This window comes from Mycolicibacter longobardus (assembly GCF_002102265.1).
Lineage (GTDB): Bacteria > Actinomycetota > Actinomycetes > Mycobacteriales > Mycobacteriaceae > Mycobacterium > Mycobacterium longobardum.
Genome location: NZ_LQPG01000035.1, coordinates 54,092 through 109,224 on the forward strand (window position 1 = coordinate 54,092; position 55,133 = coordinate 109,224).

54 protein-coding genes (1 of these 54 cut by a window edge) are annotated in these 55,133 nt (G+C 65.2%); 11 read left to right on the top strand and 43 right to left on the bottom strand.

Annotation, left to right across the window (positions count from 1 at the left end; all coding sequences use genetic code 11):
• The 8 genes from mycP to AWC16_RS18215 all read right to left on the bottom strand — a co-directional run.
• Positions 1 to 769, bottom strand: the 5' portion of a protein-coding gene (gene mycP / locus AWC16_RS18175; RefSeq protein ID WP_085266148.1) for a type VII secretion-associated serine protease mycosin. It extends 623 nt beyond the left edge of the window; 769 of the gene's 1,392 nt are visible here — the first part of the coding sequence; the start codon lies at positions 767 to 769; its stop codon lies off the left edge, out of view.
• On the bottom strand, positions 769 to 2,262 hold the full coding sequence (gene eccD / locus AWC16_RS18180; RefSeq protein ID WP_085266149.1) for a type VII secretion integral membrane protein EccD: 1,494 nt from the start codon (positions 2,260 to 2,262) through the stop codon (positions 769 to 771). The genes mycP and eccD overlap by 1 nt, the downstream gene beginning before the upstream one ends.
• Positions 2,263 to 2,295: 33 nt before the next feature.
• The gene (locus tag AWC16_RS18185) at positions 2,296 to 2,610 is read right to left on the bottom strand and encodes a hypothetical protein (protein WP_133055976.1); all 315 of its coding nucleotides are present in this window, start codon (positions 2,608 to 2,610) and stop codon (positions 2,296 to 2,298) included.
• A gap of 108 nt (positions 2,611 to 2,718) precedes the next feature.
• Positions 2,719 to 3,765 (bottom strand): MinD/ParA family ATP-binding protein, encoded by a 1,047-nt coding sequence (locus AWC16_RS18190; RefSeq protein ID WP_085266151.1) that lies wholly within the window; start codon positions 3,763 to 3,765, stop codon positions 2,719 to 2,721.
• 1,094 nt (positions 3,766 to 4,859) lie between these two features.
• The gene (locus AWC16_RS18200) at positions 4,860 to 6,806 is read right to left on the bottom strand and encodes a hypothetical protein (RefSeq protein WP_133055978.1); all 1,947 of its coding nucleotides are present in this window, start codon (positions 6,804 to 6,806) and stop codon (positions 4,860 to 4,862) included.
• Between the two features lie 194 nt (positions 6,807 to 7,000).
• Positions 7,001 to 9,646 (bottom strand): TraC family protein, encoded by a 2,646-nt coding sequence (locus AWC16_RS18205; RefSeq protein ID WP_085266154.1) that lies wholly within the window; start codon positions 9,644 to 9,646, stop codon positions 7,001 to 7,003.
• A complete protein-coding gene (locus tag AWC16_RS18210; RefSeq protein ID WP_085266155.1) occupies positions 9,646 to 9,954 on the bottom strand; it encodes a hypothetical protein in 309 nt (102 codons plus the stop codon). The genes AWC16_RS18205 and AWC16_RS18210 overlap by 1 nt, the downstream gene beginning before the upstream one ends.
• Before the next feature lie 30 nt (positions 9,955 to 9,984).
• The gene (locus AWC16_RS18215; RefSeq protein ID WP_085266156.1) at positions 9,985 to 10,356 is read right to left on the bottom strand and encodes a hypothetical protein; all 372 of its coding nucleotides are present in this window, start codon (positions 10,354 to 10,356) and stop codon (positions 9,985 to 9,987) included.
• An 823-nt stretch (positions 10,357 to 11,179) separates the two neighbouring features.
• On the opposite strand from AWC16_RS18215, the gene AWC16_RS18220 reads away from it, so the two are divergent.
• Entirely contained in the window at positions 11,180 to 11,908 is a 729-nt protein-coding gene (locus AWC16_RS18220; RefSeq protein ID WP_085266157.1) for a hypothetical protein, read from the top strand.
• 84 nt (positions 11,909 to 11,992) lie between these two features.
• Here the strand turns inward: AWC16_RS18220 and AWC16_RS18225 are convergent, their stop codons facing one another.
• The 6 genes from AWC16_RS18225 to AWC16_RS18245 all read right to left on the bottom strand — a co-directional run bounded on the left by AWC16_RS18225 (position 11,993) and on the right by AWC16_RS18245 (position 21,833).
• A complete protein-coding gene (locus AWC16_RS18225) occupies positions 11,993 to 16,189 on the bottom strand; it encodes an FtsK/SpoIIIE domain-containing protein (RefSeq protein ID WP_085266158.1) in 4,197 nt (1,398 codons plus the stop codon).
• A gap of 65 nt (positions 16,190 to 16,254) precedes the next feature.
• Complete coding sequence (gene eccB / locus AWC16_RS18230) at positions 16,255 to 17,781, bottom strand: type VII secretion protein EccB (protein ID WP_085266159.1); 1,527 nt, start codon at positions 17,779 to 17,781, stop codon at positions 16,255 to 16,257.
• Positions 17,782 to 19,695, bottom strand: coding sequence for an AAA family ATPase (locus tag AWC16_RS18235; RefSeq protein ID WP_085266160.1), 1,914 nt, complete (start codon positions 19,693 to 19,695; stop codon positions 17,782 to 17,784).
• Positions 19,696 to 19,767: 72 nt separating this feature from the next.
• Positions 19,768 to 21,048, bottom strand: coding sequence for a hypothetical protein (locus AWC16_RS18240; protein ID WP_085266161.1), 1,281 nt, complete (start codon positions 21,046 to 21,048; stop codon positions 19,768 to 19,770).
• Between the two features lie 191 nt (positions 21,049 to 21,239).
• Positions 21,240 to 21,407 carry a hypothetical protein gene (locus tag AWC16_RS24470; RefSeq protein ID WP_165759259.1) on the bottom strand — a complete coding sequence of 56 codons (168 nt, stop codon included), beginning with the start codon at positions 21,405 to 21,407 and terminating at the stop codon, positions 21,240 to 21,242.
• A 36-nt stretch (positions 21,408 to 21,443) separates the two neighbouring features.
• On the bottom strand, positions 21,444 to 21,833 hold the full coding sequence (locus AWC16_RS18245; RefSeq protein ID WP_133055979.1) for a hypothetical protein: 390 nt from the start codon (positions 21,831 to 21,833) through the stop codon (positions 21,444 to 21,446).
• An 84-nt stretch (positions 21,834 to 21,917) separates the two neighbouring features.
• On the opposite strand from AWC16_RS18245, the gene AWC16_RS18250 reads away from it, so the two are divergent.
• Entirely contained in the window at positions 21,918 to 22,817 is a 900-nt protein-coding gene (locus AWC16_RS18250) for a conjugal transfer protein (RefSeq protein ID WP_085266163.1), read from the top strand.
• Positions 22,818 to 22,821: 4 nt separating this feature from the next.
• Here AWC16_RS18250 and AWC16_RS18255 read toward each other — a convergent pair whose 3' ends face one another.
• From AWC16_RS18255 to AWC16_RS18285, 7 genes are all read right to left on the bottom strand, one after another.
• Positions 22,822 to 23,001: a hypothetical protein gene (locus AWC16_RS18255; RefSeq protein ID WP_085266164.1), complete on the bottom strand. Its 180-nt coding sequence runs from the start codon at positions 22,999 to 23,001 to the stop codon at positions 22,822 to 22,824.
• Between the two features lie 28 nt (positions 23,002 to 23,029).
• Positions 23,030 to 23,587 (bottom strand): 3'-5' exonuclease, encoded by a 558-nt coding sequence (locus AWC16_RS18260; protein WP_085266165.1) that lies wholly within the window; start codon positions 23,585 to 23,587, stop codon positions 23,030 to 23,032.
• Positions 23,588 to 23,697: 110 nt separating this feature from the next.
• Entirely contained in the window at positions 23,698 to 24,492 is a 795-nt protein-coding gene (locus tag AWC16_RS18265) for a hypothetical protein (protein WP_085266166.1), read from the bottom strand.
• A gap of 1,415 nt (positions 24,493 to 25,907) precedes the next feature.
• Complete coding sequence (locus AWC16_RS18270; protein WP_133055980.1) at positions 25,908 to 26,855, bottom strand: lysozyme family protein; 948 nt, start codon at positions 26,853 to 26,855, stop codon at positions 25,908 to 25,910.
• Positions 26,856 to 27,005: 150 nt separating this feature from the next.
• Complete coding sequence (locus AWC16_RS18275) at positions 27,006 to 29,306, bottom strand: hypothetical protein (protein WP_234812335.1); 2,301 nt, start codon at positions 29,304 to 29,306, stop codon at positions 27,006 to 27,008.
• 87 nt (positions 29,307 to 29,393) lie between these two features.
• Entirely contained in the window at positions 29,394 to 30,410 is a 1,017-nt protein-coding gene (locus tag AWC16_RS18280) for a hypothetical protein (protein ID WP_085266169.1), read from the bottom strand.
• Positions 30,411 to 30,737: a hypothetical protein gene (locus AWC16_RS18285; protein ID WP_085266170.1), complete on the bottom strand. Its 327-nt coding sequence runs from the start codon at positions 30,735 to 30,737 to the stop codon at positions 30,411 to 30,413.
• Between the two features lie 268 nt (positions 30,738 to 31,005).
• Here AWC16_RS18285 and AWC16_RS18290 point away from each other — a divergent pair, with 268 nt between their 5' ends.
• Both AWC16_RS18290 and AWC16_RS18295 read left to right on the top strand, forming a co-directional pair.
• The gene (locus AWC16_RS18290; protein WP_085266171.1) at positions 31,006 to 31,308 is read left to right on the top strand and encodes a hypothetical protein; all 303 of its coding nucleotides are present in this window, start codon (positions 31,006 to 31,008) and stop codon (positions 31,306 to 31,308) included.
• A 41-nt stretch (positions 31,309 to 31,349) separates the two neighbouring features.
• Positions 31,350 to 31,643 (top strand): hypothetical protein, encoded by a 294-nt coding sequence (locus tag AWC16_RS18295; protein WP_085266172.1) that lies wholly within the window; start codon positions 31,350 to 31,352, stop codon positions 31,641 to 31,643.
• Positions 31,644 to 31,729: 86 nt separating this feature from the next.
• On the opposite strand, the gene AWC16_RS18300 is transcribed toward AWC16_RS18295, so the two are convergent.
• The 7 genes from AWC16_RS18300 to AWC16_RS18330 all read right to left on the bottom strand — a co-directional run bounded on the left by AWC16_RS18300 (position 31,730) and on the right by AWC16_RS18330 (position 37,401).
• Positions 31,730 to 32,446 (bottom strand): hypothetical protein, encoded by a 717-nt coding sequence (locus tag AWC16_RS18300; protein ID WP_085266173.1) that lies wholly within the window; start codon positions 32,444 to 32,446, stop codon positions 31,730 to 31,732.
• Between the two features lie 268 nt (positions 32,447 to 32,714).
• Positions 32,715 to 33,020 (bottom strand): hypothetical protein, encoded by a 306-nt coding sequence (locus tag AWC16_RS18305; protein WP_085266174.1) that lies wholly within the window; start codon positions 33,018 to 33,020, stop codon positions 32,715 to 32,717.
• Positions 33,020 to 33,394, bottom strand: a complete 375-nt coding sequence (locus AWC16_RS18310) for a hypothetical protein (protein WP_085266175.1) — start codon at positions 33,392 to 33,394, stop codon at positions 33,020 to 33,022. The genes AWC16_RS18305 and AWC16_RS18310 overlap by 1 nt, the downstream gene beginning before the upstream one ends.
• A gap of 133 nt (positions 33,395 to 33,527) precedes the next feature.
• Positions 33,528 to 34,100: a hypothetical protein gene (locus tag AWC16_RS18315; RefSeq protein WP_133055982.1), complete on the bottom strand. Its 573-nt coding sequence runs from the start codon at positions 34,098 to 34,100 to the stop codon at positions 33,528 to 33,530.
• Positions 34,101 to 34,103: 3 nt separating this feature from the next.
• The gene (locus AWC16_RS25670; RefSeq protein WP_207572355.1) at positions 34,104 to 35,573 is read right to left on the bottom strand and encodes a hypothetical protein; all 1,470 of its coding nucleotides are present in this window, start codon (positions 35,571 to 35,573) and stop codon (positions 34,104 to 34,106) included.
• 256 nt (positions 35,574 to 35,829) lie between these two features.
• Positions 35,830 to 36,699, bottom strand: a complete 870-nt coding sequence (locus AWC16_RS18325) for an inositol monophosphatase family protein (RefSeq protein WP_234812336.1) — start codon at positions 36,697 to 36,699, stop codon at positions 35,830 to 35,832.
• Positions 36,700 to 36,726: 27 nt separating this feature from the next.
• On the bottom strand, positions 36,727 to 37,401 hold the full coding sequence (locus AWC16_RS18330) for a nucleotidyltransferase domain-containing protein (RefSeq protein WP_085266178.1): 675 nt from the start codon (positions 37,399 to 37,401) through the stop codon (positions 36,727 to 36,729).
• 145 nt (positions 37,402 to 37,546) lie between these two features.
• On the opposite strand from AWC16_RS18330, the gene AWC16_RS18335 reads away from it, so the two are divergent.
• Positions 37,547 to 37,960, top strand: coding sequence for a hypothetical protein (locus AWC16_RS18335; protein WP_085266179.1), 414 nt, complete (start codon positions 37,547 to 37,549; stop codon positions 37,958 to 37,960).
• On the opposite strand, the gene AWC16_RS25310 is transcribed toward AWC16_RS18335, so the two are convergent.
• The 6 genes from AWC16_RS25310 to AWC16_RS18360 all read right to left on the bottom strand — a co-directional run bounded on the left by AWC16_RS25310 (position 37,957) and on the right by AWC16_RS18360 (position 42,406).
• Complete coding sequence (locus AWC16_RS25310; RefSeq protein ID WP_085266180.1) at positions 37,957 to 38,232, bottom strand: DUF6247 family protein; 276 nt, start codon at positions 38,230 to 38,232, stop codon at positions 37,957 to 37,959. The two genes, AWC16_RS18335 and AWC16_RS25310, sit on opposite strands and share 4 nt — an antisense overlap.
• Before the next feature lie 106 nt (positions 38,233 to 38,338).
• On the bottom strand, positions 38,339 to 38,959 hold the full coding sequence (locus AWC16_RS18345) for an RES domain-containing protein (protein WP_085266181.1): 621 nt from the start codon (positions 38,957 to 38,959) through the stop codon (positions 38,339 to 38,341).
• Positions 38,956 to 39,303, bottom strand: a complete 348-nt coding sequence (locus AWC16_RS18350) for a DUF2384 domain-containing protein (protein WP_085266182.1) — start codon at positions 39,301 to 39,303, stop codon at positions 38,956 to 38,958. The genes AWC16_RS18345 and AWC16_RS18350 overlap by 4 nt, the downstream gene beginning before the upstream one ends.
• A gap of 86 nt (positions 39,304 to 39,389) precedes the next feature.
• Complete coding sequence (locus tag AWC16_RS18355) at positions 39,390 to 39,770, bottom strand: type II toxin-antitoxin system death-on-curing family toxin (RefSeq protein WP_085266183.1); 381 nt, start codon at positions 39,768 to 39,770, stop codon at positions 39,390 to 39,392.
• Positions 39,767 to 39,916: a hypothetical protein gene (locus AWC16_RS24480; protein WP_165759261.1), complete on the bottom strand. Its 150-nt coding sequence runs from the start codon at positions 39,914 to 39,916 to the stop codon at positions 39,767 to 39,769. The genes AWC16_RS18355 and AWC16_RS24480 overlap by 4 nt, the downstream gene beginning before the upstream one ends.
• Before the next feature lie 33 nt (positions 39,917 to 39,949).
• Positions 39,950 to 42,406 carry a WXG100-like domain-containing protein gene (locus AWC16_RS18360; RefSeq protein ID WP_085266184.1) on the bottom strand — a complete coding sequence of 819 codons (2,457 nt, stop codon included), beginning with the start codon at positions 42,404 to 42,406 and terminating at the stop codon, positions 39,950 to 39,952.
• 267 nt (positions 42,407 to 42,673) lie between these two features.
• Between AWC16_RS18360 and AWC16_RS18365 the strand changes: the two genes are divergently transcribed.
• The 3 genes from AWC16_RS18365 to AWC16_RS18375 all read left to right on the top strand — a co-directional run bounded on the left by AWC16_RS18365 (position 42,674) and on the right by AWC16_RS18375 (position 47,469).
• The gene (locus tag AWC16_RS18365) at positions 42,674 to 43,396 is read left to right on the top strand and encodes a S1 family peptidase (protein ID WP_234812337.1); all 723 of its coding nucleotides are present in this window, start codon (positions 42,674 to 42,676) and stop codon (positions 43,394 to 43,396) included.
• 339 nt (positions 43,397 to 43,735) lie between these two features.
• Positions 43,736 to 43,981, top strand: a complete 246-nt coding sequence (locus AWC16_RS18370; RefSeq protein ID WP_085266186.1) for a hypothetical protein — start codon at positions 43,736 to 43,738, stop codon at positions 43,979 to 43,981.
• 146 nt (positions 43,982 to 44,127) lie between these two features.
• Positions 44,128 to 47,469 (top strand): type ISP restriction/modification enzyme, encoded by a 3,342-nt coding sequence (locus tag AWC16_RS18375; protein ID WP_085266187.1) that lies wholly within the window; start codon positions 44,128 to 44,130, stop codon positions 47,467 to 47,469.
• 47 nt (positions 47,470 to 47,516) lie between these two features.
• Here the strand turns inward: AWC16_RS18375 and AWC16_RS24010 are convergent, their stop codons facing one another.
• The 4 genes from AWC16_RS24010 to AWC16_RS18390 form a co-directional block, all read right to left on the bottom strand.
• Positions 47,517 to 47,927 (bottom strand): hypothetical protein, encoded by a 411-nt coding sequence (locus AWC16_RS24010; RefSeq protein ID WP_133055983.1) that lies wholly within the window; start codon positions 47,925 to 47,927, stop codon positions 47,517 to 47,519.
• A gap of 239 nt (positions 47,928 to 48,166) precedes the next feature.
• A complete protein-coding gene (locus AWC16_RS18380; RefSeq protein WP_085266188.1) occupies positions 48,167 to 48,502 on the bottom strand; it encodes a hypothetical protein in 336 nt (111 codons plus the stop codon).
• A 10-nt stretch (positions 48,503 to 48,512) separates the two neighbouring features.
• On the bottom strand, positions 48,513 to 49,268 hold the full coding sequence (locus AWC16_RS24015) for a hypothetical protein (RefSeq protein ID WP_133055984.1): 756 nt from the start codon (positions 49,266 to 49,268) through the stop codon (positions 48,513 to 48,515).
• Between the two features lie 744 nt (positions 49,269 to 50,012).
• Positions 50,013 to 50,393: a hypothetical protein gene (locus AWC16_RS18390; RefSeq protein WP_085266190.1), complete on the bottom strand. Its 381-nt coding sequence runs from the start codon at positions 50,391 to 50,393 to the stop codon at positions 50,013 to 50,015.
• Between AWC16_RS18390 and AWC16_RS18395 the strand changes: the two genes are divergently transcribed.
• The 3 genes from AWC16_RS18395 (at position 50,373) to AWC16_RS18405 (ending at position 52,917) form a co-directional block, all read left to right on the top strand.
• Positions 50,373 to 51,302, top strand: a complete 930-nt coding sequence (locus tag AWC16_RS18395; RefSeq protein ID WP_207572356.1) for a hypothetical protein — start codon at positions 50,373 to 50,375, stop codon at positions 51,300 to 51,302. The genes AWC16_RS18390 and AWC16_RS18395 overlap by 21 nt on opposite strands.
• 35 nt (positions 51,303 to 51,337) lie before the next feature.
• Positions 51,338 to 52,462 (top strand): hypothetical protein, encoded by a 1,125-nt coding sequence (locus tag AWC16_RS25740; RefSeq protein ID WP_337339807.1) that lies wholly within the window; start codon positions 51,338 to 51,340, stop codon positions 52,460 to 52,462.
• A 170-nt stretch (positions 52,463 to 52,632) separates the two neighbouring features.
• A complete protein-coding gene (locus AWC16_RS18405) occupies positions 52,633 to 52,917 on the top strand; it encodes a Sec62 family protein translocation protein (RefSeq protein ID WP_085266192.1) in 285 nt (94 codons plus the stop codon).
• Positions 52,918 to 52,949: 32 nt separating this feature from the next.
• Here the strand turns inward: AWC16_RS18405 and AWC16_RS18410 are convergent, their stop codons facing one another.
• The 5 genes from AWC16_RS18410 to AWC16_RS18430 are packed head-to-tail and all read right to left on the bottom strand — an operon-like array spanning position 52,950 to position 54,528.
• The gene (locus tag AWC16_RS18410) at positions 52,950 to 53,162 is read right to left on the bottom strand and encodes a hypothetical protein (RefSeq protein ID WP_085266193.1); all 213 of its coding nucleotides are present in this window, start codon (positions 53,160 to 53,162) and stop codon (positions 52,950 to 52,952) included.
• Between the two features lie 22 nt (positions 53,163 to 53,184).
• Positions 53,185 to 53,601, bottom strand: a complete 417-nt coding sequence (locus AWC16_RS18415) for a hypothetical protein (RefSeq protein ID WP_085266194.1) — start codon at positions 53,599 to 53,601, stop codon at positions 53,185 to 53,187.
• Positions 53,598 to 53,840, bottom strand: coding sequence for a hypothetical protein (locus tag AWC16_RS18420; protein WP_085266195.1), 243 nt, complete (start codon positions 53,838 to 53,840; stop codon positions 53,598 to 53,600). Before AWC16_RS18420 ends, AWC16_RS18415 begins: the two co-directional genes overlap by 4 nt.
• The gene (rnhA, locus tag AWC16_RS18425) at positions 53,837 to 54,322 is read right to left on the bottom strand and encodes a ribonuclease HI (RefSeq protein ID WP_085266203.1); all 486 of its coding nucleotides are present in this window, start codon (positions 54,320 to 54,322) and stop codon (positions 53,837 to 53,839) included. Before rnhA ends, AWC16_RS18420 begins: the two co-directional genes overlap by 4 nt.
• A 17-nt stretch (positions 54,323 to 54,339) precedes the next feature.
• On the bottom strand, positions 54,340 to 54,528 hold the full coding sequence (locus AWC16_RS18430; protein WP_085266196.1) for a hypothetical protein: 189 nt from the start codon (positions 54,526 to 54,528) through the stop codon (positions 54,340 to 54,342).
• Between the last annotated feature and the right edge of the window lie 605 nt (positions 54,529 to 55,133).

A 55,133-nucleotide genomic window follows, 5' to 3' on the forward strand; every position in this document is an offset into this window, starting at 1 on the left:
ATCCCGGGTTGGGTTGGCAGGTTTGGCCGCCGGTGTTGCCCGCGGCCGTGATGACCACCGCATCGCGGACCACCGCGGCGTAGTACAGCGCGCCTGCCAGCGCCCGGGTGTCGACAGGGCTCCCGGCATCCACGCAGGCGGTGATCGACAGATTGATCACGGTCGCACCCAGATTCGCCGCGTGCACGATCGCCTTGGCCAGCGCCATCAGGTTGGCGGCGGAGCGATCGGCGTCACTGTAGCCCTGCGGGGGCGTATCTTCGGTGAACGCGGCACTGGTCTGACGGATCGAGACGATCTCAGCGCCGGGGGCCACTCCGACAAAGCCGTCGGTCGGCGAGGGCGCAGCTGCGATGATGCCGGCGATCAGCGTGCCGTGGTGGTCGCAATCAGAAAGGCCGTCGCCCCTCATGATGTAGTCGCCGCCGCCGCGAAGTCGCGGCAGTCGTGACACCGGCTGAATACCGGAGTCGATCACCGCCACGACCTGGCCGTCGCCGCGCGCGAACTTGTGCAGTTCGCTGACTCCGAACACCGCGCTGGCAGGGATCACGTCGAACTGCGAGTCGGCCAGCACCGCTGAGGTCGCGCAGACGGTGTTCTGCTTCATGTCCAGGGCTGGGGCGGGGTCTCCGTCCGGTGGGGCGATGTCGGTGGCCAAGTTGATCTCCGGCGGTGCGATCGCCTGCGCGGGAGGCGCCCAGGACAGGGCCGCGACCAGCATGCAGGTGCACACCAGGTTCAGCAGTCGCACCAGAGCAGCAGTCATCAGCGCGCCCGCGCCTTGCTGTACAGGTCCATCGCGACGATCACGAACGGCAGTGGGGTCCAGAAGAGCATGCGTTCGAAGACTTCGATGGCCTTGGTCACGATAGGGCTCACGATGCGGCGTTCCTGGATCGCGAAGATGGTGGCGACGAACATGCCGATCGCCAGGATCCCCAACGCCATCGCGCCGCGGATCGCGTTGTCTTCGGTCAAATTCGGGTCGGTCAGCAGACCGGCGCCAAACAACCCTAGGACGCTGGCACCGGCGATCAGCACGATCGCCTGCTCGAACGCGTCGTCGGTGCTCTTACCGCGAGAGATCAAGCAGGTCGCGATAACCAGCATGAACGTCCAGATCACCCATTCGTGGTTGTCGAGGCTGCGCCCGACGATCCAGCTCGTGGCCACAGCTACCGTCAGTGCGCCGATCATCAGGCCGATGCGGCAGGCTCGGGCGGTCAGGATCTGCTGCTCCTGATTGAAGATCGACGAGTTGTTTCCCGACTTCTCGTTACGCGGCAGCGATCCGGCATCGAGGTTGCCTGCGCCGTCTCCTCGCATGAACGGCTCGCCGGTGGCGGGCACGTAGGGAAGCGAGATCCGGGCGACAGCCAATGCCAGGCGCGGCGAGATGAGGATTAGCGCGAACGCCAGCGCGATCTGTTGTGTTCCGATTACCGCTGTAGGACTGCGATAGATGGTGTTGAGCAATCCGACGAGCAAGACCAGTAGGGATCCAGCGGTGACCGCGTTGTGCATTCGCAGGTGCTCTCTGGTCACCACCGACAGGCAGACCGACAGCACCAGAAGCACCGATCCGGCGGCAACGAGTTGGTAGATGCCCAGCGGCCGCGGGGTGATCACCAGTGCAGCACTCGCGCTCAGCAGATATGTGGTCATCATCAGCGGTACCGGCACGGTCTTGTACCGGTCGTCTCGCGCGGTGCGCACAAGCACGACAGCGACTGCGGCGCAGATCAATCCGAGGGAGGCCATGGCTGCGGTTGTGGCTGCCCGAAGCGCCCAGCCCGGCTGCTGGGTGTCAGCCCATATGACGGTTGCCCCGCAGATCAGCGCGACGACGGCCGGCACCATGCCCAGTGAAATGCGCCTGGCGAAAGGTGAATCCCACGACGGGAAGTGCCGTTTGAGGTAGTAGGTGATCGACTCGGCAACATCGTCGATGAGGGGAGCGTATTTCTCGCCAGGGTCCGTCTTGGTCAGGAAGAGTCGGTCGCCGTCGAGGACCTTCTCCTCGGCGAGGCTTTTCTCCTCGTCAAGCGGCTGGTCACCGAACGTGGTGAGGTGCCAGTAAGCGTCGGGATCACGAAGCCAGCTGGTGTCCTTGTTCTTCGCGTCCAAGTGCTTTATCAGATACGGGATCAGCTCGGCAATCGTATCGGCGATCGGCAGATGACTGGGCAACGGTACGTCCACGACGTGGCCCGGGATCGTGACCTGCACTCGGCAGTTGACTTGCTGTGTCCCAACCATCAGTCCTCACTCAATGTCGTTGCTGCTGTTCGGTTATCGAGCGGCCTGAGCCAGGCTCGTGTTGTTCGTCTCCAGCTGGCTTGCGGCCGGATCGATTACCGCGGCCTTGCGCCGTCCAGGTCCCCGGCGCCGCGTGGAGCCGTGGCCCTGTGCCTGCAGCCCCGCAGGCGTCGCCCAGCCGGTCGCCAGCATGGCGTCGATTGCAGCCTCGTACTGTTCGCGGGCCCGCTCTTCCTCCTGGCGCACAGCTTCGACGGCCTGCTGCTTGTCCTCCAAGGCGGCCTTGAGGTTGTCGAGCTCGGTCAGGCGGCCCAGCAGATCGTTGGCGATCTCTTCACGGTCTGTCACCGGTGCCATGGTTGTCGGTTCCCCCTCTTCGTCAGTTGTGCGCTGGGTCGGTGACCGGCTCAGCGCGGCGGCGCTTCACGTTCGGCCGCCGCCCCATCGAACGCCGGATCAGTTGGCGGGCAGTTTGTCCAGCAGGATCGCGGCGGCCTTGACGAAGCAGCGGCGAGTTGCCTTGTCCAACAGTGCCAAGGAGATGGGCCCGGCCTCCGCAATGTGCGGGTCGTAGGGAATCTCCAGCAGCTCAACCTTTTCCGTGTTGTGGAAGTGGTTGGTGATCGCATCTACGCTCATCAGCGGCTTGGCCGGCGACTGGTGATTGAGCAACACGATGGTCCGGCTGGCCAACTCGGTCAGACCACGCTCCCTCAGCCACGGCAACACTTCACGCCCGGGCACCGCGCTGTCACGGGTCGGACTGACCACCAGGATCAGCGCATCGAGACTCTCGATGATCGTGTCGTAGGACGGAGTCGCCGTAGAGGGCTCGGTGTCGACGAACACGATTTCATGGTGACGCCGCAGCTGTTCCAGCGCCTGCAGGTAGTCCTCCGGCATCAGGGGCTCGCTGATGAGCTCCCGGCGCGAACCGAGCACCGAAAGGCGGTGAGGGTTGCTCATCAAGTGCGCGCGAACATCGCTGATGGAATGCAGGCTCTGATCTTGAGCCAGCGCCTGGACGCTCCCGCCCGCCGGCTGCTCTCCCGGCACCCGCAGGCACAACGACCCGCGCGCCACGGTGTCGACGGCGACGACGCCGCCGTCCTGCCGGTGCGCGGCGACCGTGGAGGCCAAGCACATGGTCATCGAAGTCTTGCCGACACCGCCTTTGAAGGCCACTACGCCCACCGTTTTGCGGTACCGGAGGCGCTTGTTGATCTTGGTGATGTCGTGGTCGTACTCGATTTCAGCGGCACCCTTGCCGATGGGGATGCCCACCCGTGAAATGACCGACCGCCAGCCCTGTTGAGGCCCTTCCCGGCGACCGCTCTTGACCATGAATTCGCCCTCACTGGCGTGCAGTGCTCGCTCTTCGGCGTAGAGGGTTTCTGAGACCTCTACCCGGTCCGAGTAGCCCGCGGCGGGGCCAGTCAGATGCTGGGCCCCTGCCGATCCCATGCCCGCGCGCTCCTCGAGCTGACGGATGTAGTCAGCCACCTCCGGCGGAACATTCTGTGCGGGGGTGGGGACCGTCGGTCCAGCGGCAAAGGTCGGCGGCGAAGCGATTGGCGGAGCACTGATGTGCGGCGGCTCAAATGGTCGGTGCAGTTGATCGCTGGTTGCCGATGCGGCGGGTGAGGGCGTCCATGCCGGCCGGTCGGGGTCCGTGTGGTGGGCGGGAGCCGGAGCGGGCGGAGGCGTCTGCTGAACCGGGGGAGGTGGAGGCGGCGGAGCCGCTTGCGGGGCCGGCGAAGCAGGAGGCGTCGGCGCAGGAGGAGGCGGTGTCGGCGCCTGACGCTGCGGCCACGCCGGCGCCGGCGGCGGGGTGGTTCCACCGATGGATGCACCGTGTCGCGGTTCCGGTCCGGTAGAGGGCTGGGTCGGCCGGATCTCGACAGTCCGGGCGGCGTCCTGCATCTCGCGGCCCAAGTGGACTCGCTCGCTTGAGGCACCTCGGTCGGTCGTCGGGCTGGTCTGCTTGGGAACAGGAGTCAATGGGGTGGTCTGCTGAGCCGAAGGCGCGGATTCGCGACCGGCGCTGGCGGTTCCTTCTGAGCCGGTCAGGGGTGGGACGCTGGCTCCGTGGCGGCCACTCGACGAGGGCGCCGAGGCCGATGGGCTGTCACTGACTGAAGGGCTGTCGGGCCGCTTCGGTGCGGACTTAGCGGCGTCGCCAGAGTGAAGACCGTCTTTGGCAGGTTTCTCCGCCGGGGGTGGCGCGGTGGCACCGCTGCCCGTCGTAGCAGCTCCGGCGGGTTTGGCCGAGTCACCGGTTTTACCGGAGCCCTGCGCCGCAGGAGATGGACCACTGCCCGAGGCGGCGGCTCCAGTGGCCGCCTTGGGCGTGTCGCCTCGGTCGGCAGTCGGTGCGGCCGCGCCCCCGCTGGTCGTCGAACCCCCGGCCGGGGGGGCCTTCTCACTGGTTGATGCCGCGGGCTCGCCCGCCGCGCGGCCTGCGACGAAGGCGTCACGCAGCTTCTCGACCTCGGCGGGGTCGGTCTGCGAGGAGTCGAATTTAACCATCAGTTTCCCGCTTCCGGCATAGGGAGTCATTCTTACGGTGAAGTTTACAGATGCGTGGGGGGTTCCGGTCAAATAGCATCGCCGAAACCCACTCCGTTTCGCCGCTCAATCCGATTCTTTCCGTCAGGACCGGTGACAAACACCAGCTGCTCAGCCGACTCATCTTCATCAGAGATCGTCACCGGCGCCGCCACGCCGCGGGCCCGCAACAGGTTGCGATTATGCGCCAAGCGCTGAGTACGCGCCGCAGGATCTAGTAGCGACCGAAACTCCCGAATCCCTGATCTCGCCGGGACCGCTCGACTGGTTGACGCTACAGGCGGCATGGACTCGACCGTGCCGAAAGTGGCCGATCCCACCGCCACCTCATCCGGGCCCGGTGCCGGGCGCCCATTTAGCGCCGCGACCTCGGCCTTCATCCGCGTACCCAGGGCATCGAGATGCCGCCAATACTGCGAGATGGCGCTGTCAAAAGAGTCCTGCTGCCCGGTGTCGGGCGCCAGCACCGGCATGCCGACCGCAGGCGCCGACACCGCGGGGTCACCCTGCACAAGCGCAAACGGCGCCGCGGCCTGCCCGATACCCCCACGGAAGTAGATCGGCATCAGCCCGCCGGCCCCCTGGGGGGACGGGGAGATCAGGTCAGCAGGCGTACCCGGGCGACCGATGAGCGTCCCACCATCTGCCGTAACGACAACCACCTTGTCGGCAGGATCTGTTGCCGTGGCGCCGCGATGGTCGATGACCTGGCCCAGAACAGACGGGGCACTGATGTCACCGCCCGTGATTCCAACCGGTGTCCGCTCCCCCTCGCTGGGGTTATATGTGTCGGCGCGATCAGTGGCTGCCCGAAATTCAGGGGTATCCGCCACGATCATCGGTTGAACCGAGGCCATCGCGGCTCCTTTCTCACTGCCTGCTTCGCCCGCGGAACTCACGTACTGACGCAGGCGCTGATACTGATCCACCGCCCACTGCTTGGGCTGATCGAACGTGCCTTCCACCGCCGTGCCCAAGACGGTTGTCTGGTTGTTCGCATACATCGCGGTCCAATATTTCGACCCCTCGACCCGGTCGCGGAACAACTTCAGCACTGTCTCCATGTTGGCCAGCAGCACCCGCAGCCACTTCGCCGTGTAGTAGTAGGCAACCCCCATCAGCACGATCTGCAGCCACGCCGGCAAGAAATGCGCCACCGACACGACCAGATAGATCAGCCAGCTCGGCCCCACCCCGGCCACAAGCCACAACCCCAGCGCGAACAGCGCGTGCGTGGCGCAACGAGCCAAGGTCCGCGACAGGGGGTCAAAGGCCCGCCGCTTGTTCATGGCGACCACCGCCACATACACCGCCCCCGTGAGGTAGATGACGGTCAGAGCGAGTTGGTTGAGAATGTGCAGCGTGACCACGACGGCGAAGTAGCACAAGCCCACCGCGAATCCCACCGCCACCAATGCGGCCAGCGCATTCGCCGGGGTCGGGTGAGCACCGGCCAGCTGTTGGTGCGTCAGGCAACTCGGGTTGGACCCGCCGGCATTCATCGCCTTTGACCACGCCTTGGCGCATTCGCCACTGAGGTCACCGCGATAGTTGATCAAGAAGGTCAATGCTCGAACCGAGTCGGTGATCGCGGTGTTCACCCGCTCGCCGACACCCGCGTCACCACTGGCGGTCAGCCATCCCGCGACCGCCAGCACAACACCAAGCACCTCACGGATGAGGCGAAACGGGTTCGATGCCAGCACCGCGACAACCCCGAGCAGCAGGATCCCCGCCCAGATCCGATCCCACTGCCGCTTACTGACTTGCACTGCCGAACCGGCCGAGCCGCGCCGCATGAAGACGTTGAACGCCAAGAGACTGAAGGCGCCCATCGCCAGCACCACTGGTGGGATCACCTCGTAGACCCGCCCCGTGAGCGCCCCGTAGACATTCGAGAGCGGCTCCAGCCACGCGTCCGGGTTCAAGATCGCGTTGATCAGGGCCACCGCATGCGCCGAGATCACCAGGAACACCAGGTAGCCGAAGTCGGCCAGCATCCCGCACAGCTGAGACATGAGGCTGAACGCCGACGAGTTCAGATTCAGCCGGTAATTGGCCAGCTTCCCGCCGTCACGGTCAACGAGGTTCAACCAGCCGATGAACATCGACCCCACATCATCAGCGTCGAAAGCGCCGGCCGCCGCCGGCGCGGCTCCGCCTGGCACCGTCATCGCGGCATCCCGACAGCCACCTCGGCCACCGCGCCGGGAAGGTCGGTTTCCCGGATGACGCGCGACGCAGTTGTGTCGGCGTACTTCCGGCGAGCAGCCAACAGCTGGGGCAGGCCCTTGAACCTGCCGATGTTGTTGCCGTCGTTGTACCAGCCCTCCCCCGCTCGAGACGGGATCGGCATGTTGTTGTTGTCCGGATCCAGCGGCGAGGTGTCCGTAACCATTCTGTCCACCAGCCGCTCGGTGGGCGGCATGTCACCATAGGCCAGGGCCTCAGCGGCATTGGCACGCGTCTCCTGACCCAACAACACCTTGCGTTTCACCAGGCGGTAATGCTCATCGAAGTCACTGGCGAGCTGCGCCCCGGCGATGAAGAAGTTGTTGGCACGCCGACCGACCCTGTCGGGACGCTCGATCAACTCCAAGAGCACATCCGAGCCCTTCTGGAAGTGCATCTCGTCACCCACCAGGGCGCAGGGCTCCTTGATGCCACCGAACCGAAGAGTGGTCAGCCGCGCAACCGCCGTGTACGCCATCGCCGCGAAACGTTGCGGCTCGGTGGGTTTCGAGTTCTCGCCGCGGTGCACGTTGAGCTTGTGCGTCCGGAACACGACCGCATGCGCGCTCGCGTTGAACGGATCGTGCTCGCGAACCGCCCCGTCGATGATCGGATCGATGAAAGCGTGGGTGTAGGGCTGGCGCGCCCAGAAATTGAGCTTGCGGGCCAACTCTCGTGCTGCGTCGCCGACAACCGCGTGCTCGAGGTGGTTCATCAGCGCCCGGGTCGAGGCGATCCCGAAGCTCTTTCGGTACCCCGGCTCGACGGTCGCCGACAGCAATGTCGCGGCCTCAGAATCAGATTCCAGCCCCAGCAGCGGCAACCACAGGTCCAGAAACAGCCACGCCGCAACGTCCGGAGCGCAGCACTTGAGCACATCCATCGAAACCCGATGGCCAAGCGCGTCCACACCGCCGAACACATCGATCACCTCGGTGCTGGTCAGCGTTTGGGCGAACACCATATATTCGCCATGGTCGGACTGGTCGATGACGTGCGCGTAGCAGTCGGTATCCATCAACCAGGCAAGCATCTCCTTGATCAGGTACGACTTACCCTTGTTCTTCGCCCCGGAGACCGTCGCCGACGCATTGCCCTTGTCTGAGGCGTTGAAGATGTCCCAGTGCACGATCTGGCCGAGCGCGTTCTCCTCGTTGATCCCGATGGGAACCCCGATAGCATCACCGATGACCGTGCGCCGCACCGGAATATAGGAGGAGAAGAGGCGCGCAGTGGTGGTCTGCTTGATCTGCTCGACGACCGGCGGGCAGCTGGATCCGGGCATCATCGCCTGCCACATGTCGAACTGGCCGCCGACCGGCAGGTACGGCGTGAAGTCGTGTTTGACGAAGTGCGCGTACAGTTCGGCGATTCGCTGTTCCAGGAATGGCCGGTTCTGATGGGCGAAGCTGAACATCACGGCGACCTTCATCCCGCGCGGGTCGCGTTCGGATTTCGCGGTGTGCCGGAAGTTACGCATCTCGCCGCGGCGGTCGGCGAACTCCTCACCGTCGAACTCGTCGGTGATGTTGGCGTTGGCTTCGGCGTTGAGCTCCTTCATTGCCTTGCGCATCCCGCGTTTGGTCAGAACCTCTTGGTCGAAGTGGAATCGCAGAGCGAAGTCGGCGTCGCAGCCGATCTCCTGGTCGACCAAGTAGGTGAAGGCGTTGATGTCGAACCCCTCGACCGATGGATACTGCGCAATCCCCATCTGCACCTGATAGCTGGTGTAGCCGTTGGGGAAATCCGCGTTGCGGGTCTCGACGTTGGCGATCGACAGCATCCGCCCCCAGCGTGTGCTGTCGAAATTGTCGCGCAGCACTCCTGCCCAGCCGCGGCTCTTCCCCGACGGGTCGACCGACGGCTCGCCGTCGGCGACCTTGTCGACCAAGTCATCCAGTAGAGCGTCCGTATCGGCGTTCTTGTTGATATCGATCTGCGCGAACGAGCTTGGACTGTCATCGATGACTGCGCGGTCGGCCTCGGCAGGCGGCAGCTCTGGAACGGTGATGGCGCGCTGGCGGGCCCGGTCGAACACCCATCGGACGTGGGCCGGCGTTGTGCGGATCGGCCGGAATTGTCGAGGTAGCGCCTCAAAATACTGCTTCTCCAGGGAGCGGACGATGCGCTCGTCGACGCGCTGGTGAGGGTCGATGATGGCGACCGAGGACAAGATCTTGTCGCGAAGGGACTGATGAGTCGGCAGGCCGATCGACAGCCAGTAGATCCGTTGATACTCAGCGAGTTCACCGGCGTTGATCCGCGCGTACAGGGCGTTGTACTGAGCCAGCAGCGCCGGGTAGCGGCCCGGTTCCCCGAAGCCGGGGATGCCGGCAGATGCGCGCTCCATGATCAGATCCGCTGGGGTTTGGGCTTTGATGCCCAGCAGCAGGAAGTCTGCGGCGTGCAGTCGTGACAGGGCGGTGAACAGTGCGGCGTTGGCGTCCTGGCACTGCTCGATGCGGCCGGGCTGGTAGGGGTCGGTGTTGATCCCGCGCAGCAGGTAGTTCGCCCACACCGTTCCGTCGCTGTTGTAGATGAGATTGCCTATCCGGCGGGTGATTCGAGGAAAGTAGTCGCCCATCAACGTCTCCCAGAGTTGTCGATCACAGGTCGAGCCCAAGTTCGTAGAAGAAGGCCCAACTGGGTGAATTCATGCAAGTGCCCGCCGGGGTCCATGGCGTTGACCGCCCCCACCAGGCGAATTACCAGCAGCGCCCCGAGCACACCGATCGGCACACCCACCCAGTAGGACACCGCGCGCGTGACGATCACGCCGAACAGCAGTGCGCCGATCAGGCAGATCATCGACGGCATCCGCCACCGCAGTCCCAGGATCGTCCATTCGACATCGACCTGGTCGACATCGTTGAACACGCGAAACGCCTTCACCAACCCCCCTTTTTAGTCCTTGTGGGCTCGTCAGTTCATCAGCCCGCCAAAGACATCCAAGACGATGTCGGTAATCGGATACGCCGACACGATCAGGCCCAGCGCGAGCGCGAAGTGCGTCAGTTCATCGACCAGCTTCTTCTTCTGTCCGCCACCGCCACCGCCACCACCGCCCGGGCCTGAGGGTTGCCCTCCGGACTTCTCGGTGTAGACGCCGAAGACCTTCCACCCGAACCAGCCGGTGGTCACGATGCACAGGATCGCTTGGCCCTTGAGGACTATCCTCATGATCGCCCCGTTGGAGGTGCCGTCGCCGGCGCTGCTGATGTCTGCGAGGACACGCACCGATCCGGACGGGGCGTTCGCCAGCAGCGACATGGTCTGGTAGAGCAGTGTCATCATGAGATTCCCTCCCGAATTCCCTTGGTCCCCTTGCGTCAGCTAACTGCTCCCGACACACCCAACTATCTGGGGTTATCGCGAAAGTAACACGCACACAAAGCCGATTTGAGCGGCGAAACATGCCGACCCCGAAAACTTCGCCGCCTAATGCCTCCGGCCCTCGGCGCAGCTCCAGTCGGACGGAATACGCCGGGCATAGCACGTCTTCGCCCGCCGGGCCCTGGGCCGGCCCAGGCAAACCCTCAACCCCCAGTCGCGGCCGACGATCTCCGGCGTCGCATCGACACCGGCCACTGAACCCCGCCACCGGTCTGACGAGCCGTACCGCCCTGTGCGGCGCACCGCAAGACCGCGTCGGTGCATGCCCCACAAACGGCCCGCCTGCTGGGGTCCAGCGCCCACGGGCCGCCCACGGCCAGGCCCTGACCCGAAACGTCCCCGAGGCCTCCCCCGATACGGCCCGAGACAACAGCCCGCAGGCTATTGCCCTCCACGTTCGCGCCCCTGACTGCGCCCCGGCACACCCCCATCCCCTGCCCCCGCGTGCGCCCAGCCCGTGGACTGCCACACCGCCCTCAGCCTGCACCGTTGATGCACCACCGCTCCCCCACTGCGGCCCTGGTCCCGCCACAGGCTGGCCGCGGTCCCTGACCTTCACCCGCCCCGGCCCCGGCCCCGGCCTAGCTTGCGCGCCGTGTACATAACCCGGTCAGCGCTACCCCCCGCCGCCACCGAAGCCCTGCCGCAGCCCAGGCCCGAGAAAAGCCCCACCTCGCCGCGTCGCGGCCGAAGACGTGGTTATCCACGTCTTACTCTCGGCATCATGAAGGCATACATCTACGCCAGCCCGGCCGGCGCAGAGGCGGGTGTGCTGTCGCAATGCTTCATCGACTTCGCCGAACTGTCGCGCCGTGGATTCCTCACCAAGGACTCCACGGTGTGGGCGAACGCCGAGGCGCCGCACGCCAGTTTCTGGGCGCTGACCAACCGCAGTCAGTACGTCTACGTCCATCGCAGCACCGAGCCCGGCTACGCCCGCCTCACCTCCGGACGCATCCGATGGGCGCGCACGTTCGATGACACCACCAAGAATTTCGAGGTCGACCTAGATACCAAATCCATTCCCGGAGAACCCGATAAGCACCTGACATTGATCGTCAAACATCGAATGCCCGGGCAAACCGTGAAAATCATCGACGAGTCGCGACGGGATTCACAAACTGGTGGCAGCTTCACCAAGGGGCAGCTCACCGTCATCGACCTACCCGCCTACATCCCCGACGTCGATCCTGAGCCGCCCAGCGAGTTCGAGATCAACCATGCCCGCTACCACGGCGTGAACCACATGATGTCCACGCTCGACGCCGACAACGCGGACCTGGTACGCCGGCATTTGCACCTCTATGAGTTCGACATTGACGACGGCGACATCGCAAAGCTCAACGAGTACCTCGACGTCATCGAGAACTACGCAGGCCGCTACGCCCAGGTCCTCTACAGTCGTCTCGCTGAAGCCAACGCCGCCGGCGAACCGACACCGGTCAGCGCCTAACCAATCCGCCTCAGCTGCAACGGCCCCCGCTATCTCACCCGCACGAGCGTGGTGGCATAACGAGGGCCGTCAGCGCACCGTGGGCTACCGCTGGACGTTGTCCTCGTCCCAGGGCCGCGCCAAGCCGATCTGCACGACCTCGGGCTTCATGTCCATCGGATCCACGACCGCTGCCTGCCCAGGACGACGCAGGGCGAACTTGATACCACTGTTAGGCCAGATGGTGCCCTCCGCCGCCGGACCGGACAGCATCAACGTGGTGCTGTTGGCCTCTCCCAGCGCCTTGTAGAGCTTGTTCGTCTGCCGCATACCTCCGAATCCCTGCGCGGGACCCGTTGCGTAGACGTGCAAGCCAAGGTCGTTGCGCGACATCAGCTCTAGCAGCGGATCCAGCGGGGAATTGACCGAGAACCCGGCACCGGTGAACGACAACACGTTGTCGACGAAGACGAACACCTCCGGGCCGGTGTACCAGCTGCGGTTGCGTACCGCCTCAGCCGAGAGCTGCGCGCCCTGGTCGAGGCTCGGGAACCGCGGCTCGATAGCCTCCTTCACCTTGGCGACAGCATCGGGCAACGAGTTCTTGTCGGCGTAGGCCATCAGATAGCCATTCTCGGCGAGCTTCTCCTGCTCGGTGAGCAGGTCATAGCGCGACTCGATGATCACTATCTGAGCTTCCTCGGGGGTGAACTGCTGCACGACCGAGTTGATCAAGGCCCGCAGCAGGGTTGTCTTGCCCGACTTGGTATCCCCGACGGCCAGCAGGTGCGGAGAGGTGTGATCGGGCACGGTGATCACCCGCAGGTCCTCGGTGCTGATCGCGAACGGCAGATGCCGGTCCAGCGCGAATCGCCGACCAGGAACCTGCGGCGTCGACGCAGCGATCTGCTGGGCGTAGCCGTGGTAAAGATCCCAGATGATCTGGTAGTCGATCTTCGGCGGCGCCGGCCGGACCTGCACGGCGCGCCGCTCCGGCTCCGGGTAGCGTGCTTGCATTGCGGCCACGAAACGCCCGATTCCCGCCGAGTAGTTGGCTCGATTGTCGTACTTGGCCATGCCGCGTTCCTCGCCGATGGCCTCGATGGCCTCGAACTGCGGAACGACGATGCGGGCTTCGAGCATCCGGGTGAAGTCGATGCATCGGCCCGGCTGATCACTGGGCAGGCCGACCACCATGGCCTTGGTCGCGCCGGTCACGAACGACTCGTTGGGGTCTTGAACCGCCAGGTGGATGGTCGTGCCGAAGAACCGGTGCATCTTCATCGGGATCTCTGCGTTGGCCTGCGCAGTCACCACCACGTGCAGTCCGTAGCGGGCACCGCCTTCCAGCAGTCGCAGCAGTGATTCCTTGGCGCCCTCGTTGTCGGCGAGGTACCCAGTGAAGCCGTCGAACACCAGGAACATGTGTCCATACGGGTCCCCCTCGGTCGGAGCCTTCGCCCGGTCGGCGAAGTAATCGTCGAGTGTGGCCACCCGGCGCCGCCCGAACTCCCTCTCACGGATCGCCAGCACTCGGAAGAACTCTCCGATGAACCGGTTGATCGCGTCTTCGTCGATCTTCTGGGTGTACCCACCGACGTTGGGCATTTCCGCCATCTCCGACAGTTTCGCCCCGGAGTAGTCGATGATGTAGAACGAGCAGAACTGCGGCGAATATGCCTGTGCGGCACCACCAATGATCGCCTCGACCGCCGTTGACCGACCAGACCCGGCCTGTCCCACGATGCGAATGTGAGCCCCGGAGTCCTCCGGCCGGATCACGTACGGCACACGGGCGTGCTCGAACGGCGCGTCGGTGATACCGATCTGGAATTCCAGGCGCTGCGATCCCGCAGGGGCCACCTTCACGTCGGCGTAGCTGATGGGTCCCCGCAGAGTGGGTTGCCACAGCTGCAATGCTTTGATGTCCTGGAACTGCCCGATCCGATCGATGAGGGCATCCTTCATCTTCGGCAGGTCGTCGAGATCACCCACGATGGGCGCGACTTCCCCACGCTTCGCGTCGGATTCGACATCCTCATGACTACTGAATGCGTTCTGCAGGGTGAAATCAGACAGGCGGTCCTTGCGTCCGGCGCCCCGCGACGCAGCCTCGTGACGCTTCGCCGCCTCCCGGGTCGGCGCGATGTAGGGCTGCTCGACGTTGAACCCCTGGAAGCGCACCCGCTCGGGGTCGTCGGGGTTCTTGCGGGTTTTGCGCAGCGCGATGGCCTGGCCTTCACCCATCGGCAACGATGCCGCCTCGTCGGTACCGATCACGCCACGCGAGCTGCCAGTGTCGCTGGCCCGCAGCGAGATACCGAAGGTGATGTGGTTCTGAAGATCACGCAGCAGCGTCATATCCACCACCTGCGAGCACGGCCACACATGGATGCCCCAACCACGCCCGACCGTACCGATCCGGATGAACACCCGCAGCACATCAGGGTTCATCTGCATGTACTCCCGGAACTCATCCATGATGACGAACAGCTCCGGCAGCGGCGGGAACTTGTCCGGGTTCTTGGCCCGCTTTTTGCGGTACTCGACGATGTCCTTGCAGTCGTATTCATCCATCAGCAGCTCGCGCCGGCGGATCTCGCCCTCGAGGACAACACCGGTGCGGGCAACCAGATCGGCGGCGTTATCGAGGTTGCTGATGTTGGCCGTCACGTGTGGCATCCGCTCGAAGCGCCGGAATGCGGTCCCGCCCTTGAAGTCCATCAGGATCAGGTTGATCTTGTCGGGCCCGAACGTCGTGCACAGCGACCCGACCAGCCCCATCAGCAGGAAGCTCTTGCCGGAGCCCGTCATACCCTGGATAACGCCGTGCGGGCCGGTGCCACGCAACGACGCTTCAGCGAAGTCCATCTTGAACACTTCCGAGGTGACCGACTTCCCGTCGTGCACGAAGCCGACCGGGATCTCGAAGTGAGAGTCGATCGCGTTAGCCTCCCACTGCGCCCGGGGGTCCCATGTCTCGAGGTCCTTGATTCCCAGCACGTCGAAGTAGCTCTGCTTGGTGCCCGACACCTCGACATCGCCACCGCGGTCGTCGCGGGACCAATTCGGCGGCCGGAACCGGCTCATCTTCTGGGCAATCACCCTCGCCTGGGTCACCGACAGTGCATCAGCGTGAGCCAACCGCATCTGCCGTGGCGTCGCGAACTCCCCGTTCGCCGACACATGGAAGCGGCCCTGCTTGTTCGTCAACGACTCACTGGGAGCATTGAGTACGACAAACGTGGTCTGCGCCCGAGTCCACCCAGGAGGCAGCGACACATCGTGGCTCGGGGTGTCGACGAACACGATCAGGTGCGTTCCCTCGCTCGCCGACGACCCCGTGTCGGCGACGAACTCAGCCACCGACTCCCATGCGTAACGCGCCGAACCGGCCTTGTCGTTACGCCGCGGGTCCTGGTTGTTGGGCAACCACTTCATCCAGTCCCACTGCGACCGCACGCCGGCCTCGCAGATGATCCCAATCGCCAGATCGTTGGGCGAGTGGTTATAGGCCAGCGAGCACACCATCGCCCGACCCAGCGCCAGAGTGTTCGCAACGGACTTCGCCGCAGCCTCCGGCGTCGCGGCCGGGTCACCCCGGAAGCTGTAGGCCTCCTGCTCAGCCAAGCTGATCCCCAGCGGGCAGTTGGTGATGAACTTCTGCGTGCGCAGGAACCGCCGGAACGCCCCAGCGGTCACCGGCTCGAGGCGCTCTGGAATCTCGGTCCCCGGCTCAACGATGCTCGGCAGCAACTTCGTGATACCCACACCGATTCTGCTGGTGAGCCAGGCACGCAACGCTTCCGGCGCGTCCTTCTCCTGCTTGCCTGGCAACAGCTTGGAGTCCCCCGGCCGAATCGACCACATACCGGGCAGACCGGCACGTGAGGCCAACATCAACGGATGCGGGTAGGTCATCGTGTGCAGCCGGTGGATTCCCTCACCGACATGGTGCGCGATAGTGCGCTGCTCCCGCAGCTTGAGCTGATAGTTGCTGCGGGTGGAGTCGATGTCGGTCATCGGTCCGCCACCGTGACCGCCGGTGCCCAGGTAGGCCATCGACATCATCATCATGCCCAACGGCATCATCAGCATGCGCGGTGACATCTGACCGGCGCCGGTCGCGAACATCATCACCACGAACAGCAGCATGATGCCGACGATCAGCAGCGGCGCGAGCCGCAGAATCAGCGGCCCCTTCTTCTGCTCGGGCAGCGGATCCGGCGGTGGGACGTCGATCGTGGCGTTGCTCAGCTCCGGAATCTGCCGGGGCGGCGTCTTGATGGTAGTTGTGGCCATGTTCGGCTCATTCCCCCTGTGTCGTAGCCGGTTTCACGCTGTCATCCCCACGCTCGGCGCGCATATCACCCCGGAACATGGTCCGCGCCGGCCAGCGGCGTAGTACGGTCGGTGACCGCCTTCTGATGCAGGTCGTCAGGCAACAATTCGTGGTAGGTCATCGCGGCCTGCTTCGACAACGTCGAGCCCGGCGCGTAGAGCTTGGCGATCTGCCACGGGATCGGCAACGGGTCACGCCCCCCGATGCCCAGCGCGTGGACCGGCCGGTCATACTTGCCGTCCTCGTCCGGGCCGATGAAGTACCGCACCCCCGTGTCGTCGATCCACAACAACTGTTCATCAGCGTGCGACGTCGGCGACGCACCCGTCACCCGCACGAACCAGCCCTTACCCGGTGTCATCAACGACGCCGACGCCGTCACCACCGAGCCACTCGATTTGAGCAGTTGCACAACCTGATTCGCCTTCTCCGGACTCACCGGCAGCGACTCTCCGCTGAGCACCGTCGTCGTGGCCCTCAACGCCTTGGCGTCACGCTCCCACGACCAGCACAGCACATGCGGTGAACGGAACGTCGGTGCGCGGTCGGGGTAACGAGCGACATCGATATCGCTGGCCAGCGGAACAGCGGCCAGTGACTCACGGTCCATCGAAGTGATCTGGTTACTGCCGGTGTTGACCAACAGTTGCGCGACGAACTCGCTGATCGGCTGGACACCCGCCTCCAACGCCGCGTAATACTGCCGCGTCCCATCGACGGAACTGGTCAGGATCACGTCACCGTTAAGCACCTGCGGCAGCGCCGGATTGACCTGCCCACGGTTGGCGATAAACGGGGTGGTCAACGCCGGCGCCGCCGGGATCGCATTGAACAGGCCCTCAGAAATCTGGATCGCGTCAGCAGCCTGCTCCGGAGAAATCCCCAGCGCCGACCGGGTCGCCATGTCCTGGGCCCCCACACCCACCCGAGACCCCTTGTTGATCAACCACAACTGCTTGGGATCAGATGCCAGCTTCACGATCACCGCATCGTTGGGCGGCATCGGGGTCACCGAGGACGACATCGAGTCTGTGCCCGCAAACAGCGTCGTGGTCATACTGTTCGACGTCGTCAGCGACAAGTCCGTCTCGTCGGTATGCCGATCGCACACCGTCCACTTCGCCGTCTCGTCGAAACGCTGCGACAGATTGTTCGGCCCCGACGGAACCCCCATCAGGTGCCCCCGCGGCTGTCCGGCCAACGTACTGTCCTTGACCACCTTCGGCGTATCGGCCTTGCCCACGATCAACCGCGCCGACGCCAGGTTCGTCACCGGATGCAGCTCACTGTCGTACATCACATACATGCCACCGGATTTGGTGATGATCATGCTGGCGCCGTTCTGGTCGGCGCGCGGCGCGAAGAACGACATGAACAATCCGGCCGCCGGGATCAGCATCGCAACGAAACCACCGACGATGAACGTCAATGTCTGCTGCGACAACGGCGACGTCAGCCGCGACGTCGCGCGACTGCTGAACGCCTGCTCGATCTGGCGGACCAGCATCCGATAGCCCGACAGCTGAATCTTGGTCGTCTGATAACGCGGCATTTAGTGAACGTCCCCCCCATTGAGCCCGGGCCACTCCTCGGCCGCGGGCGCTGCTCGCATGCTCGACGATTCCTCGCCGAGCTGCTCGGACAGATTGTGCTTGGCCAGCTCTTTGCGAATGGCCTGCTCAATGTCCGCAGGCTCTAGACGGTCCAGTTCCTCGTCGGACAGCGCTCGCAGGTTGGCGTTCTCCAGCCGCTCGCTGCGGAACTCTTCGGCGAGCTCAATGACGTTGCGCACGAAGCGCCCGTTGCCGGCGACGTCGAGCATTTTCTTGCCGGCCGCGTTGGTGGCTTGCAGGCGCTGGGCCGCATCGACGAACAGCTGCCGACCCTGCTCCGAAAGAATGTTGTGGCTATCTTCGGCCACTCGCACAGCGATCGCCGCGATCTCCTGCGGGGAGTAGGAGTGGAACGTGATGCGACGCGGGAACCGTGACACCAGACCGTCGTTGGTGGCCAGGAGCCGATTCATGTCGCCTTCGTAGCCGGCCATGATCACGATCAGAGTGTCGCGGCGGTTCTCCATCTCGCGCATCAGCTCGGTCATCGCCTCGGTACCGAACGGGTCGACCTGCCCGGAGTTGCGGGCCTGAACGATCTCGTAGGCCTCGTCGATGAACAACACTCCGCCATCAGCCTTTTCGATGACTTCGCGGGTCATCTTGATCGACTCGCCCTCATGGTTTCCCACCAGATCCCCGCGCGACGCCTCCACGACAGTGTCCTTCGGACACACCCCAATGCCGGCGAAGAGCTTGGCGATAACTCGGGCAATGGTCGTCTTCCCGGTTCCCGGCGGGCCCGCGAAGATGAGGTGCAGCGCTTGACGCTGACTGGTCCGGCCGCGACGAGCCTTCTCCTGCTCTAACGCCACCCTGGACTTCAGCCGGCGGACCTGCGCCTTGACCTCCTCCATGCCGATCTGCTTGTTCAGTTCCTCTTCAGCCTCAGCCAAGATCGACGACTGATTCTCCGCACGCTCAGCTTGGCGAACCTCATTGAGATCAGGCTCAGTTCGCACATCCCAGTAAGCGCTGCGCTGGTTGATCAACTCCGCGGTGGTCTGCCGCAACCGCACGTTGGGATCCGACAGAGCCTCGGTGAGCTTGTCGGTCCGCAAGTAGGCCAACCCACTGTTCCAGTACAGACGCGCATTGTCCTCATCGCCGTTGGCGCGCTCAATGAGCCCGAGGTAGTAGCAGGCCTCCGCCCCCACACCCGCGTAATGGAACTCGGAGCCGTCGGAACCCACCTGCTTGCGGTCGGCGGTCCGCAGTCTTTCGATAGCGGTGACGAAGTTCCCCAGGTGCGCGTAACTGATCCCGGTGAGCAGGTAGACGATTGCCTGCAGGAAGTAGTCCGGTTCACCGAGCGACTGGTCGTGACCGTCGTATCGCACCGGGTTGACCAGCGCCTGGGCCTGATCGATGACGTCTTGCCAGCGGGCCGCCTTGAAGTAGATCAGCAACGTCGCCAGCTGGCCCAAGGGCGTCATCGCCGGGGCGGCGTTAATCACCTGCAGCGCTTCGTCGAAACGCCCCTGGCCGGCAAGGATCGCCGAGCGCCCGATGTGGACCCCGGTGCGGGTGTAGGAATCGAAACTCAGATCCAGGAAACCCATGCTGATCTTGATCGGGAAGAACTCAGTCGGGTAGGTCGTTCCGGTCTCCGCGCTGACGGCAGCCAGCATGCGCCCCCAACTCGGCATGGTCTGATAGATCTGCTCGATCAGCGCCGGGCTAGGTTGCTCCTGCATTCGACCTTCCAATGTCGCCAACGCCCGGTACAGGTCGCACTGGGCGCCGTCGAATTCCTCGACGCAATACTGAAAGGTGTCGCGGGCAGCGTCGAGATTCTCCTGGCCCCAGTACCGCAGACCATTGAGGAAATAGCTGACCGACTGCTGGTCCACCAGTGCTCCTTTATTTCCGTCGTATCGATGTCGAGGCGTGGAGGCCGTGGTCACCGCCGCACCCACATGAGCCTATGTCGCCCCAGCTGGGTAGCCATTGATAACAATCCGGCTGATAGCGATCGACTCGTCGATCTTGGCTTGATCCGGCCCGCCCAGAATGCCGGGCAACGGCCCCGTCGGCGAGTTGACCGCCGGCGGGCGCTCACTGGACAAAATGGTGCCGACGATGCGCTGCGTCGCCACATGCGGCAGGTCCAGTGTGGCGCCGTCACGGGTCGGCTTGATGTTCTGAATCACCTGCTGACCACCGACGCGCCAGTTGATCGAGGTGACCAGCCGATGCTCCAACCAGTGGTCCTGCCCGTTCGGCTCGACGTAGGCAAACCCGGGAACAACGTGGATCGACGTCACCACGACGGGCCGCGGAAACTCGATAGTGATCTGCTGCAGATCGATGTTGTGCACCCGACCACAGATCCACGCGGCACTGGCATCCGAGCCGAATGCCAGGCTCGGGTCGGAACTGCCACCGGGACACGAGTCCGCAGTCACCGGCAGACATCCCGACGCAGAGTTGGGCGCACACCCAGGCTGCAAAGGTCCCGGCGCCGGACCACCCGGCTGCACCGTCGGAGTAACGACAGCCGGCGGTGGCCCCGCCAACGCCGGCTGTTGCCGCGAGCGATGCGCGCCCAGGATCTGCTGGACCACCAGCAGCGACACCACTGCGCCCACGATGGCAGCGACCTTCACCCAACCCTGCAGGCCAGCCCAGCGTTGCTTGAGCGAGGGGCGCGTAGGCCGGCCATCCTCACCCGGTCGTGTCGCCGGCTCGCCATAGGGCCGCTCCGCCATGGGGGGTTCTTCCACGACGACAGGTTCCGGTTCGGCCACCGGGCTGATCACCGCGACGTCGTCAGGCACCTCAACCGGCGGGCGCGGCGGTGGCCGCCACAACGGGTACGCCTCATCGTCGTCGTCCTCGGGCCCAGCCAGGCTGGGGTCAGCCGCCGGCATGTAGACCGCACCGCCCGCCCCCGACAGCGACGACTCCCCGCCACCCGCCGGCGCCAGCAGCGGCGCCTGGGCGATGCTGGGGGCTTGATCGGCCGCCCAGTCCGGTTCAGCTTCAGTGTCGCCATCACCGACAACCGGGACCGCCGCCGGTGGCGCCGGCGGCGGGGCCACGATCGCCACCATCGAGTCCATCAGACCGTCCGCGTCGTCATCGGACAAGGTCCGGTTGGTCAACAGTTCGTCGACCAGCGCGTCCAGACGTGCACGTTCAGCAGCAGACATCTGCAGGGCGTCACCTGCAGGTTCTCCCGGATGGGCCACGTCGTCCCTCATGTCTTCACCGAACCGATGATGTTTCAACTTTACTTTATGATAGCGGTCCGGTCAGTCCACACCGGCAGGAAAACACACGCCGGGCCACCAGCCGATGCCACACCAATACCGAACCATCCGCGACCCCCAATTCCCGCACCAGCAGTCAGCATTCGCCGGCGCAGACCAACCACCCCGGCCATGTTCTAGGACTACCCGACCAGGTACATCAGCGCGCCGCATTGCGGGCACTCACCGGCCGGCACGACACCGCCCGGTTCGATCCGCTCCTGCAGGTCCCGGATCGGGTTCATCGCCGCCTCCGATGCGTCGTCGGTGAGGAGATGGCAGTTGTCGCACTGATATTGCGGATTGGCCATACTTCTACTCCTTCGTGACTGGATTAACCGGGGTGGTTAGCGCAGGGTGCTGACGCGTCCCGCCGCATTGACGCGGTAGGCGCGTTCACCATCGGCGCCAAGGTTCACCGCGGTGTGCCGCCTAGAGGCTTCGAGCTCCCCGGGCCCGACGAACAGCACCCCGTAGCCGCACACCGCTCGGCTCACGGGGATGTTCTGCGGGAATCTCGCCACGTACTCAGGCAGTTCGTCGCCGACGCCAGGGGTGATCTCGCGCCAGAACCTGGACGCCTGGGCTTCGAACACGGTGAACGCCCGCATGTAGCCGTCCCGGTCGATGATGCGTTGCAGCTCCGTGCCGACCTGGTCGCCGTCGTAGTGGACGTAGAAGCCTGTCCCGGCGCCGCCGGACGGCGAATCCATGTGCACTGCCGCTGTTGTTCCCATGCACTCCCCCGCGTCTTGACCGCCCGATGCTTCAACTGAACTTTATGATATTTGTCAGCGCAGTCAGGGCGGGGAGGAAAACGCATGAGGGTCCACAAGCCGAAGTTTGAGCTCACCGAGTCGGCCACGAAGTGGAGCTTCGTCGCAACTGTCGGCGCCGCCTGGGTCGCGCTGGCCGGGGTTCTGGTCCTGGCCGGGGGATTGCTGCTGCTGGCCAGGGCGCAACGGCCCATCGATGTCCAATCGGCGATCAACAGCTACACCAAATCGCAGTTCTTCGCGCAGAACTTCCTGCTCACCTGGGCGGCCGGGGATCCCAAGGACGCCGAGAAGCTCGCCTCGATGACCGCGCTGCCAGGCCAGCCCGAGCTCAACTCAAACCCCTTCACGGTCTTGTTCCTGAACCCGACCGACGTCACGGCGACCCCGGCCGGCCAGCAGAGCGAGTGGGAATGGACATTCGGGGCCACCGTGATCCTGCCCCAGGCGGGGACCTCGATCCGCTCCTACTTTCGGGTGACCACACTGGAATCCGGGGGCACCTTCAAGGCCCTCAAGTGGCCCGAACCGGTCAATGACACGGCCCGCAACTTCACCGTCGGCCCCTACTACACCCGCGGCGCCGAAGTCGGCGGCCCACTTGGCACGTCGGTGAAGGACTTCATGAACGCCTACTACACGGCCAACAACCCCGGCGTGCTGGGCAGGTTCGTCACCGCAAACTTCACCGACACCCCGATCGCCGCCTCGCCGTACACCTCAATCGAGGTCACCACCATCCTGCTGGCCAACAACAGCATCGACACCTCCCAGGCCAAGCCCGGGGCCACCGTGTCCGCGCTGGTCACCGCGAAAGCCGCGGCCAGCACCACCACCTTCCACACAGTCAGCACGGTGCTGCGACTGTCGTTGAGCAAGAACAATCAGTGGCTGGTCGACGGCTTCGAACGCCCCATGCACTTCGGCGACGTCAGCTACAAATAGGCCGCTACGAGATCGCCTCGACGTCGTCGACGAACCTATCGGTGACCTCGAACCGCCCCGTGTCGACCTCGTTGACGGTGTCGCCGATCGCCGCCTTGCTCTGCGCCTCAGCAGGATTGGCGGCGTCCACCTCGTAGATCACCTCGTGATTGCGCAGTTCGTTGACCTTCACCCGGTACCGCATGCCCTGTCCCCTTCCACCTGGTCGTTGATCACCGTGGCCACGGCGCCGGCTCGGTCATCTCCAGCAGGTGCCGACGGGTGGTGGCGACATCACCGGCCGCCCGGTGCCCGCCCTCGTTCTTCAGAAACCAGGTCTGGTAGCGGTGGTGCGACCGTGGGGCCATCACGTCCGCCCAGTTGGCGGCGTCCATCACCCACAGGTCAGTCAGGCCGTAGCGGTGGCAGTCCGCCCAGATCGCGTCACGGTCGTAGTCGGCGTTGTAAGCCAGGATCGCCCGCCCGGCCACCACCGCACGGAGTTGGTCGAACACAGCCGACCACATGGGCACACCCGGCGCGCTGACCTCACTGTCGCTGATCCCGTGCACCGCATAGGCGGCCGGGTCGATCGCCACACCGGGGTTCACCAGGGTGTTCAGCAGGAGCCTCCCCGAAAAGACGTCGATGACAGCGATCTCGCAGATCGGCCCGAACATCCAGGCCGTCTCCACGTCGAGGATCACCGCCCGGCCCGGCTGCGTCATCTCCCGGGCGAAAGCCACGGCTTGCTCCGCCAGACAGACCAGCCTCTGGTCCTCATCACTCATCTCAGACAACTCCGTGACCACTACCGATCCCCCCCTATCGCCGACACCGCCCCCGCAGCGCCCGTGAGGCCATGATGGCAGTGGGTACCGACACAATCGGCCGCAATGCCTTACGCCGGCGGGGTTTTCGGCGGCACCGGTGCAGCAGCAGTCGACGTCGCCGCGCTCCCATCGGGTGGCTCAGCACCAGGCGCCGGCGTTGCACCCGGCCCTTCCCCGGCCTCGCCGGCCGGGGCCGGAGGCAGCGTCCAATCGCCTGTCGGTGTGCGCCCCATCGGAACTCCAGGCCCGCGGTCGGTACCGAGCAGAGTTGCAGGGCCGGTGACTTCCGCCGGCGTGATGGGCCGGATGTCAGCGTTGACCCCACCGACGTGGATACTCAACAGCCCGTTGTCCCCGACCTTCGCCGACGCATCCTCGCGGCCACTGAAGTAAGTGTCGCCTTCCAGTCGCGCCGTCGGGGTCGGCCGCAACGCAGCGGTCCACGCCTGCGCGGCCATGAACACCTTCCCGCCAAGGAAGTCCGCCGGCAACAGCACCCAGTGCGGCGGCGGCGGCACCGGACCACCCACACCGAGGGCATGCCAGAACGCCTGGTCCCCACGCATAAACACCACGCCCTCATGGATCAGCACATCACCGCGCATCCCCCCGGCATTGAGCGTTCCACTGCCCACACTCCCGTCAGCCAAGTAGGACAACTGGATACCCAAAGTCCGCCCGTTGGCCGTGACAGTCCCCGACATGTTGTGCGCGCCAACGTTTTCCTTGTCCAGCAGTGACAGGATGCCGGCGGTCTCGAGTGCGGTCAGCGGCTTGGTGTCACTGTCAGCCGGCGGCGGAGGCGGGGCGACCGGGTGGGTCAGCACAGCCAGCCACCACACCAGGCCTCCCAGAGCGGCCACGAGTAGAACGCTGAGGATCGCCAGAACGGTGCGTCTGCGCACGCGGGGCTGAGGGGCCCGCCACTTATCGCCTTCGGTCAGCAATCCCATTGGTCCCACTGGACACCGCCTTGTAGTCGTAGCCCACAGATCATAAACCCAAGTTTATGGTTTCGGGGTGGGTGGGTGCCGGGAGCAACACGGCGACCGGGCTGCGGCCGCACCCGACGGTAACGCACCCCCTCCCCGTAGGGTCATCGGGAACGCCGAGGCGCCCTCCGGAGCAGATCCTTCAACGGTTGGACACGAATTGCCTCCACAACCGCTTGAAGCAGCACAATCAATGCACTGCCACCCACACCGAACGCAATGCCCGCTGCGAAAGTCCTCTGCGCATCGTGTCGAAGGATCCCGTTTCGGGCACCGGCCATCCGCCAACCCTCAGAGGAGGAGGCCGCGTTAGGCCACAGCGGAATCACCCTCTCCCAGGCAACCGCACTGTCCGCAGGCCCAAGGCCCGGCTCCGGGGTCCAGCCATAACCAGCCACCTCAGGCAAAATCGCACCGACCTGAGTCGCGAACCCGGCACCGAAATCGTCCCACTTCTCGCCATGTTCGAAACTCGGGTTGAGCGCGGGGTACTGCACGCGTGCCCGAGTGCGACTTGTGGTGACAGCTATTCCCTTACTTCCTGTGATATCGACGACAGCTGCCGCTGTCCATTCACCCGTTCGGATCGGAACACTAATCTCGACGCAATCACCTTGCGTGAATTCAGGAGCCTCAGGGCCGCGGGGCCGAGGAACCGGGTGGCACTCAACCCGGGGCCCACTGCATGAAGCTACCTTCGCCCCCGGCGGCAGCGTGATAGTCATTGTGATCGCAACATCCTGCGCCACTGGGGCATCCCAGTTGGTCCAGAGCAGTGCTCGGACCGTCCCAGGGACATAGTCAGGAAGTGGGCCTTCCCTATCCATTTCAAATCGATGCAGGCCTGCGCTCTCGCCATGCGTCTCGAACCAACCGACGCGCCACAGCGGTATCGTGCTGCGACCGTCGTTCACCAACAGAGGGAATCCCAACACGAACGGAGCTAAAAGATCTGGCTCCGTATCAGCGGGTGGATACAGCCACTTTCCGAACCCCAGGGCACCGGCCGCCGCGGCGAGCATGGAGACAATCACCAGGCCGCGGCGTTTCGGCTCCGGCTCATACCGACAGCCATCCGAAAGGCACAGGGGCTGAGGCTGCTGGACAGGGCCTCGCTTCGTCCACATTCGCGACGCGACGAGCGCCAACACGACCGCTTCAGCCAAACGCCGAAGCTTCGGCTCCACAGACAGTAACGGTGCGGGCATCCGCACAGATTCTCACAACCACGGACACATTTACCGCAGGTGGGCCGTGAACTCGTACGGGGCCTTACGCCGGCGGCGTCAGTAGGCGCCGTAGCCGGCGGCCGCCCGCTGGGCGTGGTAGGCAGCGATGCCCTCAAGGGTGTTCAAGTTGTGGCCCCGCTCGGCCTGCACGGCGATCTGGTAGGCGATTGAACAGGAGCCGTTCGCCTCGCCGTCGTAGATCCAGTTCGAGGTACCTCCGACGTGATGGCGAGCAAAGGTCTCCGCAGTCACCTGCCACAGTCCGCGACTGCAGTTCAGCGCCGCCCCGTCTGCCTGCACAGGGCCGACGGCGTTGCGGTCTTCCTTGTTGACTGCCCCGAGCACGCCACTGGACTCGCGCATGCCCTGGTTGTACTGAATATCATGCCAGTGCGCCCGAATCTGCGGATCACGAATACCGTTGTCGTCCAAGGCCTTATCGATGAGCGCGTGCATATCCGATTTGCGTAGCGGCGCACTGGCTGCCGGCTTGCGGAAGTCGATCCCACTGACCGCGATGGGTTGCTTGCCGCCGCCCTTGGATCCAACGCGTGCCCCGGCCAAGGCCGGGCCGAGGTTCGCGCCGGCGATCAACCGTGCCAGCGCATCCGGGGCCACGTTGACCATGCCCGGCTGCATGGCCGGCATCATCGGCGGCGCCGCCGCCGGCATAGGGGCAGGGGCAGGCATCGGCGCTGGGGCAGGCATGGTCGGCGGCGGCGCCGCGGGCGCCGCGGTCAACGGCGACGCCGGACCGCCGCCGCGACCCATGGCCCGTTGCAGGGCATCTGCTCCCCCAGGACCGATCCCGCGGGCCCGCACCCCTGACTGCTTATCCACGTCACCGAGCTCTTTGACGGCCCGCTTGCCCTTTCCCAGCGCGTCCTCGGTGTCGGTGATGCTGGCACGCGTGCGGTCGTGGTGATCACGCAGCGACGCAGAGATCGCCGGGTCTTCCAGCCCGGTACCGTCCGGGCGCGGCAGTCCTTGTCGCTGATCACTCAACGCCCCCTGCGCCCGACTGTAGACACCGTGGGCTTCGTCCTCATTGTACGCGATCTCAGGTTGCCCACTCAAGCCGGGTTGCGTCACCGCACCCACTCTCCTCTCACTACCCAGTCCACCGCCCTAACCCCCGGCAGCGGGACGGACCGGCTAGTTGCCGGGGGGCACCGCACCTGGGTCCATGCCCGGCTGCCCGCCACGCGGCGGCGTCGGGATGAGCCCCGGGTCGGTCGCAGCCGCGGCCGGCGGCGCGGCCGGCGGTTCAGCATGCCCAGAGGTCTGCTGGATCACCTGCTCCTCCGGCGCCGGCGCACCGTCGTCGGCGAGCCGGAAAATGCCCTCATGTGGACCCGCGAATTTCGCGACCTCATCCAGCGGCTTGAGCTCACCACGCTCGGTGATCACCATGGCCTTACCGTCCTGCTCACCCAGATAGTGCGCATTCTGGTTATTGGCGCCCATCACCACGTCACCAGGCTTGATCTCACCACCAGCGACCGGCGTGCCGATGTCCTGGCCGGGCGGAGGCAGACGGTACCCAGCCTCAGCCGCCGCCTGCCGCAGACTCTTGTGGCTCGACCCGTCCGTGCCGGACAGGTTGTGCGCCAACGCCGCCGACTTCGGATTGTCGAAAGTCCACTTCTTGCCGCCGATTTCTGTGGTGTTGGCCGCCCCGGGCGGACCACCCGGCGTACCCGGAGCCCCCAGACCCGGCCCGGGCTTGTGGGCAGCCGGTTGCGCCGCACCGCCACCGGACCCCACAACCGGAGTACCCAGCGGGCCCTCACCCGGCTTCTTGACCGCCTTCTCGTCAGCCTTCTCGGCCTTGTCCTTGAGCTGGTCATCCAGAGCCTTCTTGAGCGGATCCTGCAGTCCACGCGCCAGCGTGGCGTCATTGGGCCGGGGCATAGCACTGCCCAATCCAGGGATGCCGCTGCCAAGGCCGGGCATCGACGGCATCGTCGGCATACCCATTCCTCCAGGCATCATCGGCATGCCAGGCATTCCGTTGCGCAGCAACGACGCAAGGTCCTTGGCACCCAGGTCAGGCTTCTCACCGACCGGAGCACCCGCCGGCCCCGCCCCAGGCCCACCCGTTTCGTTCGTCGTCGACACCAGACCCGGCCCCGGGGCCGGCCCCGACTCCTGCGCGCCACCACCGGCCGACAGTCCCCCCGGACCCGCCACAGCAGAACGATCGGCGATCGTGAACGGGTCAGCAGCAGCAGCGAGCGCCTGCGCGGTGCGATCCATCGCCGCCACAGCCGAACGCAACTGCTCCGTCGAGTCACCCATCTTGGCTTCATCAACATGATTGGCCCGGAACGGAATCAACCCACTGGTCGAGTTATTGATCTCCACCCGGTTGGCGCGGTTGACCTCACGCAACGCCTGGTAAGCATCGTTAGCGTTGCCGGCACCAGCCATGAGCTGGCGACCAATCGCCGGCAACACCGTGTCCTTGAGCCCATCGAGCGCCGCCACACCCGGCTTGGCCTGCGACCACAGCCGCTGCAGGTAGGGCTCATCAGCAGCCGCAGCCGTGTAGGCCGCCTGGATCGACTCCGCCAGGCCACCAACCTTGGCCGACAGCCCGTTGATCTTCGTTGCGACACCAGCGAAGTCACTGGTGGTTTCGATCCGCGGAGACGCCGGCCACACATCATCGGGATGGAACCGGAACGCAGCCGCATTCGTGCGCACCATGCCCTGATCCATTCGGACGATCGCGGGATCGCGGTTCCCGTCGTGCGTCAACGGCAGGAAGTGCGTCCGCGGCGGCTCCGGCGCCGCATCCAACTCCGGGGCCGCACCGGGCCCGAACATCGACGAGATCAAGTTGTTGACGGCACGCCGCTCACCGGAGTCCAGGACCCACAGTGCCGCGGTCAAACCGAGCCCCAACCCCGGAATCGACATCGCCCCCGCACGCAGCGCCGCCTGCGCTGCGAGCTTGCCCGCCAGCGCCGCACCACGATTGGCCGCCAACCCACTGGCGGTCTTCTTCGCGGCCGTGACCAACGCATTCTTGGCCATAGCCTTGCCGAGTTGGTGCTGGGCGTCCTTGGCTGCGGCCTTACCCGCGGCTTTACCGGTGTCCCGGGCCGCAGTCGAAGCCGCAGACGGTGCGCCCTTCGGCCCGGCGGCCTTGCCAGCCTTCGCATCCGCCTTCGCGCCCTTATCCGACACGTTGTGCGGTGCCGTCTTGTCGTCCATCGGGCTCGGGGCCGAGCCATCCAACGACGTCTGAGGGGCCGTCTGCGGCGGCTCATGCGCCGCGCCGCCAGGGTTGGCAACAGAGTTGAGCGTGCGGTTCACCGGGTCCCACCCGACCAGGCGATGCAGCCCAGCAGCAGCACCGAACGCACCCACCGGGTCAAGCCCGGCACGCATCACATCATCAAGCACATTGGCGTGCCCTCCGGGCACGTCGTATTGCGGTGCGGACATCGACGGCGGCGCCACCTGGCCGTGCCCCGATGACCCACTCCCCCGCGGGCCAAGCCCAAAGCTGGTCATTACGCATTCCCCCCACTGCTAATGCCGCTGACTTTCGCCGCGACCGATGACCCCCGACGTCGCGATATCGGCTTCAATATCGGCACCGGTGAAATCCGGATCGGTATTCATAATAGAGTTTTTGTCCCGACTTTTACCCTGCGCCGCGCCGCCACCAGCACCGCCCATCGGCGGCATCATCGGAGCCATCGGCATACCCCCGCCGGCACCCATACCGCCGCCACCAGCCGATCCCACCGGCGTCGAGGAAACCGCGAATGGGGCAGCTCCACGGCCCGACACATCCGCCCCGGTGACAGCCCCCGACAAGGTCGGCATCTGCTGACCACCAAACGCAGCGCCAGCGGTGTGAGTCTGCCCAGCACCATCGGCGAATTCCGAATCACCGAATTCCCGGTTATGCAAACCACTTCCACCGTGATCACCAGAAGCCAACCGCGCCAGCACACCCGAGACCGGATCCTGCTCCTCGGGCGCAAACCCCGTCGGCGCGCCTGCCTCGGAAGCCTCAGCACCGCCAGGCATTCCACCACCGCCGGTGCCGACCTTCGACAACGATGACAGCAGTCCCATCAGCGGTCCGATCGCAGCAGCAGGGCCAGCCGCGGGCATACGCGCCGCCGAAGACAGATCCCGCGTCGCCGACTCGAGCCCATCGGCCGCGAGCTCCTCGCCCTTCTCAAAGTCCTTCTGCGCATCGCGCTTCTGCGCCAACAGATCAGCGAGGCGCTCGATGGCACTCTGCTCACCACTGGTTCCGGCAGAGTTGATCACCGCTTCCTGCGCCGCCCGGATCTCATCATCCGAAGGCATGGCGACTTCCCGCTGCTTCACCAGCGCCTCGCGCTCCCGAGCCGCCTGCGCTACGGCGGCCGCTGCCGAAGAGATCTGCTCCAAATGGTCACTACGCTCAGCCAGTACGCGGCGGATAGCCTCCGCGGCTTCGCCGCTGCCGTCCTCGTCGATCCCGATCGCCGAGAGCACCTCGCTCAGCGCCGCCAGGTTCGCCGCGACCCGATCCGACTGCTCAGGCACTCAGACCTCCACTCCGTTCGCCTCCAAAAGCTCCAGATAATGACTGTGCCACGCCGCGAACGCATTGATGATGACGCCGTTGAGCACATTCCTCATCTCGACGACGTCACGCTGGCAGAACGCATCAGCGATCTGAATCTCCAGGACCCGACCCCGCCACACCGACACCCCCACCTCCGGCGTGACAACATCGTCGATATACATGCCCACAGCCTGGTCAAAAGCATTCCGCCTCGCCGCGTCAGCAGCTTCGATCTCGTCGACACCGGCCAATACCTCTTGAAGCGTCTGATGCACGTTCCCAACCCCCCTATCGGTGCGCACCACGATTCATCAACTTCAGCTTAAGCGCATTCACCGCGCCGAACCCCGACAACAACGCCCACAGCCCGGATTTCCGCCGCCCACAGCCAGAATTTCCCCAAAAACCGCCCCGACCTGCGCAAAGACAGAACCAGCAACGTCCAGAAAAAACCGGGCGCGCCGCACAAGACCCCTTTGCAGGAGCCAGTAGCGCACTTTAGAATCTGCGAGCAGGGGGTATCGGGAGCTCCTCTCCGAGGCCACCACCGTTAACTGAAGGGAAGGGTCTCAAATGATCATCAAGCTCACCAGTGGTGAAATGCGCAGCATTGCCAACGCCGGACATTCCTCGTCCGTGGACTTCATGCAGACCTATGCGCAGTTCGCCAACCTCGCTGACGAACTCGCCGCGGTCGGCATGCAGGGCCTCGCCGGCCCTGCCGTGGCCGCCAAGGTCGCCGAGCTTAAGGCCAAGGTCGACCAGCACTCCGCCACCGCGCAGGAGAAGTTCCACGGCATCGGCCACTTCGCCGACATGACCGACCAGGCCGAGGCCGAGCGTCAGGGCCGCATCTTCGCCATCACCTCGCTGTAAGCACCGGCCACCCAACAGACTCAACAGGAAGAAGGCACATCATGTCGGACACAGTTCTCTACAACGGCGGACACATCGAAGGCGCCCTGGCGGGCATCATGGCGCTCAACGCCCAGGGTCAGGACCACTCCCACGCCATGGACGCCCAGTACCAGCACCTGGACAACGTCGCCTCCGGTGACGCCACCCAGGCCGGTATGGAATGGGCCATGCAGTCGCAGCAGATCCGCAACGAGGCGTCGGAGATCACCCAGATGGTCCACCGCGCCGTCATGGAGTCCCACCACGACCAGATCGGCATGGACAAGATGGCCCGCGGCTGGATGGGCGTCTGAGCCAATCCGCCTGCTCGGCAATAGGAAAGCCCCGACCGGAAACGGTCGGGGCTTTCCTCTTTGCAACGGCACCTACGGTGCCAGCCTCAGGAGTGCTTCGACCACCAGTCGTAGAGCTTCGCCAACGTAGCCGGCCGCGGACCGGGAGTCTCCACGATGCCCAACAACAGCGCTGAATCATTGGTCCAGGCCACCGTCGGAACATCGTCCGGCACACCGCACATCAACACTCCGGCCTTCTGCGAAAGGTTCGCAGTCCGCCGCCACGGCCCCGGCGACTGCACATTGCCGGGGCACACAACCGCATGGCCCTCATCAACGACGTAGGCCATCAACGCATCCAGATTTTCCTTGTCCTCGGCCAGCGCGTACGTCGCCGAACTCGGCCCATTTGGATCAGTGTTGCGGTAGCAGAACAACTTCGCGCGCTCGCCCGCCTTAGGCGGCACTGGATGGCAGGTGCCGGCGGGATAGCCACGCGGGAGGAGGCTTTCGAGCTTCGCGATGTCCTCGGGGGCCGCGGCCGGTACCGGCGGGATCGCCTCGTCGGCGGCCTGGTCGCCGTCAGATGACGGCCACAGCAGCCACGCCAACGCCAGGACTGCGGCGCCCGCCGCACCCCAACCGATCCACTTCCGCTTGCTGTGCGAGCCCGAGACCCTATAAAAGTCTGCCGCCTCGAAACTGCGGACCAAGTCTGATCGGCCCGCGCTGGCCGGCGGTCGCCGGTATTCGCCAGTGCGCCAATCGTTGTCGAAGTCCTTGGCCGCGGGGGTGGCGACCCGGGCCGCCGGGGGCGGCATGTTCAGGTCATCCCGTCGCGGCGGCACGGCCGCCCGCGCTGGCGCTGGCCCAGACTCCGTTACCGGCTCCGGCTCCGGGGCCGGTAACGGAGTCTGGGCCGGGGCCGGGGCCGGGGCCGGAGCCGAAGCCGAAGGCACTGACGGGGGCACGAACGCCTGAGTCTGCCCACCGACATCGGCAGGACTCGACAGGCTCGGGAATCCGGCTAGGGGGAATCCGATCCGGTCATCGCCATCAGCATCAGGTGATGTCATCGCCGGTACGACTTCAGAGCCCGGCGAACTGCGGACGCCCGTCCTGGATATTGCGTTCCTCCAGTTCAGAGCGGATCAGCCGAATGTAGTCCACCGCAACCAGATCGACGCCGTCCAGGTCCGGGTTGTGGCGCAGCGGCGAGTTCAGCAGGAATTCGCGGTAAGACGCCGCCGCCTGCTCGATACCGGTCCACTGACCGTCAACGAACGCACAGTTGGCGGCGACGATGCTCAGCGTGGATTCTCGGCCCCCGCGGTCATTGGCGACAACCAAGTCCACCGCGGCCTCAGGCCCGTGGGCGATGCTGTACGCCGACATCAGGACGCGCCGGCCGTGTCCGACTCGCCCGTGGGGTGGGTGACGATCGAGGACTCGTCCAGCGACGCCGTCACGTGTTTGAACTGTTCACTGGTGAAGCTCTTGGCCAGCGCCAAGGCCGCGTCCGCGTCCGCCAGGTCGCGGAAGCCACCGACCAAAGTGGCAACTGCGACACGAACACTCGGGTCTTCGGCGCTCTCGTCGTAGGTCAAACCAACCACAGCGTCATTGCCGGAGCCCATCACGAAATCGCCCTTGTCGGCGAAGAAGCTCTTGATCTCAGCCCCGACAGCCTCAATGGCCTCGTCGACAACGCCGCCACGGACGTCGTCCCAGGGCACCAACTCTGCTGTGAAGAACACCGGAATAGCCATGGTGGTTAAGTCTCCTCGATTCGTACGGTCGAGTTTAAAGCGTAGCAGTGGCCACAGCGCATTCTGCCGCCGCGACACAAGCCTCGCACGACGAAAAGCAGGACAGTCCGAGCCCTGGCAGCGGAGCCCTGTTTCAGCTCACAGCCCAGCGGAGCGGGCCGCCGTCACCCGGGTATTCCCACCGCACAAACACAATGTTCGTCCCTTGCGGGACGTCGAAAGCCACCAGCCCGCGGGTGCATTCCGAGGGCAACAGCGTCCCGGTACCGGTGATCGACGGGCTGAACGGTGGCCGCGAGGAATCGAATGGCTTGTACTCGTGGTGTTCAGCGTCGACGAGGCTGAACCCGTAGCCGGTCTTGTTGATCGGCTCCGATCCGGCACACAGTTCACCGTCGAGCACCGCCCACTGGCCCTTCTCTGCCGGGAAATCGGGACTCCGATTCGTCGGGTACTCGAACGAGTGCGGCGTGATCGTCGCCCCGGCACCAGTCGTCTGGCCGTGCCCGACAACCGGATTCAGGTCAGGGAAACCACCTTCGGAGCCGACTGTCGGCGATGCCGGACCCGCCTCGGCTTCACCGGTGTTCACGCTCGGCGTGGAGTGGGCCGTTATTCCGGTCGAAGTCCCCGCAGGGCTGCCACCGGAGCTGCAGCCCGCCAGGAGCAGGCCGCCGACCAGGACGTGGAACGCTTTCGCTTTCACGGCTTAAGCCGGATCTGCGGGCTGGGCGCCGGCGCCGCCAGCCCCGCCTAGTCCGCCGGTCCCGGCCGGACCGGTGCCACTGGTTCCCGGGGTTCCTGCTGTCCCGGCCTGGTTCCCGGAGCTGCCGCCATCGCCGCCATCGCCGCCGGCGCCGGCGAGTCCATTGCCTTGGAAGGCTCCGGCGCCACCGCCGCCGTTGCCGCCGGTCCCGCCGACGCCATTAGGCGAATCGCCGCCGTTACCGCCGTTGCCGCCATCGCCAGCGTCAGCCCCGTGCTGGCCGGTGCCCCCTCTCCCGCCGTTGCCGCCGATGCCCCCATTCCCATCGGCAGCACCGTTGCCGCCAGCACCGCCGTTGCCGCCGTCGCCGCCGGTGTAGCCAGTTCCGTACCCGTAGCCGCCGTCACCGCCGCCGCCGCCTGAGCCGCCGGTGCCGGAACTCCCCACGGCCCCGCCCAGCAGCCCGGCTGCCTTCCCGGCTACTCCGCCATCGCCACCGACGCCGCCGTTACCACCGTCGGTACCGTCACCGGGGGTGCCTGGATAGACAAGGAGCTGAGGCAGGCCGTTGCCAGCGCGGCCGCCGTTACCGCCATCGCCGCCGTTGCCGCTGTTTCCGGCAATCGATCCACCGTCACCGCCCCTGCCGCCATCACCGCCGTTGGCGCCGTCTGCGCCGTAGACGGTGGTGAAACTACCTGTAGGGATGGAGTTGAAGTCAGATCCGAAGCTGGCACCGGACCCACCGATGCCACCGTTACCGCCGTTGCCGAAAAGGCCTGCGCTACCACCGGCTCCACCTGCGGCGCCGTCTCCACTGAAGTCCCAGTAGCCCCACGGATTGACGTCGGGGCCGCCCCCGGTACCGCCGACGCCGCCGTTGCCGAACAGCCATCCACCGTTGCCACCGGCCCCGCCGGCGACGGCCACCGCGGCGTTTGAGTCCTCGTCCACCGGTTGCAGGTAGCCAGCGCCTCCGGCACCGCCATTGCCGAGCATTCCGGCTGATCCGCCGGCGAAACCTGCCGCGCCGTCGCCGCCGTCGCCGAAGAACCAGCCGCCGTTCTGGGCCGCGGCCCCGCCGATGATTTGCCCATCCTCGTTGGTGATCACCGTCGAGTCAGCACCGTTGCAGATCAGCCCACAGTGATTGTCGAAGGCGAACCAGGCGTTGATCGGGTTCAACCACCACAGGTTGTCGTTGATGTAGTCCTCCAGGTGGGCATGCAGGCCACCCTCACCGTTCGCGCCGATCCAGAACAGGTTGAACGTCTCCGCGGCCGAGACCGACGTGTCAGCGGCGACACCAGGATCCGCGGCGCCGAAGCCGACCATGTCGAGCAGGTCCTCGACACCGGACTCGGCGTGCACAGTCGCCGTACTGATCGGTGACAGCAACCCGAACGCCGCGAATGCCCCCGCTGCGCCGACGGCAGCCACCGCCCGGCCCCCTGTACGCCTACCTGTCGTCATGCTGTCGCCCCTCCGGTGACTCAACCCAACCTGACTGTCACCTTAACAATTGGTGAGCGCCCCGCTTTCTCTGGTAACACAACGCAAGCCGCACCGCTGCTCTATACGGCACCGCAGCGAGAGCAGTAAGCTGATAGCGCCTGTTGCGTTGAGCTTCAGGAAGTGAGCCCGAGACCCGGCCGGACGACCGCGGCGCTCGGGCTTCGCGCATTCCCAGGAGTCTCACAGCCCAACAGATCACGGCCCTGGCCCTCGCCTACTGCGGAATCGGCTCCAACCCACCCTCGCGCTGCAGCAACGCAATGAACTCGTCAGCGATGCCTGGCGCCGCCGCCACGATCACCTCACCGCCGCCGAGCTCCGGTCCGGGCAGCACGATCCGCGCACCCGCCTCCGCCGCGATCAGGGAACCCGCCCCGTAGTCCCACGGATTGCCCCCATGCTCGTAGTACACGTCCAGACGCCCGGCCGCCACCATGCACAGATCCAGGGCTGCCGAACCCATCCGGCGCACGTCGCGCACCGCCGGCAGCACCCGGGCCAGCAGCGCCGCCTGAGCCGCCCGATGCCGCGTCGAATACCCGAACCCGGTGCCCAGCAAGGCCACCGACAGCTCGGTAACGTCGGTGCAGCGCAGCCGTGTAGTGCCCTGCCGGCCACTGACATGAGCTCCCAACCCGAGGCCGGCTGAGTAGATCCGCTCACCAACCACGTCCGCGACCGCGCCGGCAATCGACACCCCACCAACCATGGCCGCCACCGACACCGCATAGATCGGGACGCCGTACATGAAGTTCACGGTGCCGTCGATCGGATCGACCACCCACGTGACCGCGTCGGGGCCACCACCGGACACACCGCCGGTGTCACCGCCCTCCTCACCCAGCACCGCATCACCGGGCCGCAAATCAACGAGCCGATCCCGGATCAGACGCTCAGCCTCGGTGTCGACCACCGTCACCGGATCAGTCGGCCCACTTTTCGTCTGGACCAGATCGGAAGCCAGCCTGCCGGCACCTGCACCGAACACCTCGGCACGCCGGCGCCGCACAAATTCCGACGCCTCGGCCACCAACTCCTCGGCCGTAGACCTCAACCGGGCAGGTGCACTACTGAGATTCGCCACGAGGAAATAGCAACACATCCGGCACTCTTAGACACTGCGCTTGGGCTTCGCGCTTGTCTGCGCCGGACGCAGCTGCCGCGTCAGCCAGGACCGCTCTCCCCGGACCGTCAACCCTTGGCCGGCCACATCCCGAATCAACGGCTCGCCAGCGGCGATCGCGGTACGAAGATCGGCCTCCGTGTACACCACAGCCCGGGCATCGTTGCCCGTCCACAAACTCACCGCCCGGGTCAGGTCACTCACCTGCTGATCCCAAACATCCGAATCATCCTGCGGGCGAGCACTCTTCGCTGGTCGCCCGCGCACCAGAAACTGGTCGATGTCACTGTCCAGGCTCATGCGGCCGGTCGCCGCCGACCCGAAGACCGCGGCATAGATCGGGGGCTCCTGCCACTGGCCCAGGTGCTCCGCGATGCGTTCCAGGAGCGTGCTGGCCAGCCGGGTAAGAGCCAGGATTGGCTCGGCCGCAAGGTGTTCACTGTTGAACAGGTAGGTGTTGGTTCGGCCGACCTGGCTCTGCAGGACCACGCCCTGCGCCACCAGTCGTGCGAGCACCTTGCGGATGCCTTCACCGGATGCGGTGGCGACGATGCGCCGAATCTGGCTGATGGTGAATGCCTCGCCGCTCACCGCGGCCAGCACTGCGAGCACGTCGCCGTCGAGCGTCGGGGTGACACTCGCGAATGGTCGATTCAACTGCATCAGCCACCACCCCTAACTGCAACTATAGTTGGATGTTCCCAACTATAGTTGCTTCCCGCCGGGTCGGCGCGCCTCCAGGACAACCCCACCCGACGCCCGACCCGTTCCCTGCCTTAATAGCCATGCCCCGCCGTAGAATTCAGGCATGTTTCAGTCGATCCATGCAAGCCACAACCAGCTGCTGTACCTCGCCTGGATGCACGACATAAACGACATTGCCGACGACGTCCGCGACGACCGCCTGGAAACCATCACCAGCTCCGACAGACAAATAGTCTTCTGGTTCACCACCCACCGAACCGTCCAGATCATCAACCGACCCGCAGCCGAAATGCTAGTCGCTGCAACCGCCTTCACCGCCCGAGACGTTCCGCTGCTGCGCGGCAGTGTCGTCATCACCGGACGCGATCACAATGGAGACCCCGCAGGCCTCAGCGACGAGCAACTGAGCTGGCTGCCAAACCTGGAGCTCCGTGGCCGCGACACGCGAATCCTCGACCGGCGACTCGCTCGCGCTCGCCGACACCGACTCGCTCAATCAGCAGCAGCCCGGCTTTAGCAGTGTGGGTGAGCGCGACCGGGCTCATCTCCCGCGGCGACTCGAGCGACAGCAGCGCGTTCCTCATCCGTTGGCGGATGAATTCGTAGATGAACCCTGCCCCACCACCGGTCGATCACCGCCTCGACACGGGCCAAGTCGAAGTCCTCATCGGCTGCAGCGAGCGCAGTACGGAACTCGCCTTCGAAGTCGACCAGGTCATCCGGTGCGTACTCAGCCAGTGCAGCCCGAATCGCGGGTCCCGATCGTTGCACCTGAATAGCCCCGGCCATGGCTCCATGCTGCCAGATTTGAGTAGCGAAATACCGGACTCTCGCGCCGCTGCGGGAGGTCCGGGCGAGGCTGCGGCAGCTTGCAGAAGAACAAGCCAGGCCGTACCTAGCGGCGTCGGCGGATCGCCTCGGCCCCAGCCTGCTCGAGTGTCTTGAAAAGTCGTCGTATTGAGTCGGGCAGGTTGTGGCGTAGGCGAATCCGGCCGAGAAGACCAGCGAGCCGCGGCGGCGGTTGGCGGACCTGCGATCGGCTGGCGACAACATTAGGCAAGGCTTCCACAAAGACCGCGAGAGTAACGCAGCCGGGAAGCGCTGCCGCTGGAGCCAATATCGCGTCGAATCCAGCAACGCGGGCTGCGGCCGCGACGGCCTGCGTGGCAGCGTAATCGTCCGAAACCAGCTCGCTTTCACCCAAATTGAGATGCGAGCGTGTTCTCCTATCGGTGAGATCGAGGACCTCGAGATCGACCGTGACTCGGCCGATGCGGCGCCGGATCTCGAAGGGGTCGACACCATCATCAACGAAGTGCCGGAAGAGCTCGGCCCATGCGCCCTGCTCCCGACTGGAGGCGTACCAGACGCCCGGCTCACCGGCGCAGTGGTAGCGGCCCGGACCTCGGGCAGGGCTCGCGCAGGAAACGACGGGGCGCCGTGTAGGGCCTTGGTGCCAGTAGCTGCCGGTCAACCTGCGCCGCGGCGCCGTCGCGATCGCCCTTTCGAGGCTCAAACGTAGGAGCCGTCGACGAAGGCTTCAGCTGCGCCGCGCACCTCGTCGTAGCGGTCCTGGGCCAGCAAGTCGATCGGACGTTGGCCGCTAAGGAGCCGATTCATTGCGTGCAGCCATTGACCGACGCCGCGAGGGGTTAGGGAGTCCGAGAGCAGCAAGACAAGGTCGCGGAGCTGTGCGAGCTGGTCGTACCGATCGGCGCGGATGTCGTTGGTACGCCACCCGCGCACAGCGCGGTCTGACACGCGGGTGACTGCGGCGACGTCGAGCTGCGAGATCCCGAACGGCTTCAGCGCGTCCACGATCTCGCTGGCTTCGATTGCTCGATCCAATGTGGCGGCCATCTCAGCCCCTCCCCACTTCCGGTTTTGCTACCGGTAATACTACCGGAATCGTGGTTGTGGTGGCCATGCCATGCTCACCACCCGGATCAAGGGAACAGGTTCTCCGCAATCCACACCGCAACCTCGGCGCCGCGGTACTGGTGCATCGCGACCCCTTCGACGAAGTCGGCAGCCACGACGTCACGCACTTTCAGCGGGCGGAAGCCCTGAAGCCGCAGATACGTCTTGGTTGCAATCCAGGCCGTCCGCTTATTCCCGTCGCTAAACCCATGAGCTGCCACTATTCCTTCAAGGAGCGCCCCAGCCTGTCCCGCGACGGTGGGATGCAGTGGCGCGCCGTCAAACGTGTGGAAAGGCCTGGCTAGGGCGCTCTCCAAGCTGCCGCGATCGGTGACGTGCGCTATTCCACCGGTGACGCCGCGGTTGATCTCAACGAGGTCGTCGATGCCGATTGGGAGTTCAGTCACCGCTCTGCAAGAAGCTCGAGGGTGTCGCGTTCAATCGCGATCTCCTCGCGGATGATCTCGTTGATGCTGAGCCCAAGGCTGTCGTGCGTGCGGCGCACTGGCGGGAACGACGCCAGCGCATCCTTCGGACTGAGCAGCTCGGACATAGCGCCAATCCTATCCAGGCTGGTTTAGCTCGGTTAGGGGTTGATGTCAGCGAGTGCGTTGGCGGCGTAGGCGGCGTCGTCGAGGCGCCCCAACGCCAGGGCCTCCATGCCTTCCTCGTACCAGAAGGTTGCCAGCACCGCCGGGTAGTCGTCCGGGCGCTCCATCACCCGATTCCCGGAACCCCAGCGGGCCGCCCACAGCCTGGCTGTGGCCTCGGCGGGATCGGTCGGGCTGCCGTCGTTGAACCGCCACGCCCGCCCGAACGCGGCCAGGGCGTCCGCGGCCTGCTGCGGGGCGATCCGCGGCCATTCGACTGTCATCCGCGGTCGGGTCGCCGGAGACGCCTTGTGGGTGGCGATCAACGCCTCTGTCTGCGTCTTGGACTGCACGACTTCCACGACATCTCCCGCCTGTGCCGGCGACAGCGTCCCATCGGTGGTGTCGTTGCTGACCAGGTAGTCGAGGTCACCCAGCAGGTGTGGGTAGGAGTCGGCCGCGGCAACCAGCTTCATCGCCGGCCGCTCGTTGCCACTCCACTCCGCGAAGAAACTTCCGGTCGGGTCGATGAGGCCGCCGAGCAGTTCGATACCCGAGGGCACCTTGACGTTCATCGGGATCAGTGACAGGCCGTCGGTGGTGGCCATGACGTAGCGGATCCGCTGCGTCGGCAGGCCGGGCTCCTCGTAGATGAACACGCCGATGGCTACCTTGACCGTCGTCCATGCCATCCCCGGCCGGTCCCGGAATGCCTTCAGTACCCCGGCGAGGTGCTCGTGGGCCACGGCCTGCTCCGGCGGCAGCACCGCAAGACGCTCGGAGTTGGAGTTGGCTGACCCAGCAGGGTCGGCGAACAACGACGATGCGGCCGCTTCGGTCTTGGTGGTGGTGCTGGTGGGCAGCAGCATCGGCGCGGCCGCAGCTGCCGCACCGCCGGCCGCCATCGCGGGGATCGACGCCGGCGCACCCATCGCACCCATACCGGCACCGGCGCCCATTGCACCCATCGGCGGCATCGGGGTGAACCCGGCCGCGCCCGGCGGGTAAGCCCCCAGGGCGCCACCCACCTGCTGCTGACCACCAGGCCCCCCGGCACCGCCGGTGTTGGGCCCTGAGGCGGGGCTGGTCACCCCGGGCGCATCAGCGACACCGGCGTGGGACGCCGAGTACGTCGCCTGATGCGGGATCGACTCGTCACCGGACAGTTCAGTGACCGGAGCCGACACCACAGGCGGCGTCGCGGTGATCGTCGGCGCCGCCGGTGACGGCGGCCCCACCAACGGCGTCGGATTGTTCAAGCTCGGATTCGCATTGGCGGGACTGTACGGATTGGTCAGGGTGGTGCTGGCGCCGCTGCCGTTGTGGCCGAGGCCACCCCCGGTGGCACTGGCCAACGACTTGTCATCGTCCTTGAAGGACAGCCCTTTCCCGTCGTCGAGGCCACCGCCATCACTCGACGACGAGTTGGCGTCAAGCAGCTTGTCGAGTGTCGCTGAGTCCAACGACTGCGCCCCGCCGCCACCATTCCCGCCCGCCAGCTTGCCGATGGTGTCGCCGGCGGTTTTGGCGATATCCGCACCCGGAGTCTGCGTCGGCATCTGAGGCATCTGCGGCGGCTGCATCGGCATACCACTACCGCCCATTGGCATACCGCTCATCGGCATGCCACCCATCCCGCTCATCGGCGAGGATTCCGCCGCCGACGGTAGCGACGACGCCGGCGTACCCGCCATCTCCGTGGGCAGCGTCGGCGGTGGGATAGATGCGGCCGGCGCTGCCGGCCCGCCCGCACTAGCTGGGGCCGACAGTGGCGAAGCTGGCGCAGTGGGGGGGGTCAGGCTCGGTGCTGGAGGCAAGTCCGGCGACGACAGGCCTGGGGATGACAACCCGGGTGGCGTCAACCCGGGTGGCGTCAACCCACCATTGGGGAAATTCGACGGCAGACCGTCCGGACCCGACGCCTCGGTCCCCGCCGTGGGGGCCGACAGTCCCCCCTTCGGGAGTTGAGGCATCAACGGTGGCTTCGTACCCAGCGCAATCCCGGTGGCCACCTGCGACTTGGCGGTGTACAGGGTGGTCGCTGCCTGCTCCACCACGCTATGGGCCGCCTGCAAGCTGGAGTCCTTCTGTGCCTGAGTGTGAAATTCGGTCTTGGGGGCGACGTGGTCGATTGAGTGGATCGCCACCGCGCCGTTGATCGCCTTTTTTGCGGTGGTGATCGCACCCGCATAGGCGGTCAGCCACCCCGCAATCTGCTGATGCTGCAGTGCCCGATCGCTGAGTTCCCCGACATGGATCCCGAATTTCGTCGCGATGCCCTCGGCGGCCTCGCCCTCCATCTCATCGAGCGCGTAGTCCCGCCCGTGCCCTGCCGTCTGCGACGCATCATGCAGCAGGCCTGCGAGCCTCAGTTGTTCCTTCGCGGCATCGTGCACAGCGGTCTCACTGTCGGTCGGCCAGGAGCTACCGATGACCTCCTCAGCACCCGCCATTTCAGACTTCGGCTCGTCGCCTGCGCCACTCATCCTGCCCCCGATCCCGACACCCAGCGTCGCATCCGCGCTCGCCGCTACCTCCCGATAAGTGTAATTGTCGGGATCAGCGATTCAAGGGCATGAACACGCTGCTCAGCCGATCACGCAGCCAGGAAAGCCACAGGTCAGGAGGCTCAGCCGCGACTATGCCTAGGCGCTGGGCTGAAAATGCGCGATAATATCGAGGAACGCCGACAAACCCGCGCTCATAGGGGGGTGATGACCATGCGCACATTGAAGACCGCCGCGGCCGCGATCGCCGGTGCGCTGACGCTGATCACCGCCCCTACTGCAAGCGCGAGCCCGCCTCTGCCTCCCACCCGCGACCTCGCTCCGGGCATCCCGATCGTCACCACGAACGCGGCCGCCGACGACGGAGGCACGTGCACTGCCGGCTGGTTGGTACACACACCTGAGGGTCGGCAGGGATTCCTTACTGCAGGACACTGCGACCGAGGCGGCGCCGCTTGGTACAACACTGCTGCCGGACAGTTCGAAGCGCTTGGCGCGTTCACCCGGACCGTCCACGGTGACACCGCCGAGGACTCCGACATTGCGCTCGTGGAGCTAACCGGCACCGCACCGTCCAACTCCTCGATTATCGACATTCGGCCAGTCACTGGTGCGGCTAATGCCCTCCGGGTCTCCGTCGGAGACACGCTATGCAAGTACGGGGCTACAACTCGTCTCCAGTGCGGGGCGGTTAGCTACGTCAGCCCCACCCAGGTCGTCTTCGGGGCAGATACCGAGGGCGGGGATTCAGGTGGCCCGGTGTATCTCCGTCACGCTGACGGGTCCGCCACGGCGATCGGAATCACTATCCGAGCCAACGACTCCGGCACCGTCGCTGAGTTCATTACTCCCTGGCTCAAGAAGTGGGATTTGAGTCTTGACAAGACCCGGATCGGCCCCGCGCCGTTGCCAGCTCGATACCACGGCGGCCGGTAAAACATCTCATCTGGAATGCCGCCAGGGAGGCGCTGGCTCTCCCTGGCGGCATTCCGGCCATCCAACCAACCCCGCGTCCACGGGGAACACGGGCGCAAGCAGCGACTCCGGCGGCCCTGTCCACGGATCACCCCCGCTTGCGCGGGGAACCCCATACACGCGTGGGCTGGACTTGTAGGTGCCGCGCACACACACCAGAGACCGCACTTTCGACTCTCCCGTACACGCGTGGGCTGGACGGAACCAGCGAAGCGGGCGGGTAGCTCGGTCCTGCGAGGCTCTCCCATACACGCGTGGGCTGGACCAACGACTTGTCATCGTGGCCTCCAGTGCGGCGACGTGAGCTATGTCGACGACACCGGCGTCGTCTTCGACGTGAAGGCAGCTGGCGGCGACTCCGGCGGCCCGGTCTACTACCGCCACGCCGATGGGACCGCAACCGCAGTCGGAATCGCCATCCGGGGCGACGAAACGACCACGGTCGCGGAATTTGTCGGCCCGTGGCTGGCGCAATGGGGTCTGACGTTGGACAAGACCCGAACCAGCCCCATGCCGTTGCCCGCTCGGTACCACGGCGGCCGGTAAAACACCTGGCTCTCCCGGCGACATTCCGGCCATCCAGCCTGTACAGCGCTGGCATCTGCCGGCGCTCCAGAGTCCAGAAATACCCGGCCCTGTACGGACAGCAGTGTTTGATGTCCTCAGATGCTTGGAATGACTTGTGAGGACGCATGCCTGCGCAGTGGATCGTCGACGCGACATCAGCACTCGGTGATGTCTGCAAGAAGAAATTGGCCGGCCCAGGAGAAGCCGAGGCCGCGATCCGAGCCCCCATTGAAGAACTGCTCGCCGCCGCCGGCCAGAACCTGTCGCTGACAGTCGTTCCTCACGACGAAGTCAGCGATAAAGACCGCGGTGTCCGCCCGGATTACGCGATCCGGGTCGACGGTGCGATCACCGGCTACCTGGAGGTCAAGAAACCGGGGGCGAATCTGGACCCCGAATCGTTCACCGGCCACAACAAGCGCCAATGGGAACGCCAACGCGACTTCCCAAACTTGATCTACACCAACGGGACCGAATGGCGGCTCTACCACCACGGCGACCCAGTCGGAGAGCCTGTCCACCTGGCCGGTGGCGCACTGCGTACCGCCGGGACGAAACTCACCTGCGGGGACGACTTCGAGGTCCTCCTGACTGACTTTCTGCGGTGGGACCCGGTCGACATCACCGGCGTCGTCACACTCGTTCGCGAGGTCGCACCGCTGTGTCGGCTCCTGCGCGGGGAAGTCCTCGACCAGCTCGCCCAAGAAACCCGCGCGATCGCGGCCGGCGCCAAAGAAGCCGACCAGCCGTTCCACGGCCTGGCCCGCGACTGGCGCGCCCTGTTGTTTCCCACTGCCACCGATGACGTCTTCGCCGACGGGTACGCCCAGGCCGTCACCTTCGCCCTGCTGCTGGCCCGCACCGAGAACATCGACCTTGTTGCCGCCGGCAGTCTGCACGAGGTTGGCACCAAGCTAGCCGGGCAGCACTCCCTGATGTCACGTGCCCTGCAGCTGCTCACCGACTACGTTGCCGCTGACTTCCGGGTAACACTGGACTTGCTGGTACGCGTGATCGGCGCGGTCGACTGGCCGAAAGTCCGTGCCGGAAACCGCGATACATATCTGCACCTCTACGAACGGTTCCTCAGCGAATATGATCCAGAGCTGCGTAAGCTCTCCGGTTCCTACTACACACCGCACCAGGTCGTCGAGCAGATGGTGCGCCTTTCCGAAGACGTTCTCGTCCAACGACTGGACCGGCCCGAGGGGTTCGCCGACCCCTCGGTGGTGATCGCCGACCCTGCGATGGGCACCGGTGGGTATCTCCAGCAGGTCATCGAGCACGTCGCTGAACGCGTCGAGGCCCGCGACGGCAAGGGCGCTGTCGCCGGCGCGGTGACCGACCTGGCTACCCGGCTCTACGGCTTCGAACTGCAGATGGGGCCGTTCGCCGTCGCCGAGCTGCGCGCCACCGACCTGCTCGCTGATATCGGTGCCACCCTGCCACCCAGAGGACTCGGCCTGTTCGTCACCGACACCCTCGACGATCCCTACGCGGAGCAGACCCAACTGGGCTCCGGGCTGGAGCTGATCAGCCGCTCCCGCAAGCGCGCAGCCCGCGTCAAAGCGAAGACGAAAGTGACTGTGGTAATTGGCAATCCGCCCTATCATGAACGTGCCGAGGGAATGGGTGGCTGGGTTGAGCGGGGTAGCGGCGCCGATCCCTACAAGCCGCTCGACGATTTCCGGGCCGAAGGAAACGGCCGCCACGAATTCAACCTGAAGAACCTGTACGTCTACTTCTGGCGTTGGGGCACCTGGAAAGTCTTCGACGCCAACAAAGCCCAGTCCAACGGCGACACCGGAATCGTCTGCTACATCACCACATCGGGCTACCTGCGCGGCCCCGGATTCAAAGGGATGCGCGAATATCTGCGTCGTAACACCACCGAAGGCTGGATCATCGACGTCTCACCCGAAGGACAACGACCTGACGTTGCCACCCGAATTTTCCCCGGCGTGCAGCAGCCCCTGGCGATCGCCATTTTCACGCGAACGCCGGACTGCGATCCGCAGATTCCCGCTCAGATTCACTACACCGCCGTGCACGGTCCCCGTGCCGAGAAGTACGACGCCCTGGCCAAGCTGAACGTCGACGACATGCAGTGGCATCCGACGCGCACCACCTGGCAGGCCCCGTTCACGCCCGCCGCCCGGTCGCAGTGGGACGACTACCCGGCGCTCAACGACCTGATGCCGTGGAGCAGCACAGGAGTTACCGCCAACCGCAACTGGCCGAGTGCCCCCACGCCCACCGTCCTCAAGGAACGGCTACGACGACTCATCTCCGAGTCGGACCCGGCACGCAAAGCCGTGCTGTTCAAAGCAACACGCGACCGCAGTCTCTCGTCCACCAACGCGCCGCTGTCTGCAGACACCGAGCAGACGACCGACCGACCGTTCACCGCGGAAACCCTGCGCTACGCCGCTGGCGCACACATCGCCCGGTACGGTTCACGATCGTTCGATAGGCAATGGATCGTCGCCGACAGTCGACTGCTCGATCAGGCCCGCCCACCGCTGTGGGCGGCCCGCGTCCCAGGGCAGGTGTTCACTGTCGAGCAGCACGCAGAGCCCATCAGCGATGGCCCCGGAACGGTGTTCTCTGCGCTGATCCCCGATGCCCACCACTTCAACGGACGAGGTGGCCGAACACTGCCGCTGCTGCATCCCGCTGGCCGACCAAACCTGGCCAAAGGACTCCTTGGGGCACTCTCGACGATCAGTGAACGCGAACTATCGGCGCACGATCTACTCGCCTACATCGCCGGCGTCACCGCGCACCCCGGATTCACCGAACACTTCACCGACGAACTGGAAACTCCGGGAATCCGCATTCCGATCACTACCGACCCCAACCTGTTCCAGCAGGCCATCGAGATCGGTCGCCATGTGATCTGGCTGCACACCTACGCCGAACGGTTCACCGACACCCACGGCAGCGACGTCCGATACCCCGCCGGCGACTCGCGCCGCATCACCAACCTGACCGCTGTCAACGCCATGCCGTCAGCAATGACCTACGACCCCGATACCGCCACCATCCACCTCGGCGGCGGCTCATTCGGCCCTGTCCCACAGTCGGTTTGGGACTACACTGTCGGGGGCCGTGAAGTCCTCAAGTCCTGGTTCAACTACCGCAAAGCGAACCCGACCGGGCGCAGGACCAGCCCCTTGGACGACATCAACGCCACGACCTGGCCGACGGAGTGGAACGGCGAGCTCATCGACCTGCTGTCGGTCCTCAGTCGCCTCGTCGAGGGGGAGCCCGCACAGGCCGCGCTGCTCGACGCCATCCTGGCCAAACCGGTTGCGAGCTACGCCGACCTCGCCGCCGCCGGAGTGACCTGGCCTGGCCACAATGCCAACGACGTACAGCGCAGACCCAACTACGCGGAGGCAGACCAGGATCAGCAGCCCGGCGGCGTGGACGGACAGCTCGGCTTCACATTCGGCGGCAACTGAGGCCCCGCCCGCCCATCGAGGCCGTTGCAACTGTCGTTTGGGGGCGCTCAGGGCGCTGGGGGGTACTGGCCCTGGACTCGTTGAAGGATCCGCTTCATGGTGGAGATGAGTTCGCGCTCCATCATCGGCGGTATCGGCCCGTTGCGGCCGAGTGCGAGAATCGTTTCCGGTAGCTCACCTAATTCGGCTAATGCTTGATCTACGACAGGGTTTGGTGACTTCCTTGCTGCTGCCGCTACGGGCGGAAGTACCTGCCCGAGCACGGTCAAAAGGGGATCAACCCCTGGCGCGAGAATCTGGTCACGCAGCCGCAGCCAGTCCGGGTTCTCGTATGCGTCTGGGACTCCGGCGCACCGATAGACGGCTTCGGCCAGCGTGCGTCTTAGCTTGGTCGGCAGGGGTGCCGGTGCGTACTCGAGGATGGCATCAGCTAGCGCGACAACCTCGTTGACCGGCATGGTGATGTGGCCTGGCGGCACCGTCTGCACCCACGGCCGCGGTGGTGTCCCCCCGCTCACGGCAGTGCCGGCATCGGCTGTATCCAGAATGTGCAGCTGGGCATACCTGAACCATAACGACGGTCGGGCAGCTGTAGTTGCCTTGGCGTGCGTTCGGTAGGTCTTTCACACGGTTCTAGCGGTCAGCGGTTCAATGCCCGACACGCGGCAGAATGCTTGCCACGCTCAGGTCCGTCCGCTTACGGCGCACTTTCTCCGTTGAGGCTTTCGGCGTTGCTCACGGTGTCGGCGATCGCTGCCCTTATTAAGCTCGCCAACTCCGTTGAAACGTCACCGTTTACGTTAATCCGCACCCCATACCGGATCTCCCCGTTCTGTGCTTGCTGGCCGAGGAGTTCTACTGTCCCGACGCCGGGCTCCTCGTAGATTGGTGAGAAGGTCAGATCCCGCAGAATTCCATGGGGTGTCCTCACCCACTCGCCAACCACAGCATCACTTGGCACTTCGAGGTCGCCGAACACAACCTGTCGAAGATCCTCGTCGGTGATCTCGTCACCACTACCGGATGTGCTCATCTTCGCCTCACTACTCCTGAACCCCCCGTGTGTCGCCAAGGAAATTCCTCACCCATTGCACGCCGAATTCGGGCGCGAATCGCCGTAGGTCATAGGTTGCGATGAGCCCATAGAGGTCCCCACGCCGGGGCCGCAGCTCATCGGTTTCGCCGAAGTGGCCTTGCATCAGCGCCGCGGCCGTATCTTTCTCGTCGAAGTTGCCTTGCAGTAGCGCCACGGATGTATCGCTCACCCGCGCGAAGCCGATCCATTCAGGATGGATTTCGCCATGCCGGTTGGCGATGTCGAAGCCATTCGCCAAGCACATCACAACATTTGGGGTTACCTGTCGAATCGCCACGATCTCGTGCGCGGTCCAGGTGCCGTACCCGAAAAACCTTCGTACCCACTCTGGCGACAGGGCGCCGAACAGGTTCGGCCAGGTCACGTACGTATCGATGACCCAGCCGAGCCCGGCGCTGAACATCCAGACCGGCCCGTTGTCAGTACCCCTGAACTCCAGCCTTGACGGTTCTTCTCCAGGCCATGTGACATCGACGCCCAAGCTGGTTGCTCGGCTCGCCGGGTCGGTCACTACTTCATCGACTTTGTCCCCGATTGTGGGTGCCTGAAGGGCTGACGAGCGCAGCTTCGGCGCAGGCAGGGGGGAATTCGTCGACGATGGGGTGAGCGCCTGCCGCCACCACGGCGTTCGTTGATCCATGCGCTCGGCAGCAGCACCTACCCACATGACGCGGACGCCTCCCATTGAGACCGTTGCGGTCATGGTTTCGCTCCGCCTTTCATCCCTCGTATTGCTCGAGCGTGGTTCTTGTTGATGAGCTTTGCAGTTGATACCGACATTTCGGTTGCTGCGATACTCGCCGGGGCACCTCAACGACGCCCCCTGCTACCGCCGAGCGGAGAGAGTGCACTGCGAGGCTGCCGGCCGTCCCGAGTCGACGGTCCCTGGCGGTGCCTACGGGCACCGCTTCAAGCGCCGCCGGGCACGTGCGCGCTCCGCGGACGGCATTCAGCGTTCGCCACACCGACCACCGTCTCGTCGGACGTAGTCGCAACGTCCCAGCGATAACGGCCAGCTGGGTCGAACTGCTCACGAACCCTCGGCAGGTCTATGCGAGCCTCGCGCGCAGTCGCGTACGGGCCGGCGATCGGGAAGGTCGTCAGGCCGTCGGTGGCAGTGATGAGTGCCCTGCAGCCGGTCCGGCGTGCAATTAGCCAGGCGGCGGAGGCTGCCACGGCGAACACGAGAAGCGCTGCACTTACGTGTGTGAGCGTCAGGCCTGGCTCGGAACCGGCGCCGTGGGAGCGCTGCAGGCTCCCTCCGGCTATACCGGGCGCAGCTGCGAGCAAGAACGCTGGTATCGGCCACCACGTTCGCACTGCTATCCCCCTCGAGTGGGATTACCGCCCGGACTCTGCTAGTTCCTTGACCCTCGGGTCTACCGGCCGCCCGGTCTTCTTGCTCGCGGCCACTGCGGCTTGGGCAGCCGCACGGGCGACTCGCAGACTAGGCGGGGTCTGTCTGGGTTCCCTCGGCGCCGGTGGTCTCCGAACCGCCATCGTCGTCCTCCTGGCCAATTAGGCTCAATGCCCGCTGCTCCGCGATGACCTGCACCATGTCGGAGTCATCCTTGGTGGCCAGTGTAGAGCGCATCAGCATCGTCAGGGCTTTCCAGCCGAGTTCGGCTTGTCCCTCGTCTGCACTGAAGGTGCGCTCGAACGACCATGCAGTTCGGCGCCACCATTCGCTGCGCCGGTCGGCCCGGTTCTTCTGCTGCCAGGTGATGATCACCCCGAGCGCGCCGAGACTGCCGACTAACAGTGTTACCCACGCCTGCACGGCTTCTCCCTCTGAGCGCTGCTGGTGATGGCGGTACTGGTCCTGCATGCCAGGCACTGTCTCACTGAAATGTGCCACGTGGGGAAATTACGGGCTCCTCCTTCCTTGTCGCCGAGCGGTGACACACTCAGGGATGTGGCCATTGGCGGCGACCCCGAGGAACTGACCGAGGCAGAGCGGGCGCGTTACCGCGCCGCTCGCGCGGCCTCCAGCGAGCTTGGCGCGGCATTCGAGTCCGGTGATGCCGACGAGCGCCGAGCTGCCGCCGGCCAGCTGCTGCAGGCAATTTCGCGGCTAGATCCGAAGACAACCGTGGACAAGCTGCACATCCCGGATGATGCGGGCGAGCATGCGGACCCGTTGCGGCGAATCATCCTCCGGATCCCAGATGGGTGGGGTCGCTGGATCAGCACCGGCCCCGGCTGGTACCCGATCATCGTCGAACTCGATCAGCAGTTGGCGGCGATCGATCCCGACTATGAGCTGCACCAGTGCAAAGAGAAGTTCGCTGGACTGCGCTACTACTTCAGCACTGCACGGACCGAGTTGCGGGCGCAGATGAACTCGCTGGTCGCCGCAGCCGAGAAGCGTTGCGCGAGTTGCTGCGAAGAGTGCGGTGTACCTGGTGCGTTGCATGCCAGCCCTCTCAGTTACTTGCGCACACTGTGCGCGGCCTGCGCGATCGCCGGCGGGTACGGGCTCATCGGGGAGACTGTCGACGCGTTGGCGCCTGACACTCGCGGCGTGTGGCGGGTAGCGACGCAGGACCGCACGTACGTCGTCAACCTCAACCGAGGTGAGTTGGATGGCGATGAGGGCCGCTATCGGATCAGCCGTGTGGATGCCTGGCCGGCGGTCGGCGGTGTGTTCCGTGTCGTGGTCGAAGACGGTGCTGGCGATGGCGACGATCAGTGGGTGGTCAGCGGCAGTATCAGCAGGATTGAGCGGATCCGCTGAATACAAGTGGGCTGCGGGCGTGGTGCTCGACCTCACTGAAGGGGTCGCCCCGTAACTTCCGCGCGTTTTGCGCGTATGTTGGGGGGGTGGAGCTGTGGAGTTCAACCCAGGCGGCTCAGCACTGGGGCGTCACGCCAGCACGGGCACGCGCCCTACTGGCCGAGCGTCGCATCCCCCGCGTCTCTGGGTATCCGGCAAGCGACATCTTGGCTGTTCGCCGCCGCCAAGGCGCTCGAACCGACCTCACCCCTGCGGGCACTTCGTTGACTTTGTCCGAGGCGGCTGCGGCAATCGCTGGTATCCCCGATGACGCGAATCGCCTCCGGGTGTTTTTCGAATTCTGCCGCGGCGCTGATGAAGCCGGTCCCCGCGCGGTAGCTCTCGGTTCGGCTGAGCCGGCATTGATCGGGGACCCACGCTTCGACGCGCTGCTTGCCGCGGCGGCCGAGTACGTTTCTTGCCGGTTTGGATTGCCTGGGCCGTTGTGGACGGTGACGCTGGACCGGTTCCTCTCTCGGGCCTGGTGGGTGTCTCCCTTACCGTCTGCTCGTCGACACGCCTTGTTGTGGACGCCGGCGTCGTTTCGGCGTAGGGGAATTTATCTTGATCGTCATGACCTCTCTCACGACGGAGTCCCTGTGATGCCTGAGCCGTTGTTCGACGTCTCCGAGCTTCACCGGGCCTTCGCCGCACTGGCCTTGAAGCTTCAGCGTCGCAACATCGTTGGTCATGTTCACGTTGTTGGTGGCGCCGCGATGCTGCTGGCGTACGACCCTGATCGTCTGGCGACCCGCGACATCGACGCGCTCTTTGGGCCTGACGGCCCGATGATCGCTGCGATCCATGAGGTGGCTGACGAAAACCACTGGCCGGCCAGTTGGCTGAACAACCAGGCTGCCGTCTACGTCGCCAGGTCCCCTGGGGAGGGCATCCGGGTCTTCGACCACCCGCACCTTCAAGTCGTGGCCACCCCCGCTGATCACCTGCTGGCGATGAAGACGCTCGCGGCCCGTGCGGTTCGAGATGCCGAGGATCTGCGGTTCTTGGTGGGATACCTGGGTATTACGTCGGCAGCGGAGGTGTGGGCGATCGTCGAGCGCTTCTTTCCCGGTGTTGATGTTCCGCAACGATCCCGCGATCTGATTGACGATTTGTTCTGAGTCGCAGGCAATTCACTATTCCCGGCCACCACCCGGGTGCAGGCCATTTTGAACCCGGGGAACCGCTTGAGCGGGTCACATAAAATCCGCCGGGAACCCTGTCGCTGACGCTACTATTCGCTCACCGCGGCCTTCCTGAGCTGCTTATCTCGAGGGGAGTTGGACGCCGCATGACGTACCCACGACCGGGAGACGACCCCCACTACCCCTACCACTACCCGCCAGCCGTTGTGAACGTCTCGGTCGTTAAGAACCCGGGGATAGCCGCGTTGCTCGCCGGTCTCTTCGGGCCCCTGGGCATGCTCTATGCCACCGTCCCAGGAGCGCTGGTGATGATCGGAGTGAATCTGGTGATCTTGGTCATCGGGTTCTTGACCTTCGGAGCTGGGTTCTTCCTCTGGATCTTTTCCTGGCTTGGCGGCATTATCTGGGCCTATATCGCGGCCGACAGCTAGGTGCCTGTTGTCAGGTGTGGTGCTGGCGGTCTTCAGTACGGGCGGTGCTGGGCGACGTAGTCCGCTGCGGGGTCGGTCGCTCCGCTCGGGTAGAGGATCTGCGTTTTGCGGTCGTGTTCGTGGGCCTGAGCGACCAGCTGGTCGGTGTGTTCGGCGTCAGAGATGAAGTTGCGGCAGGTGGGTTGCCGGGTGTGTTCGTATCCACCGTCGTGGGTATCGCGGGTGTCGCACCATCCGGTCGTCATGTCTGCTCCTGTGGTGGGTTGTTCAGGCCTTGAGGGTGGTGGCCGCGGGTTGGGCGACGATGCTCACGTCGGCAAGAATAACGGCCAGGGCCGATAAGTGGCCCTCTCTCCAGGCGTGGGATTTCAGCCTGCCTCTTCGCACCCGTCGCACCAGTCTCTCGACGACAAGATCGCACCAGTCTCTCGACGACAAGATGAGGCATTCGTCGCCGCAGTTTTGGCACGGCCGCTCAGTCTGGATGTTGAGGTCGTCGTCGGCCTGCGCGCGGAGGATGGCTAGGACTTCCGGGGTGGCACCGTGTTCCGGGCAGAAGGCGTGGCCGTCGACGGGCATGAGTCCCCAGCCTTCAGCCACGAAGGCATCGGGGTCTCCGGCGTAGGTGAGGGTGCAGCCCGGGGCGGAGCACTGTGTCCCGGCCGCAATGCTGATGTTCATCATTGCTGGGCCGCGGCCGCCCGTGGGTACATGGCCAGAACCTCTGGGTAGGGGGCGACCAGTTCGGGGTCGCTGAGGTCCACTTCGGTGTCGATGCCGATGTAGCCGTCGGTTCGGTCGGACAGTTGGCCGAGTAGTGCTTTGCCCGCGGTGATGCTGCGGATCCTGAACAGGCTCGGGTTGCCCATGACTCTGTACTCGTGGTCGAGCTGGACGAGATCGCCCACCTTGAAGTTTTTCATGCTCTGCTCCTGCTCTGGGTTGGCCGGCGGCGGCGCCGGGGTGGTCCTGTTGGTTCGGCGGCTCCCCCGAATTCGTAGGCGCCGCGGGTTGCCAGGGTGTCGGCCAGTTCGTTGCCTTCGTGCCCGTTGTGTCCTTTGACCCAGCGCCAGTCGACGTCGTATTGGGCTGCGGCGTTGTCGAGGCGTTGCCAGAGGTCGATGTTCTTGACCGGTTGGCCGGTGGCGGTTTTCCAGCCCTTGCGTTTCCAGCCGGGGAGCCAGGTGGTGATTCCGTTGCGCACGTATTGGCTGTCGGTCCACAGCTGCACTGCGTGCGGGGTGGTGATCGCTTCGAGGGCCATGATGGCGGCCAGGAGCTCCATGCGGTTGTTGGTGGTGGATTTCTCGCCGCCGTAGATCTGCCGTTCGTGTGTGCCGAAGCGTAGGACGGCGCCCCAGCCGCCTGGGCCCGGGTTCCCGCGGCAGGCGCCGTCGGTGAAGATGACGATCGTCTGCGCCGTCACCGGATTTCGTTCCTGGCCTCAGCGATCACAGCTTCGTCGGTGTGTTCGCATGTGTCGTAGTCGGATATCAACCTGTCGTCGGGGCCGTAGACCTCGACGGTGTCGGAAGATTCACTGTCGTTGTTGTCGTCGACTTCAGCCCGGTAGGCCGTGCCTTCATGTTCGAACCGAAGAGTTCTGATCATGGCCTGAGCATGGCAGGACCCACTGGCGCCACCGGTGCTGTGACACCCGGACGGGCTCACTTTCGCAGGCGCTTCAACGCGTTTGGCGGACTTCTCACCAGGACCCGTGCCACGGCCCGGACGCCTTGGCCGGACTGACGCTTCTGGCTTGTTGAAGGCTCTGGGCCTGGCGGCGCTTTGGTTTGCCGTGGGATAGCGGGGCGTATTGCTCGGTTGACTTGCGGTATTTGCCGGTGATTGTCATCCGGCTTTTGGTGCGTCGCTGTTTCATTCGTGTGGGAGTTGGCGCGGAATGGGTTTGCAGTCGAGGTCTGGTAGGTGTTCGGCTCCTCTGTTCATCGTGATGCAGGCCGTCTGGCGGTGGTGGTCGTGAAGATCGGGGCTGTGCGCGGTTGGCGGGTGGTGTTGTTCGTGACGTCGCGGCTGGTGCATTGGCGCTTGTTGGTTGTGGGGTTGGGTGGTTGCAGGATGACGGGTTTTGGTCTTTGTCTGCTGGCGGCCCGGTTCAGGCGAGATGGCGGCCCGGAATGGGGCGGGGTCCAGTGCGGGCCGCGTCAGCGTCCAGGCAGGGGGGCGCGTAGGGGGGTATGCGGGCCGTGCCCGCT

Coding starts and splice junctions, on each gene's coding strand:
- eccD (WP_085266149.1), bottom strand. CDS start 2,262: ATGGTTGGGACACAGCAAGTCAACTGCCGAGTGCAGGTCACGATCCCG.
- AWC16_RS18205 (WP_085266154.1), bottom strand. CDS start 9,646: ATGGGCGACTACTTTCCTCGAATCACCCGCCGGATAGGCAATCTCATC.
- AWC16_RS18215 (WP_085266156.1), bottom strand. CDS start 10,356: ATGATGACACTGCTCTACCAGACCATGTCGCTGCTGGCGAACGCCCCG.
- AWC16_RS18220 (WP_085266157.1), top strand. CDS start 11,180: ATGAAGGCATACATCTACGCCAGCCCGGCCGGCGCAGAGGCGGGTGTG.
- AWC16_RS18225 (WP_085266158.1), bottom strand. CDS start 16,189: ATGGCCACAACTACCATCAAGACGCCGCCCCGGCAGATTCCGGAGCTG.
- eccB (WP_085266159.1), bottom strand. CDS start 17,781: ATGCCGCGTTATCAGACGACCAAGATTCAGCTGTCGGGCTATCGGATG.
- AWC16_RS18240 (WP_085266161.1), bottom strand. CDS start 21,048: ATGAGGGACGACGTGGCCCATCCGGGAGAACCTGCAGGTGACGCCCTG.
- AWC16_RS24470 (WP_165759259.1), bottom strand. CDS start 21,407: ATGGCCAATCCGCAATATCAGTGCGACAACTGCCATCTCCTCACCGAC.
- AWC16_RS18245 (WP_133055979.1), bottom strand. CDS start 21,833: ATGGGAACAACAGCGGCAGTGCACATGGATTCGCCGTCCGGCGGCGCC.
- AWC16_RS18250 (WP_085266163.1), top strand. CDS start 21,918: ATGAGGGTCCACAAGCCGAAGTTTGAGCTCACCGAGTCGGCCACGAAG.
- AWC16_RS18255 (WP_085266164.1), bottom strand. CDS start 23,001: ATGCGGTACCGGGTGAAGGTCAACGAACTGCGCAATCACGAGGTGATC.
- AWC16_RS18260 (WP_085266165.1), bottom strand. CDS start 23,587: ATGAGTGATGAGGACCAGAGGCTGGTCTGTCTGGCGGAGCAAGCCGTG.
- AWC16_RS18275 (WP_234812335.1), bottom strand. CDS start 29,306: ATGTCCGCACCGCAATACGACGTGCCCGGAGGGCACGCCAATGTGCTT.
- AWC16_RS18290 (WP_085266171.1), top strand. CDS start 31,006: ATGATCATCAAGCTCACCAGTGGTGAAATGCGCAGCATTGCCAACGCC.
- AWC16_RS18295 (WP_085266172.1), top strand. CDS start 31,350: ATGTCGGACACAGTTCTCTACAACGGCGGACACATCGAAGGCGCCCTG.
- AWC16_RS18300 (WP_085266173.1), bottom strand. CDS start 32,446: ATGCCGCCCCCGGCGGCCCGGGTCGCCACCCCCGCGGCCAAGGACTTC.
- AWC16_RS18305 (WP_085266174.1), bottom strand. CDS start 33,020: ATGTCGGCGTACAGCATCGCCCACGGGCCTGAGGCCGCGGTGGACTTG.
- AWC16_RS18310 (WP_085266175.1), bottom strand. CDS start 33,394: ATGGCTATTCCGGTGTTCTTCACAGCAGAGTTGGTGCCCTGGGACGAC.
- AWC16_RS25670 (WP_207572355.1), bottom strand. CDS start 35,573: ATGACGACAGGTAGGCGTACAGGGGGCCGGGCGGTGGCTGCCGTCGGC.
- AWC16_RS18330 (WP_085266178.1), bottom strand. CDS start 37,401: ATGCAGTTGAATCGACCATTCGCGAGTGTCACCCCGACGCTCGACGGC.
- AWC16_RS18335 (WP_085266179.1), top strand. CDS start 37,547: ATGTTTCAGTCGATCCATGCAAGCCACAACCAGCTGCTGTACCTCGCC.
- AWC16_RS25310 (WP_085266180.1), bottom strand. CDS start 38,232: ATGGCCGGGGCTATTCAGGTGCAACGATCGGGACCCGCGATTCGGGCT.
- AWC16_RS18350 (WP_085266182.1), bottom strand. CDS start 39,303: ATGGCCGCCACATTGGATCGAGCAATCGAAGCCAGCGAGATCGTGGAC.
- AWC16_RS24480 (WP_165759261.1), bottom strand. CDS start 39,916: ATGTCCGAGCTGCTCAGTCCGAAGGATGCGCTGGCGTCGTTCCCGCCA.
- AWC16_RS18360 (WP_085266184.1), bottom strand. CDS start 42,406: ATGGCGGGTGCTGAGGAGGTCATCGGTAGCTCCTGGCCGACCGACAGT.
- AWC16_RS18365 (WP_234812337.1), top strand. CDS start 42,674: ATGCGCACATTGAAGACCGCCGCGGCCGCGATCGCCGGTGCGCTGACG.
- AWC16_RS18375 (WP_085266187.1), top strand. CDS start 44,128: ATGCCTGCGCAGTGGATCGTCGACGCGACATCAGCACTCGGTGATGTC.
- AWC16_RS24010 (WP_133055983.1), bottom strand. CDS start 47,927: ATGCCGGTCAACGAGGTTGTCGCGCTAGCTGATGCCATCCTCGAGTAC.
- AWC16_RS18380 (WP_085266188.1), bottom strand. CDS start 48,502: ATGAGCACATCCGGTAGTGGTGACGAGATCACCGACGAGGATCTTCGA.
- AWC16_RS24015 (WP_133055984.1), bottom strand. CDS start 49,268: ATGACCGCAACGGTCTCAATGGGAGGCGTCCGCGTCATGTGGGTAGGT.
- AWC16_RS18395 (WP_207572356.1), top strand. CDS start 50,373: ATGGCGGTACTGGTCCTGCATGCCAGGCACTGTCTCACTGAAATGTGC.
- AWC16_RS18390 (WP_085266190.1), bottom strand. CDS start 50,393: ATGCAGGACCAGTACCGCCATCACCAGCAGCGCTCAGAGGGAGAAGCC.
- AWC16_RS18405 (WP_085266192.1), top strand. CDS start 52,633: ATGACGTACCCACGACCGGGAGACGACCCCCACTACCCCTACCACTAC.
- AWC16_RS18410 (WP_085266193.1), bottom strand. CDS start 53,162: ATGACGACCGGATGGTGCGACACCCGCGATACCCACGACGGTGGATAC.
- AWC16_RS18415 (WP_085266194.1), bottom strand. CDS start 53,601: ATGATGAACATCAGCATTGCGGCCGGGACACAGTGCTCCGCCCCGGGC.
- AWC16_RS18420 (WP_085266195.1), bottom strand. CDS start 53,840: ATGAAAAACTTCAAGGTGGGCGATCTCGTCCAGCTCGACCACGAGTAC.
- AWC16_RS18430 (WP_085266196.1), bottom strand. CDS start 54,528: ATGATCAGAACTCTTCGGTTCGAACATGAAGGCACGGCCTACCGGGCT.